The organism is Sphingomonas gellani, from assembly GCF_900110035.1.
Taxonomy (GTDB): Bacteria; Pseudomonadota; Alphaproteobacteria; order Sphingomonadales; family Sphingomonadaceae; genus Sphingomonas; species Sphingomonas gellani.
Genome location: NZ_FOCF01000005.1, coordinates 1 through 56,094, shown reverse-complemented (window position 1 = coordinate 56,094; position 56,094 = coordinate 1). Strand labels below are relative to the sequence as shown.

Annotated in this window: 54 protein-coding genes and 2 tRNA genes (1 of these 56 only partly in view); 27 read left to right on the top strand and 29 right to left on the bottom strand. The window is 65.2% G+C overall.

Annotated elements, in window-relative coordinates; translation table 11 throughout:
- The 3 genes from BMX37_RS10600 to BMX37_RS10590 all read right to left on the bottom strand — a co-directional run.
- Positions 1–32 carry the 5' portion of an extensin-like domain-containing protein gene (locus BMX37_RS10600; RefSeq protein ID WP_093665729.1) on the bottom strand. 697 nt of this gene lie to the left of the window's left edge, so the window shows 32 of its 729 coding nt (coding positions 1–32); the start codon lies at positions 30–32; its stop codon lies beyond the left edge, outside the window.
- The gene (locus BMX37_RS10595) at positions 32–793 is read right to left on the bottom strand and encodes an NUDIX hydrolase (protein WP_093665728.1); all 762 of its coding nucleotides are present in this window, start codon (positions 791–793) and stop codon (positions 32–34) included. The genes BMX37_RS10600 and BMX37_RS10595 overlap by 1 nt, the downstream gene beginning before the upstream one ends.
- Positions 794–858: 65 nt before the next feature.
- Positions 859–934 (bottom strand) — tRNA-Ala (locus BMX37_RS10590).
- 230 nt (positions 935–1,164) lie between these two features.
- Between BMX37_RS10590 and BMX37_RS10585 the strand changes: the two genes are divergently transcribed.
- A complete protein-coding gene (locus tag BMX37_RS10585) occupies positions 1,165–2,220 on the top strand; it encodes a DUF2171 domain-containing protein (protein WP_093665727.1) in 1,056 nt (351 codons plus the stop codon).
- A gap of 260 nt (positions 2,221–2,480) precedes the next feature.
- On the opposite strand, the gene ypfJ is transcribed toward BMX37_RS10585, so the two are convergent.
- Complete coding sequence (gene ypfJ / locus BMX37_RS10580; protein ID WP_093665726.1) at positions 2,481–3,395, bottom strand: KPN_02809 family neutral zinc metallopeptidase; 915 nt, start codon at positions 3,393–3,395, stop codon at positions 2,481–2,483.
- 106 nt (positions 3,396–3,501) lie between these two features.
- Between ypfJ and BMX37_RS10575 the strand changes: the two genes are divergently transcribed.
- Entirely contained in the window at positions 3,502–4,287 is a 786-nt protein-coding gene (locus tag BMX37_RS10575; protein ID WP_093665985.1) for a 3-hydroxybutyrate dehydrogenase, read from the top strand.
- Positions 4,288–4,327: 40 nt separating this feature from the next.
- Here the strand turns inward: BMX37_RS10575 and BMX37_RS10570 are convergent, their stop codons facing one another.
- The 7 genes from BMX37_RS10570 to BMX37_RS10540 form a co-directional block, all read right to left on the bottom strand.
- Positions 4,328–5,047 (bottom strand): hypothetical protein, encoded by a 720-nt coding sequence (locus tag BMX37_RS10570; RefSeq protein WP_244501533.1) that lies wholly within the window; start codon positions 5,045–5,047, stop codon positions 4,328–4,330.
- A 50-nt stretch (positions 5,048–5,097) separates the two neighbouring features.
- Positions 5,098–6,057: a cation diffusion facilitator family transporter gene (locus tag BMX37_RS10565; protein ID WP_093665725.1), complete on the bottom strand. Its 960-nt coding sequence runs from the start codon at positions 6,055–6,057 to the stop codon at positions 5,098–5,100.
- Positions 6,058–6,130: 73 nt separating this feature from the next.
- Positions 6,131–6,979 (bottom strand): GNAT family N-acetyltransferase, encoded by an 849-nt coding sequence (locus tag BMX37_RS10560; RefSeq protein ID WP_093665724.1) that lies wholly within the window; start codon positions 6,977–6,979, stop codon positions 6,131–6,133.
- A 2-nt stretch (positions 6,980–6,981) separates the two neighbouring features.
- Entirely contained in the window at positions 6,982–7,740 is a 759-nt protein-coding gene (locus BMX37_RS10555; RefSeq protein ID WP_212611441.1) for a sugar phosphate nucleotidyltransferase, read from the bottom strand.
- The gene (locus BMX37_RS10550) at positions 7,710–8,795 is read right to left on the bottom strand and encodes a CgeB family protein (protein WP_093665722.1); all 1,086 of its coding nucleotides are present in this window, start codon (positions 8,793–8,795) and stop codon (positions 7,710–7,712) included. The genes BMX37_RS10555 and BMX37_RS10550 overlap by 31 nt, the downstream gene beginning before the upstream one ends.
- A gap of 53 nt (positions 8,796–8,848) precedes the next feature.
- Positions 8,849–9,805 (bottom strand): aldo/keto reductase, encoded by a 957-nt coding sequence (locus BMX37_RS10545; protein WP_093665721.1) that lies wholly within the window; start codon positions 9,803–9,805, stop codon positions 8,849–8,851.
- 237 nt (positions 9,806–10,042) lie between these two features.
- Positions 10,043–10,366, bottom strand: a complete 324-nt coding sequence (locus BMX37_RS10540; protein ID WP_093665720.1) for a hypothetical protein — start codon at positions 10,364–10,366, stop codon at positions 10,043–10,045.
- Positions 10,367–10,493: 127 nt separating this feature from the next.
- Between BMX37_RS10540 and BMX37_RS10535 the strand changes: the two genes are divergently transcribed.
- The 5 genes from BMX37_RS10535 (at position 10,494) to BMX37_RS10515 (ending at position 17,200) form a co-directional block, all read left to right on the top strand.
- The gene (locus BMX37_RS10535) at positions 10,494–11,435 is read left to right on the top strand and encodes an ArsR/SmtB family transcription factor (protein ID WP_093665719.1); all 942 of its coding nucleotides are present in this window, start codon (positions 10,494–10,496) and stop codon (positions 11,433–11,435) included.
- Complete coding sequence (gene metF / locus BMX37_RS10530; RefSeq protein ID WP_093665718.1) at positions 11,432–12,373, top strand: methylenetetrahydrofolate reductase; 942 nt, start codon at positions 11,432–11,434, stop codon at positions 12,371–12,373. Before BMX37_RS10535 ends, metF begins: the two co-directional genes overlap by 4 nt.
- Positions 12,370–13,416, top strand: a complete 1,047-nt coding sequence (locus tag BMX37_RS10525) for a homocysteine S-methyltransferase family protein (RefSeq protein WP_093665717.1) — start codon at positions 12,370–12,372, stop codon at positions 13,414–13,416. Before metF ends, BMX37_RS10525 begins: the two co-directional genes overlap by 4 nt.
- 106 nt (positions 13,417–13,522) lie before the next feature.
- A complete protein-coding gene (gene metH / locus BMX37_RS10520) occupies positions 13,523–16,195 on the top strand; it encodes a methionine synthase (RefSeq protein WP_093665716.1) in 2,673 nt (890 codons plus the stop codon).
- Positions 16,196–16,285: 90 nt separating this feature from the next.
- Positions 16,286–17,200, top strand: a complete 915-nt coding sequence (locus tag BMX37_RS10515; protein ID WP_093665715.1) for a right-handed parallel beta-helix repeat-containing protein — start codon at positions 16,286–16,288, stop codon at positions 17,198–17,200.
- Between the two features lie 4 nt (positions 17,201–17,204).
- Here BMX37_RS10515 and BMX37_RS10510 read toward each other — a convergent pair whose 3' ends face one another.
- The gene (locus tag BMX37_RS10510) at positions 17,205–18,854 is read right to left on the bottom strand and encodes an alkaline phosphatase family protein (protein ID WP_093665714.1); all 1,650 of its coding nucleotides are present in this window, start codon (positions 18,852–18,854) and stop codon (positions 17,205–17,207) included.
- A 50-nt stretch (positions 18,855–18,904) separates the two neighbouring features.
- Here BMX37_RS10510 and BMX37_RS10505 point away from each other — a divergent pair, with 50 nt between their 5' ends.
- On the top strand, positions 18,905–20,932 hold the full coding sequence (locus BMX37_RS10505; RefSeq protein ID WP_093665713.1) for a protein-disulfide reductase DsbD family protein: 2,028 nt from the start codon (positions 18,905–18,907) through the stop codon (positions 20,930–20,932).
- Between the two features lie 158 nt (positions 20,933–21,090).
- On the opposite strand, the gene BMX37_RS10500 is transcribed toward BMX37_RS10505, so the two are convergent.
- Complete coding sequence (locus BMX37_RS10500) at positions 21,091–21,870, bottom strand: arginyltransferase (RefSeq protein ID WP_093665712.1); 780 nt, start codon at positions 21,868–21,870, stop codon at positions 21,091–21,093.
- A 121-nt stretch (positions 21,871–21,991) separates the two neighbouring features.
- Entirely contained in the window at positions 21,992–23,233 is a 1,242-nt protein-coding gene (locus BMX37_RS10495) for a threonine ammonia-lyase (RefSeq protein WP_093665711.1), read from the bottom strand.
- Positions 23,234–23,295: 62 nt separating this feature from the next.
- On the opposite strand from BMX37_RS10495, the gene BMX37_RS10490 reads away from it, so the two are divergent.
- On the top strand, positions 23,296–24,957 hold the full coding sequence (locus BMX37_RS10490; RefSeq protein WP_093665710.1) for an amidohydrolase: 1,662 nt from the start codon (positions 23,296–23,298) through the stop codon (positions 24,955–24,957).
- Positions 24,958–24,969: 12 nt separating this feature from the next.
- Here BMX37_RS10490 and BMX37_RS10485 read toward each other — a convergent pair whose 3' ends face one another.
- Complete coding sequence (locus tag BMX37_RS10485) at positions 24,970–25,479, bottom strand: GNAT family N-acetyltransferase (protein WP_093665709.1); 510 nt, start codon at positions 25,477–25,479, stop codon at positions 24,970–24,972.
- A 113-nt stretch (positions 25,480–25,592) separates the two neighbouring features.
- On the opposite strand from BMX37_RS10485, the gene BMX37_RS10480 reads away from it, so the two are divergent.
- Together BMX37_RS10480 and BMX37_RS10475 are read left to right on the top strand one after the other, a co-directional pair.
- Positions 25,593–26,987 (top strand): amino acid permease, encoded by a 1,395-nt coding sequence (locus tag BMX37_RS10480; protein WP_170841936.1) that lies wholly within the window; start codon positions 25,593–25,595, stop codon positions 26,985–26,987.
- 167 nt (positions 26,988–27,154) lie between these two features.
- Entirely contained in the window at positions 27,155–27,439 is a 285-nt protein-coding gene (locus tag BMX37_RS10475) for a hypothetical protein (RefSeq protein WP_170841935.1), read from the top strand.
- 274 nt (positions 27,440–27,713) lie between these two features.
- On the opposite strand, the gene acnA is transcribed toward BMX37_RS10475, so the two are convergent.
- The 3 genes from acnA to BMX37_RS10460 all read right to left on the bottom strand — a co-directional run bounded on the left by acnA (position 27,714) and on the right by BMX37_RS10460 (position 32,468).
- Positions 27,714–30,404 (bottom strand): aconitate hydratase AcnA, encoded by a 2,691-nt coding sequence (acnA, locus tag BMX37_RS10470; protein ID WP_093665706.1) that lies wholly within the window; start codon positions 30,402–30,404, stop codon positions 27,714–27,716.
- A gap of 134 nt (positions 30,405–30,538) precedes the next feature.
- Positions 30,539–31,708: an acyltransferase family protein gene (locus BMX37_RS10465; RefSeq protein ID WP_093665705.1), complete on the bottom strand. Its 1,170-nt coding sequence runs from the start codon at positions 31,706–31,708 to the stop codon at positions 30,539–30,541.
- Position 31,709: 1 nt separating this feature from the next.
- Positions 31,710–32,468 carry a GDSL-type esterase/lipase family protein gene (locus tag BMX37_RS10460; RefSeq protein ID WP_093665704.1) on the bottom strand — a complete coding sequence of 253 codons (759 nt, stop codon included), beginning with the start codon at positions 32,466–32,468 and terminating at the stop codon, positions 31,710–31,712.
- A gap of 101 nt (positions 32,469–32,569) precedes the next feature.
- Between BMX37_RS10460 and BMX37_RS10455 the strand changes: the two genes are divergently transcribed.
- From BMX37_RS10455 to BMX37_RS10425, 7 genes are all read left to right on the top strand, one after another.
- Positions 32,570–32,809, top strand: coding sequence for a hypothetical protein (locus tag BMX37_RS10455; RefSeq protein WP_093665703.1), 240 nt, complete (start codon positions 32,570–32,572; stop codon positions 32,807–32,809).
- Between the two features lie 194 nt (positions 32,810–33,003).
- Positions 33,004–33,372 (top strand): 30S ribosomal protein S13, encoded by a 369-nt coding sequence (gene rpsM, locus BMX37_RS10450; RefSeq protein WP_093665702.1) that lies wholly within the window; start codon positions 33,004–33,006, stop codon positions 33,370–33,372.
- A 100-nt stretch (positions 33,373–33,472) separates the two neighbouring features.
- Positions 33,473–33,862 carry a 30S ribosomal protein S11 gene (rpsK, locus tag BMX37_RS10445; RefSeq protein ID WP_066486290.1) on the top strand — a complete coding sequence of 130 codons (390 nt, stop codon included), beginning with the start codon at positions 33,473–33,475 and terminating at the stop codon, positions 33,860–33,862.
- Between the two features lie 112 nt (positions 33,863–33,974).
- Positions 33,975–35,045 carry a DNA-directed RNA polymerase subunit alpha gene (locus BMX37_RS10440; protein WP_093665701.1) on the top strand — a complete coding sequence of 357 codons (1,071 nt, stop codon included), beginning with the start codon at positions 33,975–33,977 and terminating at the stop codon, positions 35,043–35,045.
- Between the two features lie 226 nt (positions 35,046–35,271).
- Positions 35,272–35,694, top strand: a complete 423-nt coding sequence (gene rplQ, locus BMX37_RS10435; RefSeq protein WP_093665700.1) for a 50S ribosomal protein L17 — start codon at positions 35,272–35,274, stop codon at positions 35,692–35,694.
- Between the two features lie 129 nt (positions 35,695–35,823).
- Positions 35,824–37,380, top strand: a complete 1,557-nt coding sequence (guaA, locus tag BMX37_RS10430; RefSeq protein ID WP_093665699.1) for a glutamine-hydrolyzing GMP synthase — start codon at positions 35,824–35,826, stop codon at positions 37,378–37,380.
- 291 nt (positions 37,381–37,671) lie between these two features.
- Complete coding sequence (locus BMX37_RS10425; protein ID WP_093665698.1) at positions 37,672–38,928, top strand: tyrosine-type recombinase/integrase; 1,257 nt, start codon at positions 37,672–37,674, stop codon at positions 38,926–38,928.
- Here the strand turns inward: BMX37_RS10425 and BMX37_RS10420 are convergent.
- Positions 38,918–39,193, bottom strand: coding sequence for a helix-turn-helix transcriptional regulator (locus BMX37_RS10420; RefSeq protein WP_093665984.1), 276 nt, complete (start codon positions 39,191–39,193; stop codon positions 38,918–38,920). The genes BMX37_RS10425 and BMX37_RS10420 overlap by 11 nt on opposite strands.
- 508 nt (positions 39,194–39,701) lie before the next feature.
- Between BMX37_RS10420 and BMX37_RS10410 the strand changes: the two genes are divergently transcribed.
- A complete protein-coding gene (locus BMX37_RS10410; protein WP_244501532.1) occupies positions 39,702–40,256 on the top strand; it encodes an alpha-ketoglutarate-dependent dioxygenase AlkB in 555 nt (184 codons plus the stop codon).
- Between the two features lie 163 nt (positions 40,257–40,419).
- Entirely contained in the window at positions 40,420–41,076 is a 657-nt protein-coding gene (locus BMX37_RS10405) for a hypothetical protein (protein WP_244501531.1), read from the top strand.
- A gap of 10 nt (positions 41,077–41,086) precedes the next feature.
- On the opposite strand, the gene BMX37_RS10400 is transcribed toward BMX37_RS10405, so the two are convergent.
- From BMX37_RS10400 to BMX37_RS10380, 4 genes are all read right to left on the bottom strand, one after another.
- Positions 41,087–42,277 (bottom strand): HEPN domain-containing protein, encoded by a 1,191-nt coding sequence (locus BMX37_RS10400; protein ID WP_212611440.1) that lies wholly within the window; start codon positions 42,275–42,277, stop codon positions 41,087–41,089.
- A complete protein-coding gene (locus BMX37_RS10395) occupies positions 42,274–43,209 on the bottom strand; it encodes a DUF4238 domain-containing protein (RefSeq protein WP_093665695.1) in 936 nt (311 codons plus the stop codon). Before BMX37_RS10395 ends, BMX37_RS10400 begins: the two co-directional genes overlap by 4 nt.
- Positions 43,206–43,775: a hypothetical protein gene (locus BMX37_RS10390; RefSeq protein WP_139198072.1), complete on the bottom strand. Its 570-nt coding sequence runs from the start codon at positions 43,773–43,775 to the stop codon at positions 43,206–43,208. The genes BMX37_RS10395 and BMX37_RS10390 overlap by 4 nt, the downstream gene beginning before the upstream one ends.
- Positions 43,776–44,987: 1,212 nt before the next feature.
- A tRNA-Pro gene (locus BMX37_RS10380) sits at positions 44,988–45,064 on the bottom strand.
- A gap of 391 nt (positions 45,065–45,455) precedes the next feature.
- On the opposite strand from BMX37_RS10380, the gene BMX37_RS18520 reads away from it, so the two are divergent.
- The 6 genes from BMX37_RS18520 (at position 45,456) to BMX37_RS18515 (ending at position 48,075) form a co-directional block, all read left to right on the top strand.
- On the top strand, positions 45,456–46,097 hold the full coding sequence (locus BMX37_RS18520; protein WP_139198071.1) for a hypothetical protein: 642 nt from the start codon (positions 45,456–45,458) through the stop codon (positions 46,095–46,097).
- A gap of 504 nt (positions 46,098–46,601) precedes the next feature.
- On the top strand, positions 46,602–46,832 hold the full coding sequence (locus tag BMX37_RS10375) for a hypothetical protein (RefSeq protein WP_170841933.1): 231 nt from the start codon (positions 46,602–46,604) through the stop codon (positions 46,830–46,832).
- Between the two features lie 2 nt (positions 46,833–46,834).
- Positions 46,835–47,029 carry a hypothetical protein gene (locus BMX37_RS10370; RefSeq protein WP_093665692.1) on the top strand — a complete coding sequence of 65 codons (195 nt, stop codon included), beginning with the start codon at positions 46,835–46,837 and terminating at the stop codon, positions 47,027–47,029.
- A complete protein-coding gene (locus BMX37_RS10365) occupies positions 47,013–47,207 on the top strand; it encodes a hypothetical protein (RefSeq protein WP_093665691.1) in 195 nt (64 codons plus the stop codon). Before BMX37_RS10370 ends, BMX37_RS10365 begins: the two co-directional genes overlap by 17 nt.
- Before the next feature lie 3 nt (positions 47,208–47,210).
- On the top strand, positions 47,211–47,375 hold the full coding sequence (locus BMX37_RS18815) for a hypothetical protein (RefSeq protein WP_170841932.1): 165 nt from the start codon (positions 47,211–47,213) through the stop codon (positions 47,373–47,375).
- A 337-nt stretch (positions 47,376–47,712) separates the two neighbouring features.
- Positions 47,713–48,075, top strand: a complete 363-nt coding sequence (locus tag BMX37_RS18515) for a hypothetical protein (protein WP_139198070.1) — start codon at positions 47,713–47,715, stop codon at positions 48,073–48,075.
- A gap of 74 nt (positions 48,076–48,149) precedes the next feature.
- Here BMX37_RS18515 and BMX37_RS10360 read toward each other — a convergent pair whose 3' ends face one another.
- The gene (locus tag BMX37_RS10360; protein ID WP_139198069.1) at positions 48,150–49,151 is read right to left on the bottom strand and encodes a hypothetical protein; all 1,002 of its coding nucleotides are present in this window, start codon (positions 49,149–49,151) and stop codon (positions 48,150–48,152) included.
- A 194-nt stretch (positions 49,152–49,345) separates the two neighbouring features.
- Between BMX37_RS10360 and BMX37_RS10355 the strand changes: the two genes are divergently transcribed.
- Positions 49,346–50,428, top strand: coding sequence for an acyltransferase family protein (locus tag BMX37_RS10355; protein WP_170841931.1), 1,083 nt, complete (start codon positions 49,346–49,348; stop codon positions 50,426–50,428).
- A 17-nt stretch (positions 50,429–50,445) separates the two neighbouring features.
- Here the strand turns inward: BMX37_RS10355 and BMX37_RS10350 are convergent, their stop codons facing one another.
- From BMX37_RS10350 to BMX37_RS18810, 5 genes are all read right to left on the bottom strand, one after another.
- Positions 50,446–52,887, bottom strand: a complete 2,442-nt coding sequence (locus BMX37_RS10350; RefSeq protein ID WP_093665688.1) for a hypothetical protein — start codon at positions 52,885–52,887, stop codon at positions 50,446–50,448.
- A gap of 29 nt (positions 52,888–52,916) precedes the next feature.
- A complete protein-coding gene (locus tag BMX37_RS10345) occupies positions 52,917–53,846 on the bottom strand; it encodes a glycoside hydrolase family 73 protein (RefSeq protein WP_093665687.1) in 930 nt (309 codons plus the stop codon).
- A 17-nt stretch (positions 53,847–53,863) separates the two neighbouring features.
- The gene (locus BMX37_RS10340) at positions 53,864–54,364 is read right to left on the bottom strand and encodes a hypothetical protein (protein WP_093665686.1); all 501 of its coding nucleotides are present in this window, start codon (positions 54,362–54,364) and stop codon (positions 53,864–53,866) included.
- Positions 54,354–54,647 (bottom strand): hypothetical protein, encoded by a 294-nt coding sequence (locus BMX37_RS10335; protein WP_093665685.1) that lies wholly within the window; start codon positions 54,645–54,647, stop codon positions 54,354–54,356. Before BMX37_RS10335 ends, BMX37_RS10340 begins: the two co-directional genes overlap by 11 nt.
- A gap of 67 nt (positions 54,648–54,714) precedes the next feature.
- The coding region (locus BMX37_RS18810) for a hypothetical protein (RefSeq protein WP_170841930.1) at positions 54,715–56,094 on the bottom strand (1,380 nt) is incomplete at its 5' end.

Sequence of the window (56,094 nt, the reverse complement as noted above, 5' to 3'; positions counted from 1 at the left end):
AGGAACGCGCCGGCGCGTCGCAACGCCCGCATCAGCCGCGCACCACCGAGCGTAGCGGCTCCGTCGTAATCGGATAGCCGATCCCTTCCGGGATGCAGAGCATGTCCTCGCCGCCCATCTTTCTGACAAAGGGTTTGATGGTGCGGACCGGATGGCGCCCGGCGTCACGGACCGCCGCCGCATGATCCGCGAACAGCGCGAGCCGTTCCAGATTGCGGCGCGTGGGAAAGAGCAGGCGGGCGGCGCCGGCGTCGGCCTGGGCCAGCACGTCGGCTGCGTTGGCCCAGAACAGGCGGGTGTTCTCCGTGCCGTCGACCCGCCCCTCAGGCGCACCATCAGGATGTACTGCGAGGTAGAAGCGGGTGTCGAAGACGCGGCCGCTCGGCAGGTTCGGGCGCCAGCGCGCTAAAGGTGTAAGGCCGGTCAGGTCGATCGAGAGACCGGCGTCATCGAGAACCTGCTCGTACGGTGTCCCGGCAAGCATGCGCTGCCGCAGAAGCGCCGTGGTGAGCAGGTCCGGCACCGGCGAGAGGCCGATCGGGACGCCGGTTTCCTCCAGCGTTTCCCGAAGCGCGGCGATGCGTGCCGCCCCCTCTTCAGCATCGGTGCAGCCGATGTTCTGCGCGAATAGATGGTCGGCGGCGTCGATGCGGCCGCCGGGAAACACCGTCGCGCCTGCCGCGAAACGCATCGCGGTCGACCGCTCCAGCATCAGCAGTTCGGGGCGCCTGCCGTCCCGCTCGCGAAAGATCACGAGGGTCGCGGCGGGAATCGCGATTGGCTGGTCGGTCATGACATCAAAGTGCGAGAGGGTCCGGTCGGATCACTCTTGCCGGATGACCTGAACCTTCTCGGGCGTGGTGGAGCCGAGGGGAATCGAACCCCTGACCTCTGCAGTGCGATTGCAGCGCTCTCCCATCTGAGCTACGGCCCCGCGCCCGGATCCGGCCTGTGCCGGGAGCGCCGCCTCTAGCCGGTGATCGGGCCGCTTGCAACAGCCCGTTTGCGATGAAGCGCGTGGGCGAACTGGGTTCATGCGACGAACCGTTTCAGCGGGAGCCCGGGGCACAGGAACCAAGATCGCCCTCGTGCCTTCATAACACAGGTCACCGGTGCGCGATCGACGGGCCGGGCCCTCGCAGGAACGTCTACCAGGAGGACATGATGGGCGACGAACGCTATTCCCGAACCAGCAAGGCCGGCGATTACGGCCGCAACTTCGGCTCGGGTCGCGACTACAGCTATTCCAGCGCACGCGAATACCAGGCCGCCGACAGGCTGGGTGATGACGCGCACCGCGACTGGGGCTCGCGTGAATATGGCAACGATCGTTACGAGCAGCGTGACCGCAGCTTCGGCGGTGGACGCGACCAGTATCGCGGCGGCTATGATCAGGGTGCAAATCGCGATCGTGGCTATGGTCGCCCGACCGGCTACGGTGCAAACATGGATCGTTCCGGAAACTCGCAATATCATGGCAGCTACGCGCATGACGGTCGCCGGTTCGAGGACGTGGGACGCTACCGCGATCAGGACGACGATAGCCGTCGCGGTCGGGACTATGGCTCACGGGATCGTGGCTACGGCCGTCAGCCGCAGGGCTACGACTATGAAGAGCGTGGCTTCTTTGCCCGCGCCGGCGACGAGGTCCGCTCCTGGTTTGGTGACGAGGAGGCTGAGCGCCGGCGTCAGTTCGATGAAGCGCAGGACGAGCGCCAGTACGGCCGCGACGAGCATTCGTCCGACCGCCATTACCAGACTTGGCGGCGTGGCCAGATCGACGCGCTGGACCGAGACTATCACGAATATCGCAATGAGAATCGCGACCGGTTCAACAGCGAGTTCGCGACGTGGCGCACCGCGCGCCAGGGCCAGCGCGACTCGCTCGGCAAGGTCGAGGAGCATATGGACGTCGTCGGTTCCGATGGCGAGCATGTCGGTACCGTCGACAAAGTTCGCGGTGATCGCATCGTGCTGACCAAGAGCGACGCGGACGCGGGTGGCCACCATCACTCGATTCCTTCGCGCTGGATCCAGACGGTCGACACCAAGGTGACGCTGAGCAAGACGGCGCAGGAGGCCAAGAACCATTGGCGCGACGAAGAGCGGCAGCAGCCGTTCGGCAGCGACAGCAACGATCGCACGCGGTCAGACCAGACCACTGGTGATCGGCCGACCGCCGGTACGAACCTGAACAAGAGCTTCTCCGGCACCTACTGAGCCGGTCCAGCTTTCCAGGATAACGAAAGGCCCGGGCAGCAATGCCCGGGCCTTTTGCGTGCCTCAACAGGTTGGTGGCGAGCCTTCGCGCAAACCACTTGCGCCACGTTCGTTGCCTTGAGGTGCCCGGCGCTCTGAACTGCCGCAGAATGGGTCGCACCAGGAGAGCATTGCTCCTGCGAGGGACGATGGGTGCCTAGAGTCGCACGAACCCGATCATGCGGGCAGGCGGTGGCGGGGCTAACCGCCCCGCCTTTCGCTCAGATCGCGCCGTTGAACGTGTCGCACCGGGCAGGGTCGCCGCTGTCCAGGCCGACCTTCAGCCAGTGCATGCGCTGTGCCGATGTGCCGTGCGTGAAGCTGTCCGGCACCACGCGTCCACCCGATCTCTGCTGAAGCGTGTCGTCGCCGATCGCCTGTGCCGCGGTCATCCCCTCTTGGATGTCGCCCGGATCGAGGCGGTCGCGGTTCTGCGCCGCCCACACGCCGGCATAGCAATCCGCCTGCAACTCGAGCCGGACTGATGCGGCATTGCCCTCCCGCTCGCCAGAAGAACGCTGGATGTTGTGCACCTGATCGGAGGTGCCGAGCAGGTTCTGGATATGGTGGCCGAACTCATGCGCGATCACATAATCCTGCGCGAAGTCGCCCGATGCGCCGAAGCGGTTCGCCAGTTCGTTGAAGAAGCTGGTGTCGAGGTAGATGCCGCGATCGGTCGGGCAGTAGAATGGACCCATCGCGGCCTGCGCCGCACCGCAGCCAGACGTGCCGTTGCTGTCGAAGAACTGGAGCGAGGGCGCCTGGAAGCGTTGCCCGGACTTCTGGAAGATCGCCGCCCATGTCTGTTGCGCGGAGCTGAAGGCGTTGCACGCCGCCTTGCGATCGGGATTGCGCAGGCAGATCGTGCGCGCGTCCGAACCGCCCTCCGTCGGCGCGGACCGGGTCGCGGGAACGCCGCTGCCGCCACCACCGCCGAGCATGCCACCCAGATTGCCGAGGCCGCCGAACACAGCCAGCAGCAACAGCACGACCACAACGCCGCCACATCCGAAGCGGCTACCGATGAGCGGCAGGAGCCCGAAGATGAGGTTGCCGCCGCCACCGCCACCGAAGCCGCCGCCCCGGTTGCTTTGTTCGCCGACGTTGATGTTGGGGTCGAAATCGTCGAGCCGCATGGAAAGGGCACTCCGGAGAAAGGATATGGGGTGTGGAATGCCCGCAACTGCCACCCGGTTGCAAGCCGCATGACGCGCGCGCATGGCGGGGCCGAAGGAGAGCGCCATGCATCTGAACGGACGTACCGCGATCGTCACGGGTTCGACATCGGGCATCGGGTTGGCATGCGCCCGCGTCTTGGCGGGGGCCGGCGCGTCGGTGGTGCTGAACGGCTTCGGCGACGCGGACGCGATCGAGACGATCCGGGTGGAGCTGGCCGCCGCAAGTGGGGGCGTCGCGCTCTACGATCCGGCCGACATGACGGACCCCGACCAGATCGCCGCCATGGTCGAGCGCGCGGTGGCGGAAACGGGAAGTTGCGACATCGTGGTCAACAACGCCGGCATCCAGCATGTCGCGCCGGTGGACCGCTTTCCCACCGATCGCTGGGACGCCATCCTGGCGATCAACCTGTCGTCCGCCTTTCACGTCATGCGCGCAGCCGTCCCGCACATGCGCGGAACAGGATGGGGGCGCATCATCTCCACCGGGTCGGCGCATTCGCTGGTCGCCAGTCCCAACAAGTCCGCCTATGTCGCCGCCAAGCACGGGCTCGCCGGCCTGACCAAGACGGTGGCGTTGGAGGTCGCGCGGGACGGCATCACGGTCAACATGATCTCCCCCGGCTATGTCTGGACGCCGCTGGTTGAGGCGCAGATCCCGGACACGATGGCCGCGCGCGGAATGACGCGCGATCAGGTCATGGACGACGTGCTGCTGGCCGCGCAGCCGACCAAGCGCTTCGTCACTCCTGAGGAGGTCGCGGCGCTGGCGCTGTTCCTGTGCCAGGATGAGGCGGGATCGATCACGGGCGCGAACCTGAGCGTCGATGGGGGATGGACGGCGGCGTGATACAAACAACGTCCGCTGGGGCATCGGCCTAGTGTTAGGGCTAGGGAGTTATGACTCCCGCAGGCGCCGCGAGCGCGGTGCCTGCCTGCGCCGCCGGCGGAGGCGTGGTGGCGATGGCCTGCGAAGCTGATGGGTTGCTGGTCGTCGCGGACTGAGCCTCTGCCGTCCTGACAATTGAGGCGGAGGGCTGCGTCGTCGGCAACGGCGGAAGCTGGACCAGATACACGCTGCCATGCAGATTGACCGGGGTCACGCGGCCCGTGTTCGCCGCCTCCACAGCCTTTAGGTAGGATCGTGGCTTGCGCATCAGGCGCGGCTGATCCAGCCCATCCAGCCCGGCGATGCGGGCGGCCTCCTTGACGAAGTGGATGCAGTTGCGATTGCCCAGATTGTAATGGCCGTCGCCGGTCTTGTCGTCCCAGTCGGCGATCAGGGTCAGGATGTCGGTATATTGCTGGTCGGTCAGCACCACGGAGAATTGCGCGTCGCTGCCCCGCATATAGCCGGGGGTTGAGATGTCGAGCCGACCCGGCACGGTTCCTATCAGCAGCGCCGGGCTGACCGATTTTGCCGTGAAGCCGTAATTGACGTCGACCGGCGGCCCTCCGGCATCGGGCGTTCCGCGCAACGTGAAAAAGGCGTGCGGGAAGCTGTTGCCCAGCTCGTGGCTCCAGAAGGTGATGGTCACCGCGGCTTGCGCCGGAAGGGCCACGCCGATCCAGAGAAGCATTGCAAGGACAAGGCGAAGCAGCCTGCTCATCGCCCCAATATACAATGGTATTTCACCAGTGCGAAGCGCGCGATTGTGCGTCAGGCGTGCTGGCCGTCCGAGAAAGTGAGGGTCGCATCCTCCTGTTTTTCAGGCCGGATGTAGATGGAGCTGATCTGCGGGATCGCCGTCTTCAGCTCCTTCTCGATCCCCTCGATCAGTGTTTCGCCTTCGCCCATGGTCAGGTCGTCGTCGAAATCCGCACTGATCGCGACGAAGATGCGGTCGGGCGCGGTGTGGATCGTGCGGACGTGATTGACCGCCGTGATCCGGGCCTGAGCGGCGACAGTGGCGCGGACCTGTTCCACGATGCGCGGATCGGCGCGCTCGCCGATCAGCAGCCCCTTGGACTCGCGGGCCAGCAGCACCGCGACGGCCGCCAGCACGACACCGATCGCGATCGAGGCATAGCCGTCGATGCGGGGGTCGTTCCACTGGTGGCTCGCCCACACCCCGATCGCGGCGATGAACAGGCCGACCAGCGCGGCGGAGTCCTCGAACAGCACGATGAAGCCGGCCGGGTCCTTCGACCGGCGGATCGCTTTCCACCAGCCGGTGTCACCCTTGACCCGGCGGAACTCGCGCACCGCGATGAACCAGCTCGACCCCTCAAGCGCGACCGAGATCGCCAGCACGATGTAGTTGATGACCGGGCTGCGCAGCGGTTCCGGTTCCTGGATGTGCACGACACCTTCGTAGATCGACACGCCCGCGCCGATCGCGAAGATCAGGATGGCAACGACGAAGGCCCAGAAATACAGCTCGCGTCCGTAGCCGAAGGGATGCGCCGCATCGGCAGGACGCTTGGCGCGGGCCTGACCATAAAGCAGCAGGACCTGATTGCCACTGTCGACGCAGGAGTGGATCCCCTCCGTCAGCATCGACGACGATCCCGAGATGCCGGCCGCAATGAACTTGGCGACACCGATGCCGAGATTGGCGGCGAGCGCGCCGTACAAGACGATGTTCTCGCGGATGCGCGCGGTCAGGGTGTTGGCCATGGGCCGTCTTTGCATGGCGGGGGGCGTAGGGGAATGCCTAACGGGTCGTTCGGCGGCGATGCTGCGCGCTGGCTTAGTCGTCCTGCCCGTCCTCTCGCGTGAAGCGGTAGCTGGCCTGGGTGAACCCGAGGCGGCGGAAAAAGCCATGCGCGTTGCCCAGCGCGATGTCGCTGGCCGCCTCCAGCATGGTCACGCCGCGTGACGCTGCGTCCGTTGCCCAGCGGCTCAGCAGCAAGCGGCCGATGCCTTTCCGACGATGCTGCGGATGGACCACCAACAGCGTCAGACGCGCGACCGGTCCATGTTGCAGCGTGGGCAGTACATGCCAGGCGAGGCAGCCAAGCACTGTGCCGTCTTCGGCGGCGGCGACCAGCACAGGTTCTGCCGACGCGCTCGCGGCGGCGATCCGCTCGGCCAGAATTGCGACGTCGGCATCGGGGATCAGGGCGCTCAGTTGCTCGGCATCGCGGCGGATTGCGGGCCGTATATCGGGATCGTGCCGAGGCGCCGGTTTCGCGGGGGGAGCAGCGTTAAATAGCGACGTCGCGGGCGGCTTGGCTGGTTTGGCGGCGGCGGTCTGGGCTTTCGCGGCACGCTTCTGACGCGGCGATGTCCCAGCCGGCGGCTTACGATCCGGCGTTTCGGTCTCGGCGGAAACGGGCTTGAGGTCAGGCGCGCGCTCCGGCGTCGCCTCAACCGAACTTGCCCATGTCGCGGCATCGCCCTTGCGTAGGAAGCGGGCGACGTCCTCCGCGGTCGCGGTCAGCCCCGCGTCGGACATGCCCAGCCGCGGCGTGCCGTCGGGCGCGACAAGGCCGAACAGGCCGAAATCGCCACCCGGCTTGCGGCGCCTGGATTTAACCAGCTTCAACCCGCGATGGCGCGCACTCTCGCGAAGCTCATCGTCGGAGGGCGCCCCCATCGTCAGTCGCCGTCCGCCAGCAGGCCGATCGCCGACCGATAGCCGCCCAGCGTGCCGACATCGACATAGCTGGTGCCGGCGCAGACACCATGAGCGACATTGCCCTCGGCCAGCCAGGCGTTGACCAGCGTGCCGATATATTCGTCGCCGCGCTCGGGTCGCAGCCATAGCGCGTGCAGGTCGTGCAGGACGCGACCGGGCATCTTGAACGCCCCCCAGATCCAGTGTGAGCGCGGGTTCGGCCGCTTGACCTCGATCTCCTCCACCCGTCCGTCCGCGTCCAGCACGACGGCGTCGAACAAGTCCGGCTTGTCGACCGGGAACAGAAGAAAGGAGAGCCGGTCGTCAGGCAGGGCGGCGAGCGCGTCGCCGGGGAACCAGATTGTGTCCGGCAGGCCGACCAAAACCTGCTCGTCGGGACCGATCAGGGGTGCCGCACGGAAGATCGCGTCGCACAACCCGCCGGCCGCCGGTTGCACGACAAAGGCCGTGCTCGCACCGGGCACACCGCCGCCGTAATAGCGCATGATGTCCGACTTGGTCGGGCTGATGACGAAGCAGATGCGCGTGGCGCCGCCGGCGATCATGCGCTCCACCAGATACTCGCTGACTGCCTTCGGCCGCTCGCAGCCGTCCTCGTCGATGCGGCTGCCGACGGGCAACAGCTCCTTGGAAAAGGCGAGCGGCTGGATGCGGGTGCCGTTGCCGGCCGCCGGGATGATGCCCCACATCAGGCGGCGGCGACCACATGGCTCGTGCACCGTGCCTGCTCGATCAGCGAGACGAGTTCCTGCGCACGCACGGCTGAGCTGTGTTCGGCCAGCACACGATCACGAGCGCGACGAGCGATGCGGCTCAGTTCGGTGTCCGCGAGGGAGAGAGCGGCCAACACGTCCTCGGCACGGTTCGCCAGGATGATCTCCTCATCAGGCGCGAAGAAATGGTCGAGGCCGTCCCAGCTATCGGACACGATCGGGACGCCGCACGCCGCCGCCTCGAACAGCCGGCCCGACGGGCACCACCCCATCGCCGCCATGTCGCGGCGCGTGACGTTCAGCGTCAGCCGCGACGAGCAGAAGAATGCCGGGTGATGCGGCGGCGCAACGTGGTTCATGAAGAATATGTTGGGCCGCCAACCGAAGTCCACGGGATAGCTGGACCCGCCCAGAACGAAACGGCGATCAGGCGCACCCGCTGCCGGTTGCAGGAACAGCTCGTCAAGGACGGGCTGGCGATCCGCGGCGTAGGTGCCGAGATAGGACAGGTCGCCACGGAACATGTCCATCGGCGCGACAGGCCTGTGCGCTGTCGGATCGACATGGCCGTACAGGGGCGCGACCCGCTTCGCGCCCGCGCACTGACGCAGCGCCTCGAGTGCGGGCCCGCCGGTGTAGCTGAGCACCAGGTCGAACCCGCCGAGGCCTTCCGCGGGATAATAGGCGATTTCTCCTCCATCCATCGCGGCGAGCGTGACGGGCGTGTCGAGGTCGTAGAACAGCCGCACACCCTGCGCCTCGTCCTCGATCAGCCGGGTCGCCGCGCGCGCATCGGGGCAATAGGATGTGACCATCACCGCATCGGCGTCGAGGATGTCGCGGCGCTGGTCGAGAACGTCCTGCCAATCGGAATGGAGCAGCAGGCGGGCGCCGGGCAGTTCCGTCAGGTCGCGATGCTCCGCGTACCAGGGCAGGTCCCGTTCGACGAACACCACCTCATGGCCCTGAGCGGCCAAGGCGCGGATCAGGCCGCGCCATAGCGTCGCGTGGCCGTTTCCCCAGGACGAGCTGACCGTCAGTCCGAAGATCGCGAGCTTCATCGATGTCCTATGTCGAGGCGGCGGCGAGAACGAACCGCGACGAGCGTCGACGCTCACGCACCGGCCTGCGTCAGTCGGTCGAGCTGATCCTGCGACAATTCCAGCGTCATTGCGGGCAACAGGTCGCGCAACTGGTCGACCGACGTCGCGCTGGCGATGGGGGCCGCGACGCCGTCCTGTGCCATCAGCCAGGCCAGCGCGATCTGGGGCAGGGTCGCGCCGGTTTCCGCGGCCACGTCGTCCATGGCCGACAGCACGGCCGGGCCACTGCCGTCCAGAAACGGTTGCATCCTGCCGCCGCGCACGCTTTTGCCGAAGTCGTCGGCCGAGCGGTACTTGCCGGTCAGGAACCCGGACGCCAGCCCATAATAAGGCAGCACCGCGATGTTCTCCTGAACGCAGTAATCCTGCAACTCGCCCTCGAACCTGCTCCGGCTGACCAGATTGTACTCCGGTTGCAGCGCGTCGTAACGGGGCAGGGTGGTATTGGCCTTTGCGAGATCGACAGCGGACTTCAGGCGCGCTGCGTGGAAGTTGGACGCGCCGATCACGCGGACCTTGCCGGCATCGATCAGCTTGCCGAAGGCGGCTAGCACGTCCTCTTGGCCGACGGCGTCATCGTCCTGATGCGCATAATACAGGTCGATGCGGTCGGTGCCCAGCCGGCGCAGCGAAGCCTCTGCGGCGGCGGCAATACGGGCGGGAGCAAGCTTCTCGCCACCTTTGCCGGCCAGCATGCCGACCTTCGTAGCGATCAGGACCTGATCGCGCTTTCCGGATGTGCGCAGCCACTCCCCGATCATCGATTCGGACTCGCCGCCCTCGTGACCGTCGACCCAGGCGGAATACACGTCGGCGGTGTCGATCAGGACGCCGCCGCCCTCGACAAAGGCGTCCAGTACCCCAAAGCTAGCCGTCTTGTCCGCCGTCCAGCCGAACACGTTGCCGCCCAGTGCCAGCGGCGCGATCTTCAGGTCGGTGGCGCCAAGGCGGCGCGTGGTGACGGTCATGAGGTAGCACCTTCGTTACTGTGAGACACGGCGCTGCCGGCGGACTGGCCATCGAGTTGCTCAGCCGCGTCGTTCAACTGTCGCTGTTCGTCGGGCGTGGCGCCGGCCTGGGTACCGGCCGACGGGCTGCATGCCGCCACATAGGCCGATGCCATGATCGCAAGCGCGCCGCGAAGCGCGTGCGACGGGCGCCTGGACGGCGTCATGTCTGAGTGACCGATCCAGACACCCCCTCGATCAATGTCGGATCGCGTTGCCCGCGCGAACCAGCGCGTTGCCCGTGGCATCGGCCGCGCGGTCGGCGGCGTTGCCGATCGCGTCACCGGAGCGGTCCGCACCCGCGGAGAGGGAGTTGCCCGCATTGTCCAGCGAACGCTCGGCCGAACCCAGCGCTTCATCGGTCGCGGCCGAGACATCGTCAGTCGCGTTGCGGGTCGTCGCTGCCGTGTCGGCAGCGGCATTGTCGGCGGCGGCGGCGGTCTGATCCTGCGTCTGCTGGCTGCAGGCGGACAGGCCGACCATTGCGGTGGCGGCGAGAACGGATGCGATCAACGTCTTCATGATATCAACTCCCGGCAATCACGCTGCCGTAACGATACGGCAATCGGCACCCAAACGCAGCCGTAAGCGATCGGTTCATGCCTTGACCGCGTTGACCGGATATAAAGATATCTTTATATGATGCGGGATGAGTTCGGCTCTCGACATCTTCCGTGCGCTTGGCGACGCGACGCGGTTGCGTATTCTGGCGTTGATCCGGTCGATGGAGCTGTCGGTCGGTGAACTGGCGCAGGTGCTGGGACAGAGTCAGCCCAGGGTCAGTCGGCATGTGAAGATCCTGGCCGATGCCGGGTTGGTGGAACGCCGCAAGGAGGGCAGCTGGGTCTTCGTGGCGCTCGGCCGGCCCGAGGTCGTCGGCCCTGTCGCGGCGGGCCTGGATGCGTGGGGCGGCGACCATTGGACGATCGCCGACGCAGCCCGGCTGGCGGCGGTGCGTGCCGACCGGGATGCGAACGCGGCCGCGTGGTTCGAGGCGCGTGCCGAGGAATGGGACGCGATCCGCTCTCTGCATGTCGCCGACAGCGAGGTGGAGGCGGCGATGGCCGCGATGGTCGGTGACCAGTCGATCGGCACGTTGATCGACATCGGCACGGGCACCGGCCGCATGCTGGAGTTGTTCGGTGAACGGGCGACGCAGGCGCTGGGCATCGACCGGTCGTCGGAGATGCTGCGGCTGGCTCGCGCAAAGCTGGGCGGTCGGGCGGAGCTGCGGCAGGCCGATCTCTATGCGCTGCCGCTGGCAGATGGGGCGGCCGATCTGGCCATCCTCCATCACGTGCTGCACTTCGCGGAGGCACCTGCCGCCGCGATCATGGAGGCGGCGCGGGTTCTGGGACGGGGCGGGCGCCTGCTGATCGCCGATTTCGCGCCGCATGATCGCGAGGACCTGCGGGTCAAGGACGCGCATGTCCGGTTGGGCTTCGCTGACGAGCAGGTCGCGGCCTGGTTCGCGGCGGCCGGCCTGACGCTGGCGGCGAGCGATACACTGAAGGGTGGCGAGTTGACGGTGAAACTGTGGCTGGGGCGCAAGAGCGGCGTGCGGTTGCGCGCTGTGGGAGAAGCGGCATGACGATCTCTGTTTCGCAGCTTGAAGAGGCGCGGGTCGCGCTGGACGGGCCGCTCTACGCCGACATCGCCGGCGACATGCAGGTCAGCTTCGAATTCTTCCCGCCCAAGACCGAGAAGATGGAGGAACAGCTATGGTCCTCCATCCGGTCGTTGGAGCCGCTCGGGCCGCGCTTCGTGTCGGTGACCTACGGCGCTGGCGGTTCGACGCGGGAGCGGACGCATGCGACGGTTGCGCGCATCCAGCGAGAAACCGGGCTGGCCGCCGCCGCGCACCTGACCTGTGTCGAGGCGACGCGGGAGGAGATCGACGCGGTCGCGCAGGAATATTGGGCCGCCGGCGTGCGGCACATCGTCGCCCTGCGTGGCGACGCACCGGCGCAGGGTGCGCGCTATGCCGCCCATCCGGGCGGGTACGACAACGCGGCGGCACTTGTTGCCGGGTTGAAGCGGTTGCATCCGTTCGAGGTGTCGGTTGCCGCCTATCCGGAATGTCACCCGGATTCTGCCGATGCCACCGCTGACCTGGACAATCTGCGGCGCAAGATCGATGCGGGCGCGAACCGGGCCATCACCCAGTTCTTCTTCGAACCCGAAACCTTCTTCCGGTACCGCGATGCCGTGGCGGCCGCCGGTATCCAGGCGGAGATCGTGCCGGGGATCATGCCGGTCACCAACTTCGCCAGCGTCACGCGCATGGCGGCGATGTGCGGCACGGCGGTTCCGTCCTGGATGGCCCGCCTGTTCGAGGGGTTGGACGACCATCCCGGCGCACGGCAGCTGATCGCGGCGACGCTGGCGGCCGAACTGTGCCGCAAGCTGTATGCGGGCGATGTGCGCTCGTTCCACTTCTACACCCTCAACCGCGCGGAGCTGGCCTATGCCATCTGCCACCTGCTCGGCGTGCGGGCGCAGGCGCAGGCGCAAGAGGTGGCGGCATGAGCGTGCGCGACAGCTTCCTGGCGGAGGCGGCCAAGCGCATCCTGATTACGGACGGTGCGTTCGGCACCGAGATCCAGAACTGGAAATTGTCCGAGGCGGATTATGCCGGATCGCTCAACCTGGGCCACGACCAGAAGGGCAACAACGACATCCTGGCGCTGACCAAGCCCGAGGTGCCGGAATCAATCCACCGCGCCTATTTCGAGGCGGGCGCAGATATTGCGGAAACCAACACCTTTTCCGCCAACAGGATCAGCCAGGCAGATTACGGCGCGGAAGCGCTGGTACGGGAGATCAACGTCGAAAGCGCCGCCATGGCGCGCCGCGTCGCGGACGAGTTCACCGCCCGCGATGGCCGCCCGCGGTTCGTCGCCGGTGCGATCGGCCCGACCAACAAGACGCTGTCGCTGTCGCCGGACGTGAACGATCCCGGTTTCCGCGAGGTTGACTTCGATTATCTGAAGGACGTGTACCGCGAACAGACCGATGCGCTGGTCGAGGGCGGGGCAGACTTCATCCTGATCGAGACGGTGTTCGACACGCTGAATGCCAAGGCGGGGATCATGGCCGCGATCGAGGCGGGCGAGGCGCTGGGCCGCGACCTGCCGATCATGCTGTCGATGACGCTGACCGACCTGTCGGGGCGCAACCTCTCGGGACATACGGTGGAGGCGTTCTGGCATGCGGTGCGTCATGCGCGCCCGCTGACGATCGGCCTGAACTGTTCGTTCGGGGCGGAACAGCTGCGCCCGCACGTCAAAACGCTGAGCGAGATCTGCGACACGCTGATCATGGTGTATCCGAACGCGGGCCTGCCCAACGAACTGGGCGCGTATGACGAGGCGCCGGCGACCACCGCCGGCCTGGTCGGCGAATGGGCCGAGGCTGGGCAGGTCAACGTGCTGGGCGGCTGTTGCGGGTCGACGCCGGCGCACATCAAGGCGATCGCCGATGGTGTTCGCGGTGTGGCGCCGCGTCAGGTGCCGACGCCGCCCGTGCGGATGCGGCTGGCGGGTTTGGAGCCCTTCTTCATGGCGGCATGATCGCTGCCATACGCCCGTTCAACCCGGTTCAGGCCGGATCCAGAGCCTTTAGTGGTGTTGCCGGATCGCTCGATCCCGGACCTCACCGGGATGACGTAAAGACGACATGACCCTTTCCTCCACCCAGTTCGTCAACATCGGCGAACGCACCAACGTCACCGGCTCGGCGGCGTTCAAGAAGATGATCATGGCGGGCGACTATACGCGGGCCGTGGAGGTCGCGCGCCAGCAGGTGGAGAACGGCGCCCAGGTCGTCGACGTCAACATGGACGAAGGGCTGCTCGACGCCGAGCATGCCATGACCACCTTCCTGAAGCTGATCGCCGCGGAGCCGGACATCGCGCGCGTGCCGATCATGATCGACAGCTCCAAATGGAGCGTGATCGAGGCTGGTCTGAAATGCGTCTCGGGCAAGCCGATCGTAAACTCGATCAGCATGAAGGAGGGAGAAGAGCCGTTCCTCGCCCATGCGCGCAAGTGCATGAACTATGGCGCGGCCGTGGTGGTGATGGCGTTCGACGAGGTCGGGCAGGCGGACACGCAGGCGCGCAAGGTCGAGATCTGCGCGCGCGCCTACGACCTGTTGATGACCATCGGCTTCCCGCCCGAGGACATTATCTTCGACCCCAACGTCTTTGCGGTGGCAACGGGAATCGAGGAGCACAACAACTACGGCGTCGACTTCATCGAGGCGACCAGGGAAATCCGCCGCCGCTGTCCGCACGCACATATCTCTGGCGGCTTGTCGAACCTGTCGTTCAGCTTTCGCGGCAACGAGCCGGTACGCCGGGCGATGCACTCGATCTTCCTGTACCACGCCATTCCCGCCGGCATGGACATGGGCATCGTCAATGCCGGCCAGCTCGACGTGTACGACCAGATCGACCCCGAACTGCGCCAGGCGTGCGAGGACGTCATCCTCAACCGCGATCCCGAAGCGGGCGACCGGCTGGTCGCGCTGGCCGAACGGTTCCGCGGCACCGACGCTGTGGCGGAGAAGCAGGCGCAGGAATGGCGCGGCTGGCCCGTAACCAAGCGGCTGGAGCATGCGCTGGTGAAGGGCATCGACGCGCATGTCGTCGACGACACCGAGGAATGCCGCCAGCATTTCGCCCGCCCGATCGAGGTGATCGAGGGGCCGTTGATGGACGGCATGAACGTGGTCGGCGACCTGTTCGGATCGGGCAAGATGTTCCTGCCGCAGGTGGTGAAGTCGGCGCGCGTGATGAAAAAGGCGGTCGCCCACCTGCTTCCCTTCATCGAAGCCGCCAAGGAGCCGGGCCAGAAGGGCAAGGGTCGCGTGGTCATGGCGACCGTCAAGGGCGATGTTCACGACATCGGCAAGAACATCGTCGGCGTCGTGCTCCAGTGCAACGGGTTCGAGGTGATCGACCTGGGCGTCATGGTGCCATGGGCGAAGATCCTGGATGCGGCGAACGAGAACGACGCCGACATGATCGGCCTGTCCGGCCTCATCACGCCCAGCCTGGATGAGATGGTGACGGTGGCCGAAGAGATGAAGCGCGCCGGCATGTCGATGCCGCTGCTGATCGGCGGGGCGACGACATCCAAGGTCCACACCGCGCTGCGCATCGCACCAGCCTATGACGGACCAGTGGTGCACGTGCTGGACGCCAGCCGCGCGGTGGGCGTGGCGACCACGCTGGTCAGCGACACGCAGCGTGACGCGTACGTGTCGGGCGTGGCCGCGGATTACCAGGCGGTCCGCGATGCGAGGGAGGGCAAGGGGCAGAACAACCTGCTGCCCTTGATGGAGGCCCGGGCACGCGGCTTTGCGGCGGACATGGCGTTGAAGGCGCCGGCGGCGGCGAAGCCCGGCATCCATGTCTTCGACGCCTGGGATCTTGCCGATCTGGTCGAGTATATCGACTGGACGCCGTTCTTCCGCGCCTGGGAACTCGCCGGGACCTATCCAGCCATCCTGGACGACAAGGTGGTGGGCGACAGCGCGCGAGGACTCTACGCCGATGCGAGCGCCATGCTGGACCGGATCGTTGCCGAAAAGTGGCTCACCGCGCGCGGCGTCGCCGGCCTGTGGCCGTGTCACCGCAGCGACGACGATATCTGGGTGCAGGTCGCGCATAGTGAGGATCATCGCAGCCCCGACGGCGCCAGCGTGCCGGACGGGTTCAGCATCCCCGACCTGAACCGCGACAACGATGTCAGCGTGCGGCTGCCCTTCCTGCGGCAGCAGATCGCCAAGCGTGAGGGGCGGGCGAACATGTGCCTGTCCGACTTCATCGATCCCGCCGGCGACTGGATGGGCGGCTTCGCGGTCGGCATCCATGGCATCGAGCCGCATCTGGAGCGGTTCAAGGCAGCGCACGACGATTACAACGACATCCTGCTGAAGGCGCTGGCCGATCGATTGGCGGAGGCGTTCGCGGAAAGGTTGCACGCGCATGTCCGCACCGACCTGTGGGGCTATGCCGCGGGCGAGCAGTTGACCAACGAGGCGCTGATCCGCGAACAGTATCGCGGTATCCGTCCCGCGCCCGGTTACCCGGCCTGCCCGGAACACAGCCTGAAGCGGACGCTGTTCGCGATGCTGGATGCGGAGGCGAACACCGGCCTGACGCTGACCGACAGCTTTGCGATGTTGCCTACGGCGGCGGTGTCGGGCTTCTATTTCGGGCATGCACAGGCCGAGTATTTCGGGGTGGCGCGGATCGGGCAGGATCAGGTCGCCGACTATGCCGAGCGGCGCGGCATCGACATGGAGCAGGCAACCCGCTGGCTGCGACCCAATCTGGATTGATCCTCGCCGCCGGGCGGTGGCCCGAAGCGGGACAGGTGTTAACCACCTATCGCGCTTGCGGGTGAGGCGAGGGGAGGAAAGGATGGCGCCATGCGCTACGCCCTTGTCCTCGCCGCCCTTGTCGCCACGCCGGCCCTTGGCCAGTCCGGGCCGTTTTCCGTCGACGGACGCGGCTATGGCAATCTGCAGGAGGCGGTGAACGCGATCGGCGATGGCGACGGCATGGTGACGATCGCGCCGGGCGTGTACCGCCAATGCGCGGTGCAGGAACGCGGCCGCATCGTGTTCAAGGCCGCGCAGCCCGGCAAGACCATCCTTGAAGGCGTGTCCTGCGAGGACAAGGCAGGGCTGGTGCTGCGCGGCCGGGGCAGCCAGGTCGATGGCCTGATCTTTCGCGGCTATGCGGTCGGGGACCACAACGGCGCGGGGATCAGGACGGAACGCGGCGACCTGCTGGTGGTCAATTCCATGTTCCTCGACAGCGAACAGGGCATATTGGGCGGGACGCGTGGGACGCAGCGGGTGACAATCGAGCGGTCCACCTTTTCAGGGTCCGGCAAGTGCCGTGACGACGGCGAATGCTCGCACTCGCTGTACCTGACCAGCGGCACTGTTACCGTCCGCCACTGTCGCTTTCAAAAGGGCAGGGGCGGTCATTACATCAAGCTGCGCGCGCCGCGCGTGAACATCTCCGACAACATCTTCGACGATACCGGCGGGCGACAGACCAGCCGCATGATCGACCTGCCCGAAGGGGCCGTCGGCCAGATCGCCCGCAACACTTTCATCCAGGGCACGAACAAGGACAATGCCTGGGAGATGATCGCGATCCGCGCGGAAAAGGCGACCTATCCCTCGGCCGGGCTGAAGATCGAGGGCAACACCGCCAGCGTTGCGCCCGGCCAGCGGGTAAAGCCCGCCTTCATCGCGGATTTCAGCGGCGAACGGCTGTTGGTCGGCCAGAACACCCTGGCCCACACGATCACGCCGTTCGCCAGCAAGTAACGGCTTACCGGCGGCAGGTGTCGCCGGGGCCGGGATCGAGGTCCAGGCAGCGCCCGTCCAAGCCGCTGACCGGCAGGCCGATCGTGGCCGCGAGCGTGGGGACGATATCGACCGTCTCCACCGACAGGGGCTGTTCGAATCCCGGCATGCCACGGCGCCAGAACAGGATCGGCACGCGCCGGTCATAATCCCATGGCGACCCGTGCGTCTCGACATAGCCGGGACCGGGCTTCTCGATGGTGGTGACACGCGGCTTCAACAGCACCAGCAGGTCGCCGGACCGATCCGGGTCGAAGGAGGCGCGCGCCCGTTCCGCCAGCGTCCAGGTTTCCGGTGGTGTGGTCGCCATCGGGGTCGCGGCGATCTGGTCGCGGGTCAGCGCGGCGGCGACCTGGGGCAGGGCGGAGAAGCGTCGCTGGGCGGAGGCGAGGACGCGCTTGCGGGTCACGGCGGGCAGGTTGCGGTCGACATAGACATCGCTTTCCGCGCCGAGCAGCACCGGGCCCTTCAGATTCAGCTCGGCAGCGATGGCCGCGGCCACCGTCTTGATCGAGGCATCGGCGGAAACATGCGCCTCCATCGGCATCGCGCGCTGCTGCTGGCGTTCCGTCATGTCATGCGCGCCGTGATCCGCGGTCAGCACCACCTCGTAATCCAGACCCCAACTGTCCAGCGTGTCGAAGAAGCTGCCCAGCGTATGATCGAGCTGAGCCATCTGGATGCACATTTCCGCGCCCTGCGTGCCGAGCGAGTGGCCGATATAATCGGTGGCGGATGCGCCGATGTCGATGATGTCGGTCTGTGGTCCCTGGCCCAGCTTCATGTCCTGGATCAGGCCGGCGGCGATCGCGAACACCGCGGCGTCGCTGGCGGGGGACGCGCGGAACGCCTTCAGGTCGCCGGGCTGACGCTGGAAACGTCCCTGGCCGTACACCGTACCGTCGACGGTGATCGCGCGATCGACCGGCTGGCAGAAGTCGGGCAGCGGCAAGGGCGCCTGCGCCTTCGCGACCAGCGCGGCGACCGCATCGCGGCCGCGCTGCACCGCGCCGGGGACCTGGCGTCCGGCATAGCTGACAAAGGTCTTGCCGTCCCACCACCACAGCTCGTCGACCTTGTGGCCGCCCATCATCACCGCCGCGCGATCCTTTCCGGCGACGGAGACGACACGCGTGTCGGGATGCGCGGTCTTCATCATCTCGCCCAGCGTCGGCACCTTCAGATGCTTGGCCGACACGGTGTAGCTGTCGTGGGTGGAGCCGGTGACGCTTTCGTCCTCGGAGCAATACACGACCTTGTCCGCCCGCCCCGCGCGCTGGTCGATCCAGTTGTTGGCGACGATGCCGGTGTGCGCCGGGCGCATGCCGGTCAGGATGGTGGAATGGCCGGGGCAGGTCTCCGTCGCGGCATGGCTTTGATAGCCGGAGGGGAAGACTGCGCCCGTCAGAAGCCGCGCGAACCCTTCGGAAAAGTGGTTGCGATATTGCTGGAAGAGGTCGGCGGAGAACTGGTCGACGGAGATCGCGACGATCAGCCGCGGGGGCGCCGTCGGTGTTGTCGTGGCGGCCGGTGCCGGTGGGACAGCTTCGGCCTGCTGCGCCAGCACGGGCGTCGCGGCGGCGGACAGGAATAGGGCGGCCAGCAGGCTCTTCATGATACTTCCCTGATGCAAGGCGGGGGCGCGTACGCTATGGGCTCAACGCGATGGCACAGGCAATACGAGCGTTGTTTTGCGCGGTTGTGACGATCGTGTTCGGCCTGCTGGCCGTTCCGTCCGGCGCCGACTCCCTCCCGAATGGAAGCGCACCGCACCTTCGCATGCGGTTGGTGGTGGAAGGGGGCGCTCCGCAGGTCGGCCAGCCGGTCACGCTGGCGCTGGACACGATTCCGGAGGCGGGTTGGCACGGTTATTGGTCCAATCCCGGTGACGCCGGATTCGCGCCCAAGTTCGACTGGAGCGTCCCGGCCGGCACGCGGATAGGGGCGGTGCAATGGCCGGTGCCGACCACGCTGACCGTCGCCGGCCTGATGAACTATGTCTATGAACGGCCCTATGCGCCGCTGGTGACGCTGACCGTGCCGGCGATGCGGGGTGGGCAGTCGCTGCCGATCCGGCTGCACACCAGCTATCTGGTCTGCACGGCGACGCTGTGCGTGCCGGAGGAACAGACGCTTTCGATCGCGCCGGTGGCGACCGATGGTGCGGCGGGCGTGCGGGATGCGCGCTTCGACCGCTGGCGTGCCGAACTGCCGCGTCCGCTCGGCGGCACGGCGACGATCGGTCTGGCGGGCGGGGTGATCCGGCTGGCCGTGCCGTTCCCTGCCGGTGCCAGCATCGACCGCGCGTATTTCTTTCCGGCTGCCGGTGGGGCGATCGACCTTGCCGCGCCACAGGGCGTCGCCCGCGATGGCGACCGGCTGGTGATCGAGACGAAGCCGGTCGCGGGTGTGGCGAAGCTGACGCCGATCGACGGCGTGCTGCGCATCGGGGACGGGCGCGGGCTGTCGATCCATGCGATGCCGGGCGATGTGCCGCCGGTGCAGCGGTCGGGGACGCTACGCACGGCCTTGCTTGCCTTTGCCGGTGCCGTGCTGGGCGGATTGTTGCTGAACGTCATGCCCTGCGTCTTCCCGATCCTCAGCCTGAAGGCGCTGGCGTTGGCGCGGGGAGGCGTCGACGGACGGGAAGCCCGCGTGGAGGCGTTGGCCTATACGGCGGGTGTCGTTATCGTCTGCGTCGGTCTGGGCGCGGTGATCCTTGGCCTGCGCGCTGGTGGGACGATGGTCGGCTGGGCATTCCAGTTGCAGGACCCCCGCGTCGTCCTGGTGCTGCTGCTGCTTTGCGTCGGCATCGCGTTGAACCTGTCCGGCGCCTTCGAGTTCTCGACGCCGTCGATCGTGGGGCGTGGCGGAAGCGGCGGCGCATTCGCCACGGGAGCCTTGGCCGCGTTCGTCGCGACGCCGTGTACGGGACCGTTCATGGCGGCCGCGCTGGGTGCGGCGCTGGTGCTGCCGGCGGCGGCGGCGCTGGCGGTGTTTGCCGGGCTGGGGCTTGGCCTGGCTCTGCCGTTTCTGCTGATCGGGTTCGTCCCCGCGCTGCGGCGGATGCTGCCCCGACCGGGCCGGTGGATGGTGACGCTGCGCCGGGTCCTTGCCGTGCCGATGTGGCTGACGGCGGCGGCGCTGGCGTGGCTGTTGTGGCGCCAGGCCGGCACGACCGGACTGGCCGTGGCGATCGTCGCGGCCGTGATCGCGGCGGTGCTGCTCAGCCTGGGCGGTCGTCGACAGGCGCGGGGTCTGGGCTTTGGCGCTGCGATGACGGCGGGCCTGGCCCTGCTGGTCCCGCTGTCCGTCGGCGCGACGCAGCTGCTGCCCTCCTCGGCGCCGAAGGTGGGCGGCGGCGACGCACCCTTTTCCGAGGGCAAGCTGGCGACCCTGCGCGCCGAGAAGCGGCCGGTCTTCGCCTATTTCACCGCGGACTGGTGCCTGACGTGCAAGGTCAATGAAAAGGCGGCAATCGACACGCGGACGGCCCGCGATGGCTTTGCGCAGCATGACGTCACGGTACTGGTCGGCGACTGGACCGATGGAGACCCGGCGCTCGGCCGCTTCATCGAGGCGCACAACAGGGCGGGCGTGCCGCTGTACCTGTTCTATCCCGCAGGGGGCGGCGAGCCACGGGTCCTGCCGCAGGTGCTGACTCCGGGATTGCTGGGCGAATTGGGAGCCTGAGGCGGAGGCATTCCCGTCATGCGTAGTGGTCAGGCTTGGGGTCCAAAGTGCGACCCCGACCGTTTGGCCCAAGCAGACACTGGTGTTCGGGTCTTAGGCGCAGTGGCCCACGCGTTTCAGCCACCTTGCTCAGTGACGATCGGGCCTAGCCTAACCGATCACGCCACCGGCTCGACCACATCCACCGTAGGCGCAGCAAGCAGATCGTTGTCGGACAACAGCCGCCATCCGTCTGGGCCCAACACCTCCAGCGGGCGATAGCGGGTCTTGTACGCCATGCGCTGCGATCCCTTCACCCAATAGCCGAGATAGACGTAGGGCAGCCCGGCCTCCCGCGCGCGCAGGATGTGGTCCATGATGATGAAGTTGCCCAGACCGGGCCGCGACACGTCATCGGCCGCGAAGAAGCTGTAGATCATCGACAGCCCGTCCGCCTGCCGATCGGTCAGGCACGCACCGACCAGGCGGCCGCGACCGTTGCTGGACGGCTCGCGATATTCGACAATCATGGATTGCACGGGGCTGTGCTCCACCATGTCGGCGTAATCGTCCTCGTCCATGCCGGCCATGCCGCCGCCCGGATGCCGACGCGACAGATAGTGGCGCAGCAGCTGGAACTGTTCGTCGGTGGACCAGGCGCGGCAGGCGCTGACCGTCAGGTCGGCGTTGCGCTTGAGCAGCTTGCGCTGGCTGGCGTTGGGTTGAAACTCATCATTGACCACCCGGACCGACACACAGGCGGTGCAGCCCGCGCAGGAGGGGCGATACGCGACGCCCTGGCTGCGCCGAAAGCCGATCCGCCCCAGCGCGTCGTTCAACTCGTTCGCGTTCGGGCCCGACAGTTCGGTGAACACCTTCCGCTCCTGCCGTCCAGGCAGATAGGGGCAGGGCGCCGGGCTGGTGACGAAGAAGCGTGGAAAGCGGAACGGCGCGGTCACGCTGGCTGTAATTCCCTGGATGCGAACGGTGGAACGGCGGCGCCACCTATATGCGGAGCCGCAGCCGTGATGAAAAGCGGCTTTACCATCAAAGGGGGTTAATGACGGCCGGCCTTTGCGGTCAGGCGAGTTCGACCTGCGCCGTTTCGTATCCCGCCGCCCGCAGCGCCGCGATCAGGCTGTCGAGATGCGCGCGGTCGCGGGTTTCGCACTCGATGTCGGTGATCAGCCCCTTGGCCGGCAGGGTGGTGAACACCCGCTGGTGATACACCTCGATGATGTTGACCCGCTGCGATTCGAAGATGCGGGCGACATTGAACAGGGCGCCCGGCTGATCCTGCAACCGGATGCGCAGGCGCGCTAGGCGGCCGGATCGTGCCAGATCGCGCAGCAGCACGTTGGCGAGCAGCCGCGTGTCGATATTGCCGCCGCACAGCACCACGCCGACCGTTCGGCCGCGGAAGCGTTCGGGATGCTCCAGCAGCGCGGCGAGGCCGGCGGCCCCTGCACCCTCCACCACCGTCTTCTCGATCTGGAGCAACAGGCTGACCGCCTCTTCCAGGCTGCGCTCGCCGACCAGCACGATGTCGTCCACCAGGCTGGCCACCATGCGGCTGGTGATGCCGCCCGGTTCCTTGACCGCGATGCCCTCTGCCAGCGTGTCGCCGGCGCACGGCTTGGAGGTGCCGTTGATGCGGTTGTACATAGAGGGGAACAGCTCCGCCTCCACACCCACGACCTCGACCGCATGATCCTGCGCGCGGGCGACCGTAGCCATGCCGGAGATCAGGCCACCGCCGCCGATCGGCGTCACCAGCGTGTCGATGTCCGGCACATCCTCGAACATCTCCAGCGCGGTGGTGCCCGCGCCCGCGATGATGCGGGGGTCGTCGAAGGGGTGGACGAAGGTGAGCCCGCGTTCCGCCTCCAGCACGCGGGCATGGGCATAAGCGGCGTCGAACGTGTCCCCCTCGAGGATCACGGTGGCGCCGTGGCCCTGCGTCTGCACCACCTTCACGATCGGCGTGTTGCGCGGCATCACGATGGTCGCGGGCACGCCCAGCCGGTTGGCGTGATAGGCGAGCCCCTGCGCATGATTGCCGGCCGATGCGGCGATGACGCCCGGCCCGCGCGCCGCGTCCGACAGTTGCAGCAGCGTGTTGAGCGCGCCGCGTTCCTTGTAGGCGGCGGTGAACTGCAGATTTTCGAACTTCAGGTACACGGTGGCGCCGGTCAGCGCGGACAGCGTGCGGCTGACCAGCGTCGGGGTGCGGACGATCGCATCGCGGATGCGGGCGTGGGCGGTGCGGACGTCGTCGATGCCGACGGGAAGGGGGGCGGTGCTCGCGAGCTGGGTGGCCATGGCGGTGGGCTAGACCATCTGGCGCGAGGGGGAAACACCGCTTATGCGCGCTGGCCATGAGGATGCTGACGATCGCGGGCCTTCCGCTGCTGATGATGCCTGTCGTTCTGTGCCTGCTGCCGATCCCGGCGTTCGCGGACGCGCTGGTCGATAACGTCAACGGCATCACGCTGGACAAGGACGGGCGGGTGATCCACTTCACCGGCCTGTTGCTGACGCCAGACGGCAAGGTGTCGAAGCTGATGAAGTCGGGCGACAAGCGGCCCGAAAAGCTGGACTGGCGCGCGGACATGAAGGGGCGCGTGCTGCTGCCCGGCATGATCGACGCGCATGGGCATGTCACGGAACTCGGCTTCCGCGCGCTGGAATTGGACCTGTCTGACACCCACTCTCTGGCCGAGGCGCAGGCCGCGATCGCCGCCTATGCAAAGGCAAATCCGGAACGGAAATGGCTTCTCGGCGGCGGCTGGAACCAGGAAAGCTGGGGCCTGGGCCGCTTCCCGACCGCCGCGGAGCTGGACATGGCGGTGCCCGACCGGCCGGTGTGGCTGTCGCGCGCCGATGGCCATGCCTCCTGGGGAAACACCGCCGCCTTGACCGCGGCCGGGGTGACCGTGCGTAGCGTCTCGCCGCCCGGCGGCCGCATCGAGAAGACGGGCACCAGGCCATCCGGCGTGTTCGTCGATGCCGCGCAGGCGCTGGTGCAAAAGGTCGTTCCGGCACCGTTGGCAAAGGATCGCAACGCCGCCTTCCTCAAGGCGCAGTCGATCCTTCTTGGCTATGGCGTCACAGCGGTCGCGGACATGGGCACCAGCCTGGACGACTGGATGACGTATCGCCGGATGGGCGATGTCGGTGCGCTGCGCGTGCGGATCATGAGCTATGGCATGGGCGTCGACACGGCCGTGCAGATCGGCGGCACCGGTCCGACGCCATGGCTGTACAACGACCGGCTGCGGCTGAACGGCGTCAAGCTGTATGCCGACGGCGCGCTGGGGTCGCGGGGCGCGTGGCTGAAGCAGCCTTATGCCGATGCGCCGGGACAATCGGGCGCGGGGTTCATGTCGGACGATGTGATCCGCAACCTGATGAGCCGTGCGGCGATGGACAATTTCCAGATCGCGGTGCACGCGATCGGCGACCGCGCCAATGCGCAGGTGCTCGACGCGATCGACGAGATGTCGGACACGTACAAGGGCGATCGACGCTGGCGCATCGAACATGCTCAGATCGTCGACCCGGTCGATCTGCCGCGTCTGGGCAAGCACGGCGTCATCGCCTCCATGCAGCCGACGCACGAGACCAGCGACCGCGTCATGGCGGAGGCAAGGCTGGGTCCGGCGCGGCTGGCCGGGGCGTATGCGTGGAATTCGGTGCTGAAGAACGGGGGGCAGCTTGCCTTCGGTTCCGACTTTCCGGTCGAGCGTCCCGATCCCTGGGCCGGCTGGGCCGCCGCGTTCACCCGGCAGGGCGCGGACGGGCAGCCGTTCGGCGGCTGGCGGCCGGAAGAGCGCGTGACCCGCGAACAGGCGTGGTGGGCGTTCACCGGCGGCGCGGCCTATGCCGGGTTCGCGGAGGACAAGTTCGGCCGTTTGGCGCCCGGCCAGCGTGCCGACTTCATCGTCGTCGACCGCGACCCGACACTGGCCAGCCCGACCGAACTGCGCGCGACGCGGGTGGAGGAAACCTGGGTCGGCGGCGAAAAGGTATGGGAGCGGAAGTAGGCGCGGTTCCGGTCAGGATGCGGGGCCGAGCCGCAGCTTGAACCCGGCGTGGCTGCGGCTGAAGCCGAGCCGCTCGTAGAAGCGGTGCGCGTCGGTGCGGTCGAGTTGCGATGTCAGCTGCACCATCTTGCAGTCCCGCTCCCGCGCCCGCTCGATCGCCCAGTCGATCATCACGGCGCCCAATCCCTGGCCGCGCAGGCTGCTCGCGATACGCACCGATTCGATCTGCATCCGCCAGGCACCGCGAAACGCGATGCCGGGCAGGAAACTGAGCTGCATCGTGCCGACCACGACACCGTTCCGCTCCGCCACGGCGAGCAGTTGGTCCGGAGAGGCGGCGATCACGTCGAACCCGGCGGCGTAGCGCGGGTCCAGCGGCTCGCTCGGATCCTCCCGCAGGCGCCCGTTATGATCGTCGTGGAGAAGTTGCACGATCACCGGCAGGTCGGACGCCCGCGCGGCGCGGATCATCAACTGGAAGCCGGATTTGGCGGACTCGGCTGGCAACGCGGTGTCGGTCATGCGCAGACCCTAGATCGCGCGGCCAGCGCCGCAAGAGGTCTGTCGGACAGGCAGGCTTGCCGGACACGCCGCGCAACCGCATGAAGGCGATAGGGAAACTAGGGGAACGGCAGGTGAGCATTTGGCGGCGCAAGCCGATGGGCGCGATGATGCCGGAGAGCGGAGAGGCGTTGGCGCGTACCCTGTCATGGCCCCACCTGGTCGCGCTGGGGATCGGCGCGATCGTCGGCACCGGCATCCTGACCCTGATCGGCGTGGGTGCCGACCGGGCCGGCCCGGCCGTGCTGGTCAGCTTCGCCATCGCGGGGGCGATCTGCGCATGCGCTGCGCTGTGTTATGCCGAAATGGCGAGCGCGATTCCTGCGAGCGGCAGCGCCTATACCTACAGCTATGCGGTGCTGGGGGAGGTGATCGCCTGGATCGTGGGGTGGAGCCTGATCCTCGAATACTCACTGGTCGTGTCGACGGTGGCGGTCGGCTGGTCCGGCTACGCCGTCGGGGCGCTGCGCTGGTTCGGGCTGGACCTGCCGCCGGCCCTCGCCAACGGCCCGGCTTTGGGCGGCGTCATCAACCTGCCCGCCATCGTCATCATCGCGCTGGTCGCCGGGCTGCTGATGCTGGGCACGCGGGAAAGCGCGCGGGTGAACACCGCGCTGGTGGTGCTAAAGCTCGCGACGCTGGCGCTGTTCGTCGCGGTCGCGCTGCCCGCCTTCGACCCGGCCAACCTGCACCCCTTCACACCCTATGGCTATGGCAGCGTGGCGGGGGCCGGCGGGGTCAAGTTCGGGGTGATGGGCGCGGCGGCGATCATCTTTTTCGCATTCTATGGCTTCGACGCGATCTCCACCGCGGCGGAGGAGACCAAGCGTCCCGACCGCGACCTGGCGATCGGTATCGTCGGGTCGATGCTGGCGTGCACGCTGATCTATCTGGTCGTGGCCGCTGCCGCAGTCGGCGCGGTGCCGTTCGCGCGCTTCTCCAACAGCGCGGAGCCGCTCGCGCTGATCCTGCGCGAACTGGGGCGTGGCGGTGTGGCGACGATCGTCGGACTGGCGGCGGCGATCGCATTGCCGACGGTGCTGCTGGCGTTCCTGTACGGGCAAAGCCGCATCTTTCTGGTCATGGCGCGCGATGGCTTCCTGCCGCATGGACTGGCCCGCGTGTCCAAGCGCGGAACGCCGGTCCGGATCACGCTGGTGACCGCGATCCTGGTGGCGGTCATCGCGGGGTTGGTGCCGCTGGATGTGATCGCCAGCCTGGCCAATGCCGGCACGCTATGCGCGTTCGTTGCGGTGGCCGCGTGCGTGCTGGTGTCACGTCGGCGCGATCCGGAGATGCGGCGCCCGTTCCGCACGCCCGCCGCATGGCTGATCGCGCCGCTGGCGATCGGCGGCTGCCTGTACCTGTTCACCAGCCTGCAGGTGGTGACGCAGGTCGCCTTCTTCGCCTGGAACGCGATCGGGCTGGCGGTGTACTTCCTTTATGCGCGCAACCGGGCGCGGGTGTGACGGTTGGGGCGGCAACCACGAACGCAACCCCCTTTTCAAGCCAGTCCGTGTCCAGGCAAGAGGCGGTCCGGCAGGAAACAACTGTAGCGATCGATCTCGTGCTGGGCAGCAGATAAAGCGTCGCGGCCAACCTGTTGACCTGGGCTGCGGCGGAGATGCTGGGTGGCATGGCGGCGGCGCGTGGTATTGCCACCTTCGGCGGCATGATCCGAGATCGCGTTCGCCCCGGCTTCGTTCGCGAATGGCGACCCATACAGAAGCAGTGGTCCAACTTCTTCAAGCACGCCGACCACAATCCTGATGCTACTCTCGAGGATTTCAGACCTGAGTCTACGACCTGTATCCTGTTTGGCGCAACTCAAGATTATGCTGGGCTGTTCGGTTGCCGGATTTGGGCAATGTCAGTCTTAGACATGATTCCTGACGCGGAACCCGTCGATCGCATCAGATAAAGCTAGAGAAATGACACTTGCGATGGCACCTCGCCTCGATCACCCAGCAGGAAAGCCTCTTGAGCTTGCGGTGGTGACGGCGCGCGAGCTGCTGGATGCGGGGCTTCTAAACCCGGCGTTGGTCCGGATGCTAGGTGAGACTTGGCTGGCGCATCTCGAGCCGGAAAATTCGGTAGGAGCCGCGATCGGGTACCGACGTGTCGAGGGATGACCGTACGCCGACCCGCCGGTGCGTCGAATGCAACGCACCGGCGGGTCGAGTCGATCAAGCCGCTTAGGCTGCCAGCTTGCGCAGGACGTACTGCAGAATCCCGCCGTTCAGGAAGTAATCCAGTTCGTTGACGGTATCGATCCGGCAACGGGCCTGGAACGTCTCGGTCGAACCGTCAGCGCGGGTCAGCTTGACGGTGACGTCCTGACGCGGGCGCAGGCCGGCGACGTTCTCGATGGTGAAGGTCTCGTCGCCGGTCAGGTTCAGCGTCTGGCGCGTCACGCCGTCCGCGAACTGGAGCGGCAGAACGCCCATGCCGACCAGATTGGACCGATGGATACGCTCGAAGCTCTCGGCGATCACCGTACGCACGCCGAGCAGGTTGGTGCCCTTCGCCGCCCAGTCGCGCGACGAACCGGTGCCGTATTCCTTGCCCGCGACAACGACCAGCGGCGTCCCGTCGGCCTTGTGCCGCATTGCCGCGTCGTAGATCGGCATGATCTCGGTGCCGTAACGGCTCATGCCGCCCTCGACGCCGGGCACCATCTCGTTGCGGATGCGGATGTTGGCGAAGGTGCCGCGAACCATGACATGGTCGTTACCGCGACGCGCACCATAGCTGTTGAAGTCGCCGCGTGCGACCTGCCGCTCCGACAGCCACTTGCCGGCCGGGCTGTCCGCCTTGATGCTGCCCGCCGGGCTGATGTGGTCGGTGGTGATCGAGTCGCCCAGGATCGCCAGCGGCTTCGCGTCCACGATGTCGGTGACGGGCTTCGGCGTCATCTCCATGCCGTCGAAATAAGGCGGGTTGGCGATGTAGGTCGACCCGCTGCTCCAGCTGTAGGTGTCGGAGCCGGTGACGTCGATGCCCGACCACTTCTCGTCGCCGCGATACACGTCGCCGTAGCGGTTGCGGAACATGGTGTCGTCGATGTTGGCGTTCATCATCGACGCGACCTCGTCGTTCGTCGGCCAGATGTCGCGCAGGAATACGTCCTGCCCATCAGAGCCCTGGCCGATGGCGGTTTCGGCCATGTCCTCGGTCACGGTACCCTTCAACGCATAGGCGACGACCAGCGGCGGGCTGGCGAGGAAGTTGGCGCGCACGTCCGGCGACACGCGCCCCTCGAAGTTACGGTTGCCCGACAGGACGGAGGCGGCGACCAAGTCGTTGCTGTTGATCGCCTCGCTGATCGGGCCGGGCAGCGGGCCCGAATTGCCGATGCAGGTGGTGCAGCCATAGCCGACCAGGTTGAAGCCCATCGCGTCGAGGTCCTCGGTCAGGCCCGCCTTTGTCAGATAGTCGGTGACGACCTGCGATCCGGGGGCGAGCGAGGTCTTCACCCACGGCTTGGGCTTCAGGCCCTTTTCGCGAGCCTTGCGGGCAACGAGGCCGGCGGCGACCAGCACGGAGGGATTGGAGGTGTTGGTGCACGACGTGATCGCGGCGATCACGACGTCGCCGTCGCCGATGTCATGACCGCGGTCGGCCACGGGCACGCGCTGCGGCCGCTCCTTGTGGTAGATCTTGAACAGGTCGCCGTTGAACACCTCATCGACCTTGGTCAACGCGACCTTGTCCTGCGGGCGCTTCGGACCGGCGAGAGACGGGACCACGGTGCCCATGTCCAGTTCCAGCGTGTCGGTGAACACGGGATCGGGGCTGTCGGCGTGGCGCCAGAAGCCGTTCGCCTTTGCATAGGCTTCGACCAGCTGGATCGATTCCTCTGGCCGCGCGGTCAGGCGCATATAGTCGAGCGTGCGCTCGTCGATCGGGAAGAAGCCGCAGGTCGCGCCATATTCCGGGGCCATGTTGGCGATGGTCGCGCGATCCGCGAGCGTCATGGAGCCGAGGCCCGGGCCGTAGAACTCGACGAAGCGGCCCACCACGCCCTTCTTGCGCAGCATCTGGGTGACGGTCAGCACCAGGTCGGTGGCGGTGATGCCCTCCTTCAGCTCGCCGGTCAGTTTGAACCCGACGACCTCGGGGATCAGCATCGACACCGGCTGGCCCAGCATCGCGGCCTCCGCCTCGATGCCGCCCACGCCCCAGCCCAGCACGCCCAGGCCGTTGATCATGGTGGTGTGGCTGTCGGTGCCGACCAGCGTGTCGGGGTACGCGATCGCGTTCTCGCCCTTTGCATGCTGACCGGATTCGGTGGAGGACCACACCGCCTGGCCGATATATTCCAGATTGACCTGGTGGCAGATGCCGGTGCCCGGGGGCACGACCTGGAAGTTGTTCAGCGCCTTGCTGCCCCACTTCAGGAATTCGTAGCGCTCCCCGTTGCGCTGATATTCCAGCTCCATGTTGTCGGCCAGCGCCTGCGGCGTGCCGAACTCGTCCACCATGACAGAGTGGTCGATGACCAGGTGGACGGGGACCTGCGGATTGATCTTTGCCGCATTGCCGCCCAGCTTCGTGATCGCGTCACGCATCGCGGCCAGGTCGACGACGCAGGGGACGCCGGTGAAATCCTGCATCAGCACGCGCGCGGGGCGATACTGAATCTCCCGGTTCGGAGCCACCGGGTCCTTCTGCCAGTCCACGATCGCCTGCACATCCTCGGCCGTGACGGTCACGCCGTCCTCGAACCGGAGCATGTTCTCCAGCAGCACCTTCATGGAGAAGGGCAGGCGGCTGATGTCGCCGAACTTTTCGGCGGCCTTGGCGAGCGAGAAATAGTCGTAGCTCTTGCCGCCGGCCTGAAGGGTGGAGCGGGTGCCGAGCGTGTCCTGGCCGATGGCGGTCATGGGGGTCCTTTCCTGAAATCACCCGCATGGGCCGCACCCGAGGAGGCGGGGCAAGGAGGCACCGCACGGGCACGCACGCGGGAGAAAGCGCGTCTGGCGCGGCCCTTAGCAACCGATCGCCTGCGGGGAAAGGGTCAGGTGGCGACGAAGCCGGTTGCGCGGGGAGCGGATGACGTGGCCATGCGGCCGTTGAGCAACAGACCCCAGACACGGCTGCGGCACACCAGATAGCGGTGAACGGCGTAGGAGCCGGCAAGGCCAATGACGAACGCGGCGAAGTACTCGCCATATTCGGGAAGCGCGACCCAGGCGAAGGCGGCGTTGACAGCGAACAGGATCGGATAATGCACGATGTACATGGTCATCGATGCATCGCCCAGCGTGCGGAACAGGGGCGAGCTGACACCCCCTGCCGCGGCGGAGCGCAGGACCAGCGCGCCGACGGCGGGCGGGCACCAGGCCATGGCAACGGCTCTCACCACTCCCTGCAACGCGGCATGATCCCGGCCCCATGGTGTGAAGCACAGCCAGCCATACCATGCCGCATAAAGAAGCAGCATGGCGACAAGGATGGCGACCGCCGGCCACAGCCGCTCCGCGATCGCTCCGCGTACCGCGGCCGATCGTGCGATCGTCAGCCCCGTGACGAACAGGGGCAGGTAGCCGAGGATCAGCTTCCACTGCGACATCATGCGGATCAGGGACGGCGGCGTCGTATGCAGTACGATCGCGGCGACCAGCGCCATGATCCAGAAGGTCGCGAGCGGCAGAACGACATAATAGAGGCCGCGGATCGTCGCGCCGTGCAAGCCTGCGTGGTCCAGCTCATCGAACAGGGCCGACCGAGCGGCGAACCGGTCCACCGCGCAAGCAACGGGTGTGTAGAGGAGCAGCCCCACCAGGAACCAGATGTGGTGCCAATCGAACGGCGGCCAGCCTGCACCGATGCGCGCCGCCGGCAGCATCCGGGCGAGCACCACGCCCATGAACGGGCACAGCACGAACCAGCCGAACGCCATGGGTATGCCGATCTGCGCCAGCCTCCGCTTGAACCAGACATGGGTGGGATGGCGGGCCAGCGAGATACCCGCGAGCAGCCCGGAGATCAGCACGAATGTCCCCATGCGGAACGCCTCTGACACGATTGAGATGCCGACGTACAGGGGCAGGTCGGGGCGCAGCATGGTCGCGTGAAGGGCCACGCCCGCGATCGTCAGCATCGTGCGCCATACATCCAGCCCCTCCAGCCGGACGCCGCGGATCGGGTCCGACGACCACGCGGTCCTGCCGGCGACCGCCGCCATGTCAGCGGGCGCAGCGGGCAACGGTTCTGGCCGGAAGGTCGTGCGCGAGCGCGCCGTGGAGCACCTTTGCCCAACGTCGGTATCCGGTGCGGTTCAGATGGATGCCGTCGGCCTGATACCATGGCCCCGGCCTGCCGTTCACGAGCATCTGCGGCACGATGTCGACATAATGAAGATCGGCGCGGTTCGCGGCCATGCGGCGCAGTGCCGCATTGAGCTGAGTCTGTTGCGGCAGGAACCGCCAGCGGGTCGGGCTGGGCTTTATCGAGAGCAGGAACACGGGCAGCGCGCCATACATCTCCGTCTTCAGCCGGATCAGGCGACGGACGCCGTTCAGCGTGTCGGCCACGCTTGTGCCGACCGCGATGTCGTTCTCACCGCCATACAGCACGATGGCCGATGGGGCCGGGGTGGCACGGTCCTGCGCGGAAAAGCGACCTGCGAGATAGTTGATGCCGGCGCCGTTCACGCCGCGATTATGGGCGATCCATGGGCGCATGTCGGGCGTCAGCGTAATCCATTTGTGCATGGACGAGCTGCCCACGAACCACAGCGCGCAAGTACCCTGTGGCAGGGCGGGGTCGGGCAGGGGGGCCCGCCGGTCCGCCTCGATCTCCCACCACAGCCAGCCCGTGACGATGCCGACGAACACGAGCAGCCCGACGAGCAGCTTTCCGGCGATGGCGACGGCGCGCCTCCAGAGGGGCGTTCGGGTCTTGAGGGATCGGCCGGCCGGACCGATGATCGGGTCGTGTTTCATGGTCGTCGCCCGTTTAGCGACGGATCGCTAACGAATCGTCGCACGCCGAGATCGGCTCGCCACCTTTCCCGCCGAATGTTCGCGCGCTACGGGCTTTGGTGATGGATACCCTGACCGCCTTTGGCCTGTTCGCGGTGACGTTCACCATGATCTGTTATGTGCTGGAGGATCGGGGCAACCACTGGGTGCTGCTGTTCGCCGGCGGCTGCGTGCTGAGTTGCGTCTACGGCTTCCTGCAGGGTGCATGGCCGTTCGGACTGGTCGAGGTGGTGTGGACCGGTGTCGCGCTGCGTCGATGGTGGCGGGGGCGTGTCGCGACGCCGGCAGGGCCGCACGTCTGAATGCCCCTTTGGTTCCGGATATGTGACCGGCTGTTGACAGGGTCGGGCGTGACGCCTACCTGCGGCGTACCTCGGACCACCGGTTTGCGACGGCGCGTGTTTTCGCTCCGTCGCTGTCGCGCGTCCGGGGCCAACGCGTCGAGATAGCGGTTGTGCGGCCATGCCGACCGCTGTGGAGCTAGGAGACAAAGTTCATGGCACGTATCGCGGGTGTGAACATCCCGACCAACAAGCGCGTGGTGATCGCGCTGACCTACATCCACGGCATCGGTCCTTCCCATGCCAAGGCCATTACCGAGAAGCTGAGCATCGCGCCGGAACGCCGCGTGCAGGACCTGACCGATCAGGAAGTGCTGCAGATCCGCGAAGCGATCGACGCCGAGTACACGGTCGAGGGCGATCTTCGTCGCGAAACCGCGATGAACATCAAGCGCCTGATGGACCTTGCCTGCTATCGCGGCCTGCGTCACCGCAAGGGCCTGCCGGTTCGTGGCCAGCGCACGCATACCAATGCGCGCACCCGCAAGGGCAAGGCCAAGCCGATCGCCGGCAAGAAGAAGTAAGCAAACAGTCCGGGGGACTGTTTGCTCCACCGGAGGCAGGCCGCCGATGCGCGGCCCGCTCCAGGAGGGTCCCCGGCCAATCGGGTCAGGATAGAATTCAATGGCACAAGCACCGCAGCGCCTTCGCCGTCGCGAGCGCAAGAACATCACCGCCGGCGTCGCGCACGTGAACGCCAGCTTCAACAACACCATGATCACCATCACCGACGCTCAGGGCAATGCGATCAGCTGGTCCTCCGCCGGCATGATGGGCTTCAAGGGTTCGCGTAAGTCGACCCCGTACGCGGCACAGGTCGCGGCCGAGGACGCGGGCAAGAAGGCTGCCGAGCACGGCGTCCGCACGCTCGAGGTCGAGGTCAAGGGTCCCGGTTCGGGTCGTGAGTCGGCGCTGCGCGCGTTGCAGGCGGTCGGTTTCCAGATCACCTCGATCCGCGACGTGACCAGCATCCCGCACAACGGCGTGCGCCCGTCCAAGCGTCGTCGCGTCTGATCCTCGGGTGCCTCGGTTCGGGGCACCCGACATCTTTGGCGCCGGCTGACGAGCCGGCGTCCTTGTTACATCGAGGCCGGCGCCCCACCGGCCTCCAACCCAGGGGAACCCCGTGGCTGTCAACGCAAAGAACTGGCAGGAACTGAAGAAGCCCAGCGGCTTGGAAAAGAAGTCCGGCGGCGATGGCAAGCGGAAGGCGACGTTCGTTGCCGAGCCTCTGGAGCGCGGCTTCGGCCTGACGCTGGGCAATTCGCTGCGCCGCGTCCTGCTGTCCAGCCTTCAGGGCGCCGCCGTCACCTCGATCAAGATCGAGAACGTGCTGCACGAGTTCTCCTCGCTCGCCGGCGTGCGCGAGGATGTCACCGACATCGTCCTGAACGTGAAGCAGATCGCGATCGCCATGCAGGGTGAGGGGCCGAAGCGGCTCCAGCTGTCGGCGACGGGTCCTGGCGAGGTGAAGGCCGGCGACATCGCCGTGTCCGGCGACATCCAGGTCATGAACCCCAACCTGGTGATCTGTCACCTGGACGAGGGCGCGACGCTGAACATGGAGCTGACCGCGGATGTCGGTAAGGGCTATGTGCCCGCGACCGCCAACCGTCCCGCGGATGCGCCGATCGGCCTGATCCCGGTGGACGCGCTCTACTCGCCGGTGCGCCAGGTGTCGTACAAGGTCGACCCGACCCGCGTCGGTCAGGACCTGGACTATGACAAGTTGACGCTGACCATCGAGACCGACGGCACGATCACGCCCGAGGACGCGGTGGGCTATGCCGGCCGTATCCTTCAGGACCAGCTTGCGCTGTTCGTCCACTTCGACGACTCGGCCGTTACGCGCGTGTCCGCGCCGATCGGCCAGGCGGCCGCTCCCGCAGCGGGTGCGGAGCCGGCGGGCGATACCCAGCAGATCAATCGCTACCTCCTCAAGAAGGTGGACGAGCTGGAACTGTCGGTGCGTTCGGCCAACTGCCTGAAGAACGACAACATCATCTATATCGGCGATCTGGTCGGCAAGACCGAGGCTGAGATGCTGCGGACGCCGAACTTCGGCCGCAAGTCCTTGAACGAGATCAAGGAAGTGCTCTCGTCCATGGGCCTGCGCCTCGGCATGGAAATCCCCGGCTGGCCGCCCGAGAACATCGAGGAAATGGCCAAGAAGCTGGAACAGGAAATCATGGGCTAAGCCGCACGCGGGTAGCGTTGCTACTCGCGAGATGGCGAAGGACCGGCCGGCGGGTCGATCACGAGATCGGCCCGTTCGACGTCAGGATCGCAGCTTCTTCGCGATCCGGCACGGCCAAGGAATGGATCCCGGCTTCCACCGGGATGACGGTTTTACCGGTGGCCGCCGTCCCACCTGTCCCGGGGTTCCGTCAAACGGCCCCCTGACGAACTGAAAGGAACTACCCATGCGTCATCGCGTCGGCGGCCGTAAGCTGCAGCGTACCTCCGCCCACCGTCAGGCCCTGTTCCGCAACATGGCGGCGGCCCTGATCAAGCATGAGCAGATCACCACCACGGTCGCCAAGGCAAAGGAGCTTCGCCCCTATGTCGAAAAGCTGGTGACCCTGGGCAAGAAGGGTGGCCTGTCCAACCGCCGTCTGGCGCATGCCCGTCTGCTCGACGACGCGCAGCTGGTGAAGCTGTTCGACGTCATCGCGGCGCGCTATGCCGACCGGAACGGTGGCTATACCCGCATCATCAAGGCCGGCATCCGCGCGTCGGATGCGTCGCCGATGGCGATCATCGAGTTCGTCGATCGCGACGTGTCGGCCAAGGGTCAGGACTCCGGTCCGGTCCAGTCGGACGAGGACTTCGATCAGGCCGCCTGATCGCCGCCACATCGAACGGTAAGGAAGGGCCGTCCCGTTGATCGGGGCGGCCCTTTTTGCTGGGTGGCCTCGCCGGTCGGGCGCAACAAGCCGCTGACTCGTATCGGCCGGGCTGCTAGGGGCGCTGCCATGCAGCACCCCGAGAGCATCCTCATCGTCGATTTCGGTAGCCAGGTGACCCAGCTGATCGCACGCCGCGTGCGTGAAGCGGGCGTCTACAGCGAGGTCGCGCCGTTCCAATCCGCCGCGGAGGCGTTCGAGCGGATGCGCCCGGCCGGTGTCATCCTGTCCGGCGGCCCGGCCTCCGTTACGCTGGAGAACAGCCCGCGCGCGCCGCAGATGCTGTTCGACGCGGGCGTGCCGATCCTGGGCATCTGCTATGGCCAGCAGGTGATGAGCGCGCAGCTGGGTGGCAACGTCGTGATCTCCGGCGACGGTGGCGAGTTCGGCAAGGCGTTCGTCGAGGTGAAGCAGCCCTGCGCGCTGTTCGACGGGGTATGGGAACAGGGCGAGCGGCATCAGGTCTGGATGAGCCATGGCGACAAGGTGGACGCCATCCCGCCGGGCTTCGAGCCGGTCGCGGTCAGCGAGGGCGCGCCGTTCGCGATCGTCGCCGACGAGGCACGGCGCTTCTACGGCGTCCAGTTCCATCCCGAAGTGTACCACACGCCGGACGGTGCGAAACTGATCGCCAACTTCGCGCGCAACGTGTGCGGCCTGACCGGCGACTGGACGATGGCGGAATTCCGCAGCGCCAAGATCGCGGAAATTCGCGAACAGGTCGGCAGTGCGCGGGTGATCTGCGGCTTGTCGGGCGGCGTCGACTCGGCCGTCGCCGCCGTGCTGATCCACGAGGCGATCGGCGACCAGTTGACCTGCGTCTTCGTCGATCACGGCCTGCTGCGGGCCGGGGAGGCGGAGCAGGTCGTCGGCATGTTCCGCGGCGCGTACAACATCCCGCTGGTCCATGTGGATGCCGAGGAGCAGTTCCTGTCGGGCCTCGCCGGCGTGACCGATCCGGAAGCCAAGCGGAAGTTCATCGGCAGGACCTTCATCGACGTGTTCGACGCCGAGGCGAAAAAGATCGGCGGCGCGGAGTTCCTGGCGCAGGGCACGCTTTATCCGGATGTGATCGAAAGCGTCAGCTTCACCGGTGGTCCGTCCGTGACGATCAAGAGCCACCACAATGTCGGCGGCCTGCCCGAGCGGATGAACATGAAGCTGGTGGAGCCTCTGCGCGAGCTGTTCAAGGACGAGGTCCGTGAACTGGGGCGCGAACTGGGCCTGCCGGACATCTTTGTGGGGCGTCATCCGTTTCCCGGACCCGGCCTCGCCATCCGCATTCCCGGCGAGGTGACCAAGGAGCGTTGCGATATCCTGCGCAAGGCCGACGCGATCTATCTGGAGGAAATCCGCAACGCCGGCCTGTACGACGCGATCTGGCAGGCGTTCGCCGTGCTGCTGCCGGTTCGCACGGTGGGCGTAATGGGCGACGGACGGACGTATGACTCGGTTCTGGCGCTACGCGCAGTGACTTCGGTCGACGGCATGACCGCCGAGGTGTTCGGCTTTCCCGGCGACTTCCTCCCCCGCGTCGCGACCCGCATCGTCAACGAGGTACGCGGCGTCAATCGCGTGGTGTACGACTACACGTCCAAGCCGCCCGGCACGATCGAGTGGGAATAATTTCTTCGCCGCCGATCACCGCCGAGACCGCGATATTCTGCGACGTAACCCACTGAAAGTAAAATAATTTCCTGTCGCCATCTATCGCCAGCGATCACCGGGCTAGCGTCCCGGTTTGCGGGCGGGATGACGGACTGTGGAAGTATTGCACTACGCGATATTCGCGAATACCGTCACGGCAATTGAGGTCGTGACGGTATTTTTTTCGCCGTAAGCAATTGAAATGCTTACGGAACGTCCCCGTGCGACCTCCGAAAATTGCCTGACGGTATTTTCAGCTAGGAGGCCAACATGCTTACGGACACGGCTATTCGATCGTTGAAGCCAAGAGAAAAGTCATACAAAGTGACAGATAGGGACGGTATGTACGTTCTCGTATCTGTAAAGGGATCAATTTCATTTCGCTTGGACTACCGCTTGCACGGAAGGCGCGAAAAAATTGTTCTTGGAAAGTATGGAGCGGATGGTCTTTCTCTGGCTCGTGCGCGGGAAAAGTGCATAGATGCTCGGCGTCTTGTTGCTGAAAGCCAATCTCCTGCGATCAAGAAGCAACGGGAAAAGCGGCGCATTAAGGAAGCCAAAAGCTTTGGCGAGTTCGGCGAAAAGTGGCTCACTGCTGCCCCGATGGCCGACAGCACGCGAGCGATGCGACGGTCGATTTGGGAGCGTGAGTTGCTGCCGGTATGGCGCAACCGTCTTCTGACAGAGATCAGCCCCAACGACCTCCGAGCCCACTGCGGAAAGATCGTCGATCGAGGCGCTCCCGCCACGGCTATCCACGTTCGCGATATTTTGAAGCAGATTTACGGGTTTGCGATTCTGCACGGTGAGAAGGTCGCGAACCCGGCTGACGAGGTCGGTCCTGCTTCGATAGCAACCTTCACCCCGAAGGATAGGGCCCTTTCGCCCAGCGAGATTCGCGTCATGCTCAAGCAACTGGAGCATATCCCCACGTTGCCCACGATCCGGCTCGGTATGAGGCTGTTTTTGTTGACGATGGTCCGCAAGAGTGAACTACAGGACGCCGTGTGGGATGAGGTCGATTTTGAGAACGCGGTTTGGACGATCCCAAAGGAGCGAATGAAGCGCTCGAAGGCCCACAACGTCTACCTGTCGAGCCAAGTGCTCGACATCATGGTGGCGCTCAAGACGTGCGCCGGAAACTCGAAATACCTACTTCCGTCGCGGTATGATGCGGATGCTCCGATGTCGCGAGCAACCTTCAATCGCGTCACGTACTCGGTCGTCGAAAAAGCGAAGAGCGAGGGACTGCCGCTTGAGCCGTTCACTGTTCACGATCTGCGCCGCACCGGATCTACGCTCCTGAACGAGTTGGGCTTCAATCGCGATTGGATCGAAAAGTGCCTGGCGCATGAGGACGGGCGGTCGTCTCGTGGCGTCTACAACAAAGCCGAGTACGAACACCAACGGCGGCACATGATGCAAGAATGGTCGAACCTCATTGACGCATGGATCGTGGGCCAGAAATATGTCCCTACGCTGATGCCACAGGCGATGGGAATGCTTGAACTCGACCCTACTGTGTGACTGCCCGCGCCCGCCGAAGCCGAACATCCGGCGTCGGCGCAAGCTTGATTGCCTTGGCGCGAGAGGCAGCGCGCCGGGCGTCCAGCCATTGTTCGACTTCCGCGAGATCCCAGACGACGCATCGTGACGTTAGATAGAAGCGCTGTGGGAATTCTCCACGCTGCTCCATTTCGAAAATGGTGCTGTCAGCGAGAGGCACGATCTCTCGAAGCTGCTGCCGGCGGATGGTTCGTCGCGATCCGGCTGCGGCCGCAGTCGTGCTCATGCCCATATTAATCTCCTCGCGTGTTGGGACTCCGCGATAGAAGGCGATAGATAAGGTACATTGGAACCCTTCACGGCAAGCTGGGCGGGTAAATCGCAGACTCGGCGGCGAAACGGATAATGCCCGCTGCGTTTTCTTACCTCTGATCTCAGGCGTTCTTACTGACGCGTCGACCAAGCCTCTTTCAGTGCTTCGGCGAAATTATGCGGCGGCTGCCCACCGGAGATCGCCATACGCCCATCGATGATAATGTGTGGAACGCTAGATATGCCATGGCGGGCTGCCTGCGCTACATCGGCTTCTATGCGCCAGAGCTGAACGAGCCAGGCGGGCGCGAGGCCAAACGGCGGCTTGAGCGTATGGTGATGGGCGAAACGCTCTCCTGCCGCGCGGGGCGGCGTAGCTACGATCGGGTCATTGGAATCTGCACGTTGCGTGGCCGCCCGCTCGGTGAGTTGCTTCGCGCACGGGGCGGCACTGAAGGCGGGCGGGGATGGCGTCGGTAGCTATGCCTGATCTGTTCGGGGCGATGGCTTTGCCGGGTCTGGCAGCGTGCGAGAAACTTGTAACCGCTGAGGCCGAGAGAGACCTCATCCGTCGGATCGACGCAGAGGGACTTGCACCTTTTCGCTTTCAGGGCTGGCTGGGAAAGCGAGTGACGCGCTCGTTCGGCTGGTCCTATGATTTCGACACCGGCCGCTTTGCGCCCACCGATGCCATTCCAGATTGGCTACAGTCAGCGAAGCGAGATGCAGCGCGCTTCGCCGGGCTCGATCCCGACGAATTGGTGCAGGCTCTGCTGATCCGATACGATTCGGGTGCCGGGATTGGATGGCACAAGGATCGTCCGGTGTTCGAGCATGTCGTTGGGATTTCGCTTGGGGCTCCCGCCACAATGCGCTTCCGCCGGCGTATCGGGCCCAAGTTCGAGCGCGCTTCGGCAGTGCTCGAGCCACGAGCCGCTTATCATCTTAGCGGTGAGGCGCGGCATGGGTGGGAGCACAGCATCGCCGAGATGGAGCAACCGCGCTGGTCGATCACATTTCGATCGCTCGCGCAATGACGATGTAGTCCTTCAATCCTAGATGTGGTATTAAAGGCGGGTGAGTGAGCCAGTTGAACACTGCATATGGTGTTTGAAGCCAATCCGTAAGGGGAGCGAGGAGCACGTTCTTCCCGACGCACTTGGCTGTCCGCCGCATTTGGTCCTCCCAGTGGGTGTCTGCATGGCCTGCAACAATGGCCTCGGCCACGTCGATCAGGCGCTGATCCGGCAATTCGAGATCATCGCGTTCATGCACGGCGTCAGGCGCAAAAAAGGGAAGGCGCCGGCGATCAATATGTGGGCGCCGATCAAAGGGCAGTATGTCGACGGCAAGCCGGAAATTCATCTGAATGCGGGGCCGCAGGTCGTGGAGTCGAATGGCCGCCCCCTGCCTGCCGCGAGCGCGGCGAACGGGATCACAAAGGTCGAGTTCGAGACTCCCGAAATAGGCCAGCAAGCGACGATCAGCTTTACGCAGGAAATGGGCCGGGAACCCAAGCTGGCCCGTGCGCTCCTAAAAGTCGCGTTGGGTTCGGTCGCGATTTACTGGGGGCTGACCGAAGCGCGAGCTGCAAAGTTTGACGCGGTGCGGGCTTTTGTTCGCAAGGGGATAGGTGACTTTGACATCCTGATGGTGACGGGCCGACCAGGCGTTGCGCAGCATGTAAGCGCACCGATGGTGCGGCCCGGCGATGCGCTTCCGCTTGTTGAGATATCGTTGTTCGGCGCGACGTTCATCGTCGACACCGATCCTTCGCAGGCCGGCCTTGCCGAATTGCGCGCGGCGTTCGAGAGAGAGGGCGAAAGCGGCTGGACGATCCTGCCGAAGGCTGCCTGAGGGCCGGCGATCATTCCGTGGTTGCTGCCGTTTCCCCGCCGAGGACCAGCCGGGTCCAATCGGGAAAGGAGCCGCGGCCGAGGATAGCGACAAGAGCGCGGGTCACGAGCGCGTCCGCAGCATCGAGATCGATCTGTGATTTGGCTGACAGTTCGCCGGTGTGGACCGCCTTCGACCGCGCGTCGTAGAGCTTCTTGATATCGTTGAAGATCGTGGCGCGTTCGTTCGCATCGGTCCCGAGCAGCCACGCGGCGCGCGAGCCGATCTTGTAGCCGATCTCCGTGTTGCTCGAACCTTGGTCGTGCATCAGGGCGATCTCAGCAGACATTCCAAGATCGAGTGAGCGGTCGACCGGGTTGATCGCTAGGCGGGAGCGGCCCAAGCGGTCGATCGCGCGAGCAAGAGAGCCGATGCCCGCGAACCGACCGAGCTGATCATATAGCGTTGCGATCAGGTCTGCATCGAGTTCCTGAGCGGTGAATGGGAAGGGCGAGAACGGCCGGCCGGACTGATTGCCGTCACCGGCCGCAAGCAGATTGCGGCGGTCGGGCTGAAGAATGGACAGGGGTAGTTCGACGGCACCGGCACCAGCGAGAAGACAAGCGAGCCTCGTTCGCTCACGAACAGACTGTCGAGCTTCGGCGGCCGGCAATGTCTGGCTTGATCCGATCGGTCCAGTCGCCTCCGGCGAGCGCCGCTCAAATGCTGGGGTGACGGCATAGGTCTGGATCAGGGCGCACGTCCCTGTCGGAAGTGGCGCCATCGAATGTCGCCAGAGCTGCGTCACATCGAAGATGTTCTCTGGGGGTGGTGCGAGCCGGATGCCCTCGCCAAGGTCGCACTCTTTTGCGATCTGGACGCCAAGCACCGGAGACACTTCGTCGTAGCGCGCCACGTTGCGGGAGATTTCTTCCTCGAAGAGCTTGATGATCGCTGCGGGCGCCATCTTTTCGACGAGGCGATCTATCGCCCAGCTGCCAAACCGACCGGTAGCGACCACACCACCGCCATCGCCGGTGAAGATCCAAGCGTTCGCGAAGTCGGCAAAGGGCGTCGCGCCCGCCAAGGCACTGTCGGCCTGTCCGGCCGCCCACGGGCGCCACTGCGAATATTCCTTGGCCCGATGGATGTCAGCGAGTTCGGCTGCGACGCCATCGAGCACCTCAATGGCTCTCGCATGGTCCGCCAGCGGAGCGCTCACGCGCTCACCCCAGTTTCAGCAAAGGTCGTCCGATATTTTTCCACGAGGCCCTTAATGAGCGTGTCATTCTCTTCCTGGCCGAAATTTTCCTCGATCCAGGGCTTCTGGGACAGATCCGTCGCACCAACGAAGATCGAGGCACGGCGCACGACGGCTCGATTGTTGCGGCTCACGAGGTCGTTCCGTGCCAGTGCCCTGATCTGCTGGACGGTAGTAGGGCTAGAGGCGGCAACGAACAGCTTCCGTGGCGCGATCGGCAGCGTGGCATAGCCTTGGGCAGAGAAGATACCTGAGTTCCCTTGGTGAAGAGCGGCGTCGGAGATCAGGAACTCCCGGCCTCCGCTGGTCTCGATCACAGCCCAGACCATGTTATTGAGCCGCAGGCCGTTCTTGGGATCGTCGCTCATCTTTCGGAGCAAGCCCATGGCCGTCTGCTCGACAAACTCCGGCCCCATCATCTCGACGATCGCCTCAAGGCTCTCGGGATAGCCTTCCTGCCTCAGCTCCGCATACCGCGCGTTCAGCGCGTCGTCCCGGACAGTGAGCGCAAGCCGCATGGCCTCTTTGAAGTATCGGAGCGAGTCAGGGGTGCGGAACCATTGGGACATGATGAACCGGCTCCACGCGCTTCGTTCGCGCTGTGGCATGTTCTGCACTTTGCCTGCCAACAGGAGCTGGTGCGCATCTGCCGCAAGCGAATCGAGCGGCGACATGAAAAGCTGCTCGATCTGCTGGGTTTGCTCGGGCGGCAAACCCGGGGTGGCATAGAGGTGTTCCTCGTACCCGATCTCCGCAGGGGCCACGAGCTTTGTGACCATTTTGCCAGGAATCGGCTGCAGATAGCGCCACAGCTTTCCTTCGTTCACGGCCCATTGAGCCAGCAGGAACTTGGGGATGTAATGATGCTTCACCGGAGGGTTCGACGAGTTCATGCGTCAGCCCCCCGCTCTTTGAGCCAGTCGCGCACCGCAAAAAGAAAATCGCTGTGGGTGAGATCGTCGGCATCGAGGCGTCGTGGCGCCATCAGCGCACCAATCTCGGCCTGAAACTGACGATAGTCGGCTTGAAGAGCGGCCGCCCCCGGCAGAGGGTCGGCATTCCGCGGGCGATGCTCGGACAGCCAGTTCCTTACGCAGCGGATTGCTTCGTCGGGATCGCCACGATGGGACTCGATATCCTGACCGCTGATGTCGGAAAGCGCCTGATCATAGCGATGACGATCGGCGTCTAGAATGAGGGCTCGCTTCCTTTTGTGACGTTTCTCGCCGAAGATTCGGGCGCCCAGATGGAGGCCGAGCTCCATCGGCATATTAAAGCGGGGAAGGCCTCCATCCCCGACCTCGACCCGCGACAAGTCGTGGATACCCCAGTCACACTCGCCGAGCATCTGGGCGATCTTGCCGACACGGACCTCTGCCCCATCGGTGGCGTCCAGCGCGCATCGAGGGTGGTAGCCCGCCGCGATGATTGCGAAAACCATCGCGCGCAGGATCGGCATGAACCCGTCGTCAAACGGGCAGTTGATGAAGACCGACTTGGAGGCGGGAGGCTTACGCCTGGACGTGGTCGCCACGCGACTGTTCTGACATATCGCGCAAGCCGTCGCGGATAGCTTGGGCGAGCGGTGAGCGACGACCCGTCGCCGGGAGGATCTTGATCCCCCGGTACGTGAACGCCTTCTCAGCCGGTGCAGACCGGCGCGTCCGAGTCTTCTTTTTCGCGGTCGTCGCCATGTTCCCTATATGTCGTTTCTCGCCGGTCGAGACAACGCCGAGCCTAGCGACGATGTGTCTCCGTGAAGGCGACAGTCAGCGTTCCGGCACGTCAGCGTTGGAGCCTATTTTCCGCCAATTGCAGGTTCGAAATTGCGTTGCCGACGGTATCTTCCTATTGATGCGGGGGCACGATGTGAGGCCCTCCACGGTGAGTGAAGGGGCCGATCGTTGGCGATAGATGGCGAAGCCAACGAAAAAAATTTCTTGCGGAAAAATCCTTCAATTTCAAAAGCGTAACTTTTTGACGGACCGGTCAGCGGGATGAGGCCGTGAAATGCTCAGAATTTCGAGCAAAAACAATGGCTTAGTGGCCGTTGAGACAATCGAGTGGGAGTGATCTGCGGGCGGCGTTAGGGGTGCGGGCACGCTCTGATGGTCGGTTCGACCGGAGGCATATGACGCGAGAAGACGAGCGCGTGAATTGCGCGCAGATTAGGGCTATATGGGCTTGCTGCTGTTGCGCTGATGAAGCCGCAGGACTGCTCATCGTTTGCCGCCATTCCTCGGCATCGAGTGAGCGGGAACGACGCAGCCTGTGTTCTACGCTTCTACAATACTCTACCCTTCTACAATCGTGGTCTGCTGACCCTAACGGCTGGGTTTGGCGAGTACCTCAAGGTTCATGACCTCGACTGGCTCGGCCAGCGGGCTTCGAAAACGTTGAGCAGAGTGTTCAGGCGCTGAATACCTGATCGACGGACATAGGTGCCACGTTGTGCGGTGCTTCATCGCCGGCTCAAACGGTTGCTGGAAAAGCGATTTCGGGGAGTTAGGACTTAAAGGACGGAGCGGCGATCAGGGCAACATTCGGAGCGTTGCGAATGTCTTTGTCGGCATTGGCGAGTGCACATCTCGCGTGAACTATGTCCTTCAGCGACGAACGTGGCTCCGGCTTTCCGCGGAAAACGCTCTGACGATCAAGGATGGCTGAAGGATGGTCGGGGAGACAGGATTCGAACCTGCGACATCCTGCTCCCAAAGCAGGCGCGCTACCAGACTGCGCCACTCCCCGATATGAGAAGCCCTTAGCGGGGCCTGTTCCTTCAACGCAAGTGCCAATGGTGATGGGAAGCTTGCGGGAGGAGGTGTTTGCCTCCTGACGCGTCTGCAGCCGGTAATATGCCTTTTCAGGACGGCTGACTGCATGCTGCGCGTCGACGGAAGCGTTGGTGGGCCCGGCAGGATTGTAAGAAGCAAGCGGCATCAATTGTTTAGCTTGTCTAACCTCCCGATTGGGGCTGCTATTTTCCCCTCGCGTCCCATACGCCTTGTCTAACCGCAATCCTCGCCTGCGGGTTTTAGAGCGGGTGAAGGGGATTGGACATATTCGTAAGCGGCTAAGCGTGCGCGCCTAGCGTCCCCAAGCTGAGCAAGTTAACGCTCGTTAGGTTGCGGAGAATGCTATGCGCTTTTTTCAGTTCGACCGTTCCTTGATCTCGTTCGATGAACGAGCGGATGCAGAGCAGGTCGAACGTTGCTTGTTGTCGATGCAGAGAGCGGAAGAGGACTTCCGATCCAGTCTCGACCTTTACAACTATGCTTTCAGACGGAAGCGTGGCGGGTCAGTGCCATACGAAAGCAAGCGAATGGTGCAATGGATGAAGATTGCTGGCCGAAACGGAGCCATAGCGGCAAACAGCTTTTCGCAGATGACGATCATTATCAACGGTGCAGACTTACCTTCCGTCAGAGGCGAGTGGAATGCAGACGCTAAAAAGAAAGCGAGGAGACTTTTCCAGTGCGAGTTTCCAGACATTCTCGCAATCCGCGCATCAGCCGCACATCCTGAGGAATTGGGTACAAACCCCGCAGAGCGAATGAAGCATCGGCTTAAACAACCCGTAAGTTTGTCGGGAGTTCTGCAAGCAGCAGCCGGCACATTCGTCAGCGATCACCTGTCGGCTTATGATAGCAAACTGGTTTATAACGCGACCTACAACGGAGTGATGGTCGGCTACGAACTATCTGAGCCGAAAGCGGACGCGTTGAGCCGTGCCGTCGATCTATACTTCAACGCCTTTCTCCCAGTAGGTCAAGAGGCCTAGCGTAACTGCGCGAGTGCTACGCTTTCGCCGTGGAGGCGAGGGTTTAATCCCGAGCCGGCCTCGCACAGTCCTTGCGGATCAGAAGGTTACGTTGTCCAACCATCCCGGATACCGCAACGGTAATCTGCGGCGTCCCGCGATGATTGTCTAACCTGAGAAACCCATCTGCGGGCAGGGCAGTTCCTAACAATCGTCTTGTAAAAAACTGATCCTGTACAGTGCAACTAGTCCCGCTGCGGAGCTTTATGCGAGACATGCCGCCACCAAGTGACCCAGCAAGCGAGGTCGCCTTTGGACTTGTCGCCGCATATGGCGACGGGGCGCAGCGTGTGGTTTTGAGCAAGATGCTGGCGTGCATACGCGAACACGACATCCAGAGCGCGAAGGCGTGGGAGGCTGTTGGTTGGATGGTCGACGAAGCACTCTGGATGCACCTCGCCACCCTATCGGAACATTCCGAGAACATGGTAGAGTCGCGCGATCTCGGTTCGCATTGGACCCACCATGAACATGGACCTCTACACGCCAGCCAAGCCCGCCTTCGGATCATGGCTGATCGCACAAAAGGATAGGGGAGGGCTGCTCGGCCAGCTGGCGGCCGGCGCCGCGGCCGATCGCGGCTTTCCCAAGCACGGCGACCCTGATGCTGTCCGCAAACGCCTGGTTGCGCTCCAGGCGGACGGGGACATGCATTCGGCGCTGGATGACGCCGAGGTCGACTGGCTGGCGTACTGAGCATGGCGCGGCCCAACGAACAGCGCGAGATCGAAGCGCACATGCTCGCACAAGAACTGATCGCCGACGTCGGCTACCTCGATGCCTTGGACTGGCTGGAGGATCTGCTTGCCGAGTGCGACGACCAGCACGAAGCCTTGTATCTCACCTACGTGATCAGCGCGGTAGAAGCCGCTTCCCATGGCCGATTGCACTGACGGCCGCTGCCGCATCTGCACCGCCAACGACGAAGACGGCTTGATCGAGCATATGGCGGAGCGGCTGTGGGAGGGGACGCGGGTGTTGGACCTTCCGGCGTGGGCGGAGGCCGGCGAGTTCTGGCAGGAGAAGTACCGCGACCATGCCGCGATCTTCATCCGGGCGTCGCGGGCGTGATTTGTGGGTGCAAACACCCGGCTCGACAGCCTGTCGGACCTGATCAAGCACAAGGCCAACGTGAAGCTGATCTGCCCGTGTGGGCGGGTGCACATCTTCGACGCTGCGCGCCTCAACAGATATGCCCTGCTGCGAAGCTGGAACACGCAGCTGGAGGCGCTGCGCTAACGGGTGAGGTGTACGGAATGTCAGGGCAGGGGAGCGCGCCTGAAGGCCACACCCGAGCCGCCTACACTGGCCGATCCGTTCCCGCGTACCGAGGTGGAGTGGAAGCGGCTGCACAGTCGTTTGCGGGGGTGAACGGCGCCTTTCTGCCCCGCCTACCGACCGCGAGTGGGCGGGGATCGCCTCAGCCTATAGTGCGGCACGCCTCGTGGGCAGCCGAAGGCAGGTCTGACGACGGCCGCGCCGACAAGGCTTCCCGACGCATCGATCATGGTGGCCCGGAACCATACGGGCACCAGTGGCTTTCCTGCTCACCCGGGAGCCTAGAAGGAGGATCCAGATGAAGATCGCGTTTGTCTTAGCATTGAGCGCGGCTGTTGCCGGTGTATCCGCTCCCAGCTTCGCTCAGTCTGGCCGGTCCGATAACGCGCATCAAGCCGCGCTCGACAAGAAGTTCGGCGTGGCTCCAGCTGGACGCTGGTGGGACGATAACGGTCGTCTCTGCCACACGGAGCATGCCAGCGGCAAAAGCGTACGTCGCTGCGAAGATCCCGCGAAGCCGAGCGATACGCACCAAAAGCAGCTGGCCGCCAAATACGGGCCGGCTCCCGACGGCACCTGGTGGGACGACGCTGGCAGGCTCTGCCACAGCAGGGGTCCGAGTAAGACCCGTGTCTGTGAGAAGCCGACAGCGCACCGCTGAGCGACGTCACAGCAACGCATAAACGTCGGCCCCGCTCGCTCCTCGGAAGTGGGCGGGGCTTTCATTTTCGCCACTTAACAGCCTGACCCCAGATGCAGCACCGCCTTACCCTTCAACATCGGCGTGCCGGGAGGTAGTTTGAGGTCGCACGCGTCGACGGTGATCGTCGGGATACCGCCCTCTGTCTGGAACAGCGGCGTGGCGTTGCCGCTTCGGGCGATCAGCCGCGCGACGTGGAGGCGGATGGAGCCCTGCACCTGAACATGGGCGCACTCGCCGCGCCCCGGCTGACACGGGTCTATGCTGGTGATCGTGCCCCAGTCGCTGTCGACCCAGACCTTGAAGTTGCGCCGGTTCCCCTCTGCGGCCACCCGGTTCAGAGTCGTGCGGACGCTCTTGATGTCGTACCCGGCATCCCGGTTCCAGCCGCTATAGCCGTCCGTGATCGTGACATCGTGATAGCCCTTCTCCGTCGCGATCCCGTCGCCGTTGAAGATATCGCCAGTCGACTGCATGCCGCGAATGTAGAACCGGCTGATCGTCCACGGGCCGCCATTGTCGCCCGCGTTCTTGCCCGCCAACCCGATCCCGGCCGGCACCTTGGACGACTGCGTGTTCGGCCTGGTCGCCTCGATCCGCACGTCGGTGATCGTGCCCGATGACGAACCGCGGAAGTAGAAGCCGCCCGGTCCAGCGTTCAGGCTGGTGACGCGGGCGATCGTCACGCGCGGGGTGGCATCGCTGCCCTCGAAGTTGCGCAGGATGAAGCTGGCACCGTCCGCCTGGATGTCGCGCAGGGTCAGGTCGGGCACCACACCGCGCGGCCGGCCGATCGTGCCAAGGCCGGTAAAGCGCATGTTGGCGATGCTGCCACCCGCCGCCTTGAAGTTGCGGGTGGTGGTGAAGGTGCCGGGGTTCGTCAGCCGGGGAGCAGCCGGCGCGGCAGCCACGGCCAACGCCTCCGGTTGTGGCGGGCACACCGACTTTGGCCCGACATAGACCAGCGTAGTTCCGCACCGTGTCAGGACCGTGCCCTTGGCGACGCCAACGGCTTTGGCCTGGCTGGTGATCGTCACCCGCCCATCGCCATCCTTATCGGAAAGCGGGGCCGTGACGCTGATGACCTGCGCCGAAGCGGGCCAAGCCAGAACCATTGCAGTCAAAATGAACGCGCGAACGGCTATCATAGATTAGGGCCTCCGTATAAATCACCCAGACTCACCGGGAGGTGGGGACTGCGTGACGTGGTTGGACGAGTGGGGAAGTTCTGGTGGAAACTGACAAGCAAGGACCTGCCAGCGGCGATGTGGTGCATTCTCAGCATCTGCTTGCGCTGGATGGGCTGCGAGGCGTCGCCGCCTTGGCTGTCGTCGTCTTTCATCGACGCTGGTTCGCGCCCAGCGGACACCTGTTTGATCACGCCTACTTGGCGGTCGACTTCTTCTTCCTGCTGAGCGGTCTAGTGATCGACCACGCGTACAGACAGCAACTGCAACGCCGCCTCAGCTTCGGGAAATACGCCTTGAAGCGTGTCGTCCGCCTTTACCCGCTTATTATTGCCGGCGCTGTACTAGGTCTGCCGTTTGTCCTGCTTCGCAGTCCGCACTGGCATGGGCTCGCAGCCTTCCCTTTCGCGGTCGCGGCCCTTCCCGCGCCATCCTCGCTGGTCAAGATTCCCTTCGAGATCAACCGTCCTTCATGGTCGCTGTTCTTTGAGATGGTCGCGAGCATTGTTTACGGTGCCTACGCGTTTCGTCTCTCTGCCAAGCGTCTGGCCGTTATCGCAGGGGTAGCCGGCTGCGGCCTGCTTACTGCTATCCACCTGCACGGAAGCATTGATGTAGGCGCCGGTTACGGCGATGTCGGCTGGGGCTTCTTCCGTGTCGCCTTTCCATTCACGATCGGCGTTCTGCTAAATCGCGCTCGACTGAAGTATCCGACGAAGGGTCTGCCGTTCGTCGTAGTCGCCGCCCTGCTGCTGCTCAGTTTCGCACCGAACCCGCTGGGTAGCTATGAGGCTGCCTACGTGGCCGTCGTGACGATGATCGTCTACCCAAGTCTGATTTATGCCTCCTGCGGGCAACAGCCCACTGGACTCACGGCCACTATCGCGAAAGCTGGGGCATTCATCTCCTTCCCCATTTACGCGATCCATTACCCCGTATTTTCTTGGGTCGAGCGACTCATCCACCCGCAGACGGGCTGGCCTGCAATCGGCCTGTTTGTGGCCGTGGCCATCATCACGGCTGTGGTTGCCGGTTTCGCTGACGAACGCGCCCGTGGCTGGATCGGCCGTCAGTTGCACGCCCGGTCGGCAGGGGGGCTGCCGAACCGGTCTAGCGGAGGCCGATAACAACCGGACTCTGGACGTCAGGCCGTCAGCCCCATCTCCTGCTTGAAGCGATAGTTGATCTGGCCGATGATCGGGTAGATCGCGTCCGGCACGTCGCCTCCGAACGTACCCAATGCCAGTTGGTAAGTGCCGCTCGGGTTTGAATCGCCAGAACCGCCTCCGCCGAACAGCATGTTCGTAGTTGGAACAGCCGTTGCGGCAGTTGTGTTCGTACCCACCGATACGCCGTTCCGAGTGATCCGCTTTGCGCTTGTGCCACTTGCAGCCTTGCGCCGCAGGATGAAGGTGCCAAGTGCGCTGGTGTTGGCACTGCTCGACGTGGTTGCATCGTTTGCGCGAGCCGTGGCGGTGTCTGACGTAGTACGGGGCACAACTAGAAACGTGTTCTGTCCCGCAGAGGAAAATGTCCTACTGACTGCCGCCGCAGCCCGCTGCCCTTCGGTAAGCACGTCAAAGCTGCACGATGCGACGTTGAGCGTGAAATTGACGCCCATGGTCGAAGGGTTGAAGCCGGTGTCTTGTACGCCAGTCACGCCGTCACCCAACCAGGCGTAACCAGCTTTGCCACTCACCTGTGCGAAACTCATGCCGGAGTTCATCGTCAGGTCACGGGTGCCAATGAGATCAAGGCGCGCGAAATCGGCTTCCGCTGGAAGGCGGCTCGCCTGCAACCACATGGCGTCCCGAGTAGCGAGAAAGCCGAGCGCTCGATATGCTTCGACGGCTTGGCTCGCCACACGAAGGGACAAAGCGCTCGGCTGCGTAGCTAGACGCTGCGTGGCCGTAGTGAGCGCCGGGTCCGTTGCGGTCTTGATGGTCGCGGCGCTATCGCCCGATAGCGCGTACGCCCGCAGTGTGCCTACGGTTGGGTTGTTAGACCCACCTGTGTTGCCGTTATCGGAATAGCTGCACTCGCAGAAAATAGCCTGAATTGGACCGGCATTGCCGTTCTGGACGGTTTGTGCCCGGTCGAAGCCGGCATATGATCCGGCTGCGCGCATCACCGTCGCCGCACCCCAGGAGCCATCCCCCGCCTGCTTGACGCGTGAATAGTCACCGACCCGGCTGGCGAAGAACGGGCTAAGGCTGATGAAATCCAACTCCAGCGCGCCGTTCTTTCCGATGCGAAGTTCGTAGGTGCTGTAGCGTTGGATCGTCGTCGCGATCTGGACCGCTGCCGTCAGCGTCTGGCTACCTGCCGGGAGCATACGGTACATGATGGGCATGGAGGCGGCGGCAGTGCTGTTAGCCGCCGCGCTTTCCAGATATGCCACATGGTAGTTTCCTGCCGCGTCAAGAACATGCGCAGCCAAGCCGCCATACAGGTTGTTCTCTTGCTGCCGCGTGATCCGCAGATTATTGCGACTGCCGGTTAGCGAAACAGGACAATTAAGGACGGTTCCGTTGAACGGCGATGTGACCGTACCGGCCGCCGGATCGTAGTCCCCTACGAAAATGTCTTGTCGAAGCGTGTCCGGATAGTCGGCGTAGGTGTATGCGAGGCGCAATTTGCCGTTGGGCAACAGGATCGGGTCGCTGGCGTAAACACGACCGCCGCCGAAGTTCACGATGACAACTTCGGTGCCCCAAGACAGCGTGCCATCCGGATTGACGGTGAAGGGCGTATCGACCAGCACCATGTTGTTGCCAGCCGTCGTTTCCTTCCGCCGAATGACATTGCCAGCCGTCGAGGTGCGAAACACCATATGCGAATAGGCATACGCACTGGCGTCGGTTGCTGGCGTTGGACCGGTGATAGCCGTGAACGACGTGAAATTGTCGACACCGCTCATAGCAAAGATCATCGGCACACCAGCGGCACTGTGCACACCGCCGCTGCTGTACATGCGCCGGTTCGGCCCTAGCTTCAGTTCGGGAACGCCGTGGTCGTCATCGGTTAGCGTGCTGTCAAAGAGCTTGAACGGCCCGGTTCGCGTTCCGGTGTTGTCCACCGCGTAGAGGTGCGAACTGCGCAGCGTGGAGGAAGAAGCGTCCACTTCTTCCAGCGCCATGTAGGTTTTGTCGCTGGTGCCGTCGTAGAGAGCGTTCCGACCCGTGGCCTGGGAGTACCACCCTACGGACGCGATCTTGTCCGCCCACATGCCGTCAAACGCGGTCACTGGCCCAGGTGCAGGCGTTGGCGTAGGTGTCGGGGTGGGGGTGACCACGCCGGTCAGCGGTGTTCCAATGCTGGCAGCAAGGCCCAGCCCGGCCGCGACCAGAACCACGCTGTACGGCAGGAACACGCGCGCCAGCTGACCGGTGCCATGCTGCAACACCACCTCCGTCAACATGCCGGGATCGAGCGCGCCGCCAGCGGCTAGTGCGCCGGCCTCTGCCGGATCGGCCGCTGCCGCCACCCCGGCCCGAACGCAGGCGGAAGCCACTTCGTCCGCTACGGTCAGCCGGTGCGGCTTGCGGTCGGGGAAGCGGTTATCGAACAGCAGGATCTTCTTCATGGGAGTTCCTTAGGGGGCAGGAGCGGGGATCAGGCGGCAGGCGCGATCAGGCGCTTGGCGGCGATCACGGCGTCAGTGCGCGGCGTGGAGCGCGACCGGGCGACGACCAGCCCCAAGCCGATTGCGGCCGACAGGATGCCGCCCCAGCTGCCGTGCTGGACCGCGTTCCAGACGGGGCGGGCTGCCGCCTGCACCGTGGGGTCAGCCACCAGCGATGCGACGACGATCGCCCCACCGATCCACGTCGACTTCTCGCCGAGCTTCAGCTTCGTGCCCTCGGTGACATGCTCGATCACCGAGGCTGGCGCTGCGGCCAGCACCTCGTTCACCGTGTCGCGGGACAGAGCCATGGCAGCGGCATGGGTGGTGACCGGCGCCGACACAGTCGCCGCCTGCACCCGCGCCAGTTCGGCCCGGTTCGCCTCGGCAACCTTCACGCTGTCGTCAGGCGCGATCGGGGGCGTCGGCACGATCAGTTCGGCCGGTACCGGCGCCGCGACAGGCTGAGCGGCAGGCGCGGCGTTGTACTGGTACAGCTTGGACTGTCGCATGATCTTGCGCAGCAGTTCGCCGTACTTCGGATCGGTCGCGTACACCCCGGTGAGGGCATCAGCGAAAGCGTCGGCGTTTGGCAGCTTGGTGCGCGCCCTGGCATAAGGCTTCGCCTGGGCGAGCAGCCGACCATGTTCCTCGAACGCTTCCGCGATCGAGGCGAACTTCCGGAACGGCGCCTGGATGTAATAGGACCGGCCGTGGCTATCGACCTCGCGGGTACGCACCGTCACGGAAGGCTGGCTGTTCACCGCCTTGATCCCGAACGGGTTGTTGCTGCCGGCGGGCATCTTCGTGCCCCACGCGCTTTCCAACCCGAATTGAGCGAGCGACACGGACGCGGGAATGCCGTGCTTGCGCTCGGAGGCCTGCGCGGCGTCGATGACGTCGCGTTCGATCTTTGCCATGGATGCTTCCTTGTGGTTCAGGCTGCGGGGGCAGCCGGGGTGGCGGGTTCCGCCTTGGCGGTGATGGACGCGGCATGGATCGCGGCCTTCTCGGCCGCCTCGTTCGCTTCCTGCCGCTCGCGCATGGCGCGGACCCGTGCCGCTGCCTCGCGGGCCTTCTCCGAATCTTGCTCGATCAGCATCAGCAGCATGGTCAGGCACTGGTCGAGGTTGTTCATGCGGTGCCGCATGATGGCGAGTTCAGCGCCGTGTTGGACGCGCTCTTGTTCCAGCTTCGCCTCATGCGAGGTGGTCTGCCGATCCAGCCGCGCCTCCAACTCAGCGATGCGCTTGCCCATGCCCTCCATGTCGGCGCGGCGACCGTCGCGGGCGATGACCTGCCACGGTCCCCACTGCCGGACGATGAGGCCGATCAGGCCGATTGTAGCGACAACGACGCCGGTCCAGACGCCCTTGTTGATGGACTCTCCGGCCGTGGTCTTCACCACCGCCTCGGCGATCTCCGCGCTAGTCCCCATAGGTGCCCCGCAGCCGGAAGATGGCAGCAGCCAGCACACACGCTGTCATATAGCCGACCACCAGCAGCCCCGCCTCGATCGGGCCGGGCTCCGGATGATAGAAAACGTCTCGGCCGACGAACCACAGCCGGTTGAATGCCAGCCCCCAGGCGACGGCCCAGATCGGGTCAAGATGACGACGCTTCGCGGTGAGTGCGCGCCACGCATCAGGACTGAGACGGTAGACGTTCACCGCCCATAGCAGCAGGCTGGCCGCGCGCAGGATGTTGAGCAGCAGGATCACAGGCGCGCGCCCTCCCGCCCGGCCTCACGGCCGCGCGTATTGATGATGGTCATGGAGGTTCCCTCGTTTAGAGCGAGACGGCGGACGCCACGCCGAACTGGCGCTCGATCCGGAAGCGGATCGCGTCCGGGCAGTCGCGGTCCAGGACCGCAAAGCCGTACATCGGCCCCTTGAAGTAGCTGGTGAAGTCGTTTGACACGCCATCCCAACGGGCACCGACCAGCGCCTGTTCGTTGGCGAGCGGGTAGGTGTTGTTGATCGGCGCACCGGTCGACCCGTCCGCCGGCAGGATCTGCACGGCGTTGGAGCGCACCACCCGGTCGAGGGTCCGGAACGACAGCACCACCGGTTTGCCGGGCGCGGCGCCCGTGCCGTCCGAGGTGCCGTTCGGGCCCGTGCAGCGGTAGGTGACAGAGACACCACCTCGCAGACCGAACCAGAAGGTGCCGTTGCTGCTGTTGGTGCCGCCATCGGTCGACACGGCACGGCGCCCGAAGAACAACGCATAGGCTGGAGCCGTACCGGCATCCTTCGCCTTCTTCAGCGCGAGGAAGGCGGTGAAGTTGGGGAAACGGAAGTCGCCCGGCTGGCCCAGATTGTAGCAGTGGCTGGTGCCGTTGAAGTCGAGGCAGGTGTAGAGCCCGTCAAGGCGGAGCGGCGCCCGCCGATCGGGATCGGGCTGCCACAGGTGATGACCGCGCCCGCTCTGGTCGGTGACCGCCGCGACCGGGTCGCCCAGCTGCGCCGGGATCGTCATCGCCGTGTCGGCCCAGAACTGCGCCTGCGAGAAGTCGAACCAGCAGCCGTTCGCATTCGGATAGTCGAATGCTTCGACCGGCCCGATCGCGGCGTCGTCGACGTCGAGGATGGTGACAGCCAGCGGATAGGCGCGCGACGGGTTGCCGTTGGCGTCGATCGCCTGGACCGTGATGCGCAGCGTCTTCGACCCATCGGCCGCAGGACCGTTGGCGACGTCGTAATCCTGCGCCTTCATCAGCAAGGTTCGGCCAGACACCGCGAACTTGGCGGCGTCGGGCCCGTACACCGCGAGCGTCGCATTCTCCGACGCGCTGAGGGTGAAGGCCTGTGGCTGGTTCTCGTTGATCGACAGGGCCGCGCCCGAGGCGTCGATCGGCACCACCGTGACGGGCTGGCCGGGCACGCGGTAGCTCAGCTGGGTGATCGTCGGCGCAACCGCGTCGTCATGATCCCAGGTGCCGAACAGCGCGTCGTCATTACCCTCGCTGTCGAACATCGCCACCGAGGCGGCCTTGGTGACGCCGGCCTGGGCCGCGGCGTCGACCGACATGAAGCCGGTTTCGAATATGTGGAACGGCGACCAGGTGAAGTCGGCTGCCTGCGTGAACGTGCCGCCCTGCACCAGCACGCGGCTATTCCCATAGGCATAGACCTGCCCGATCGAGCCCGAGCCGACCTTCCACGGGTT

Bases quoted from the DNA above. Each gene is read 5' to 3' on its own strand.
- BMX37_RS10455 (WP_093665703.1), top strand. From the start codon at position 32,570: ATGGATACCCTGACCGCCTTTGGCCTGTTCGCGGTGACGTTCACCATG.
- metF (WP_093665718.1), top strand. From the start codon at position 11,432: ATGACGATCTCTGTTTCGCAGCTTGAAGAGGCGCGGGTCGCGCTGGAC.
- BMX37_RS10575 (WP_093665985.1), top strand. From the start codon at position 3,502: ATGCATCTGAACGGACGTACCGCGATCGTCACGGGTTCGACATCGGGC.
- BMX37_RS10585 (WP_093665727.1), top strand. From the start codon at position 1,165: ATGGGCGACGAACGCTATTCCCGAACCAGCAAGGCCGGCGATTACGGC.
- BMX37_RS10565 (WP_093665725.1), bottom strand. From the start codon at position 6,057: ATGGCCAACACCCTGACCGCGCGCATCCGCGAGAACATCGTCTTGTAC.
- BMX37_RS10515 (WP_093665715.1), top strand. From the start codon at position 16,286: ATGCGCTACGCCCTTGTCCTCGCCGCCCTTGTCGCCACGCCGGCCCTT.
- rpsM (WP_093665702.1), top strand. From the start codon at position 33,004: ATGGCACGTATCGCGGGTGTGAACATCCCGACCAACAAGCGCGTGGTG.
- BMX37_RS10505 (WP_093665713.1), top strand. From the start codon at position 18,905: ATGGCACAGGCAATACGAGCGTTGTTTTGCGCGGTTGTGACGATCGTG.
- guaA (WP_093665699.1), top strand. From the start codon at position 35,824: ATGCAGCACCCCGAGAGCATCCTCATCGTCGATTTCGGTAGCCAGGTG.
- BMX37_RS10420 (WP_093665984.1), bottom strand. From the start codon at position 39,193: ATGAGCACGACTGCGGCCGCAGCCGGATCGCGACGAACCATCCGCCGG.
- BMX37_RS10510 (WP_093665714.1), bottom strand. From the start codon at position 18,854: ATGAAGAGCCTGCTGGCCGCCCTATTCCTGTCCGCCGCCGCGACGCCC.
- BMX37_RS10540 (WP_093665720.1), bottom strand. From the start codon at position 10,366: ATGAAGACGTTGATCGCATCCGTTCTCGCCGCCACCGCAATGGTCGGC.
- BMX37_RS10475 (WP_170841935.1), top strand. From the start codon at position 27,155: ATGGCGGCGGCGCGTGGTATTGCCACCTTCGGCGGCATGATCCGAGAT.
- BMX37_RS10495 (WP_093665711.1), bottom strand. From the start codon at position 23,233: ATGGCCACCCAGCTCGCGAGCACCGCCCCCCTTCCCGTCGGCATCGAC.
- BMX37_RS10410 (WP_244501532.1), top strand. From the start codon at position 39,702: ATGCCTGATCTGTTCGGGGCGATGGCTTTGCCGGGTCTGGCAGCGTGC.
- BMX37_RS10560 (WP_093665724.1), bottom strand. From the start codon at position 6,979: ATGGGGGCGCCCTCCGACGATGAGCTTCGCGAGAGTGCGCGCCATCGC.
- BMX37_RS10535 (WP_093665719.1), top strand. From the start codon at position 10,494: ATGAGTTCGGCTCTCGACATCTTCCGTGCGCTTGGCGACGCGACGCGG.
- BMX37_RS10350 (WP_093665688.1), bottom strand. From the start codon at position 52,887: ATGAAGAAGATCCTGCTGTTCGATAACCGCTTCCCCGACCGCAAGCCG.
- BMX37_RS10365 (WP_093665691.1), top strand. From the start codon at position 47,013: ATGGCCGATTGCACTGACGGCCGCTGCCGCATCTGCACCGCCAACGAC.
- BMX37_RS10550 (WP_093665722.1), bottom strand. From the start codon at position 8,795: ATGAAGCTCGCGATCTTCGGACTGACGGTCAGCTCGTCCTGGGGAAAC.
- BMX37_RS10390 (WP_139198072.1), bottom strand. From the start codon at position 43,775: ATGCCGATCCTGCGCGCGATGGTTTTCGCAATCATCGCGGCGGGCTAC.
- BMX37_RS10465 (WP_093665705.1), bottom strand. From the start codon at position 31,708: ATGGCGGCGGTCGCCGGCAGGACCGCGTGGTCGTCGGACCCGATCCGC.
- BMX37_RS10525 (WP_093665717.1), top strand. From the start codon at position 12,370: ATGAGCGTGCGCGACAGCTTCCTGGCGGAGGCGGCCAAGCGCATCCTG.
- ypfJ (WP_093665726.1), bottom strand. From the start codon at position 3,395: ATGCGGCTCGACGATTTCGACCCCAACATCAACGTCGGCGAACAAAGC.
- BMX37_RS10595 (WP_093665728.1), bottom strand. From the start codon at position 793: ATGACCGACCAGCCAATCGCGATTCCCGCCGCGACCCTCGTGATCTTT.
- BMX37_RS10405 (WP_244501531.1), top strand. From the start codon at position 40,420: ATGGCCTGCAACAATGGCCTCGGCCACGTCGATCAGGCGCTGATCCGG.
- rpsK (WP_066486290.1), top strand. From the start codon at position 33,473: ATGGCACAAGCACCGCAGCGCCTTCGCCGTCGCGAGCGCAAGAACATC.
- BMX37_RS10395 (WP_093665695.1), bottom strand. From the start codon at position 43,209: ATGAACTCGTCGAACCCTCCGGTGAAGCATCATTACATCCCCAAGTTC.
- BMX37_RS10425 (WP_093665698.1), top strand. From the start codon at position 37,672: ATGCTTACGGACACGGCTATTCGATCGTTGAAGCCAAGAGAAAAGTCA.
- BMX37_RS10340 (WP_093665686.1), bottom strand. From the start codon at position 54,364: ATGGGGACTAGCGCGGAGATCGCCGAGGCGGTGGTGAAGACCACGGCC.
- acnA (WP_093665706.1), bottom strand. From the start codon at position 30,404: ATGACCGCCATCGGCCAGGACACGCTCGGCACCCGCTCCACCCTTCAG.
- BMX37_RS10370 (WP_093665692.1), top strand. From the start codon at position 46,835: ATGGCGCGGCCCAACGAACAGCGCGAGATCGAAGCGCACATGCTCGCA.
- BMX37_RS10485 (WP_093665709.1), bottom strand. From the start codon at position 25,479: ATGACCGACACCGCGTTGCCAGCCGAGTCCGCCAAATCCGGCTTCCAG.
- metH (WP_093665716.1), top strand. From the start codon at position 13,523: ATGACCCTTTCCTCCACCCAGTTCGTCAACATCGGCGAACGCACCAAC.
- BMX37_RS10345 (WP_093665687.1), bottom strand. From the start codon at position 53,846: ATGGCAAAGATCGAACGCGACGTCATCGACGCCGCGCAGGCCTCCGAG.
- BMX37_RS10490 (WP_093665710.1), top strand. From the start codon at position 23,296: ATGCTGACGATCGCGGGCCTTCCGCTGCTGATGATGCCTGTCGTTCTG.
- BMX37_RS10460 (WP_093665704.1), bottom strand. From the start codon at position 32,468: ATGAAACACGACCCGATCATCGGTCCGGCCGGCCGATCCCTCAAGACC.
- rplQ (WP_093665700.1), top strand. From the start codon at position 35,272: ATGCGTCATCGCGTCGGCGGCCGTAAGCTGCAGCGTACCTCCGCCCAC.
- BMX37_RS10545 (WP_093665721.1), bottom strand. From the start codon at position 9,805: ATGACCGTCACCACGCGCCGCCTTGGCGCCACCGACCTGAAGATCGCG.
- BMX37_RS10375 (WP_170841933.1), top strand. From the start codon at position 46,602: ATGAACATGGACCTCTACACGCCAGCCAAGCCCGCCTTCGGATCATGG.
- BMX37_RS10570 (WP_244501533.1), bottom strand. From the start codon at position 5,047: ATGAGCAGGCTGCTTCGCCTTGTCCTTGCAATGCTTCTCTGGATCGGC.
- BMX37_RS18515 (WP_139198070.1), top strand. From the start codon at position 47,713: ATGAAGATCGCGTTTGTCTTAGCATTGAGCGCGGCTGTTGCCGGTGTA.
- BMX37_RS18520 (WP_139198071.1), top strand. From the start codon at position 45,456: ATGCGCTTTTTTCAGTTCGACCGTTCCTTGATCTCGTTCGATGAACGA.